This window comes from Kocuria sp. CPCC 205231, assembly GCF_040980965.1.
In the GTDB taxonomy this organism is placed as follows: domain Bacteria; phylum Actinomycetota; class Actinomycetes; order Actinomycetales; family Micrococcaceae; genus Kocuria; species Kocuria rosea.
In genome coordinates this window covers 1-57,671 of sequence record NZ_JAVKPP010000013.1, presented here as the reverse complement: position 1 = coordinate 57,671, position 57,671 = coordinate 1, and the positions used below count along the sequence as shown (strand labels likewise).

Sequence of the window (57,671 nt, the reverse complement as noted above, 5' to 3'; positions counted from 1 at the left end):
CGGCACCATCGACGTGATCGGCACCGACCACGCCCCGCACCCCGCCGAGGACAAGGAGTGCGAGTGGTCCTGCGCGGCCAACGGGATGACCGGGCTCGAGACCGCGCTGTCCGTGGTCCAGCTCAGCCTCGTCGACACCGGCCTGCTGACCTGGCGCGACGTCGCCCGGATCACCTCGGCGACCCCCGCCCGGATCGGGCGCCTCGCCGGCCAGGGCCGGCCGCTCGAGGAGGGCGAGCCCGCTCACCTCACCCTGTGGGACCCGGCCGCGACCACCGTGGTGGACCCCGCCCGGCACGCGTCCAAGGGCCGCAACAGCCCCTACCGCGGCATGGAGCTGCCCGGCGCGGTCCGCGCCACCTTCTTCCGCGGCCACCCCACCGTCCTCGACGGGGCCCTCAACACCCCCGCCCCGACCCCCGCCGCCTGACCGCGCCGACCCCCTTCCACCGCCCGGAGGCCCCCGTCCCATGGACCAGCTCAGCACCGTGCTCGTCACGGTCATCGTCCTCGCCGTGCTCTTCGCCCTGCTCCGCCGGGGCTGGCGCACGCGCGTGCGACGCCAGTCGGGGATCGCGGCGCCGGCCGCGCCGCCCGAGGGGATCGAGGAGCGCGAGCCCCGGCTCGTGGTCCCGGGCATGTACGTGAGCACCACGGAGACCGGCGCCCCGCTCGAGCGGATCGCGGCCCACGGACTGGGCGTGCGCGCCCGGGCGACGGCCCTGGTCCACGACGACGGCGTGCTCCTGGACCGGCAGGGCGCCCCGGGCCTGTTCGTCCCCGCCGCCGACCTCGTGGCCGTGGGCACCAGCTCCGGCATGGTCGGCAAGTTCGTGGAGCGGGACGGGCTCGCCGTGCTGACCTGGCGGCTGGGCTCCACCGTGGTGGACACCGGCTTCCGCACCCAGCGGGCCGAGGACAAGCAGCGCCTCCTCGACGCCGTGGAGGCGATCGTCCCGGCACCGCACTCCTGACCCGCCGGCGGCACCCGCCGCCCCGCCTTCCCGACCCACAGACCCGAACGTGAGGACGACCTTGAGCTCGATCACCACTGACCCCGCCGTGCTCGTGCTGGAGGACGGCCGCGTCTTCCGCGGCCGCGCCTACGGCGCCCTCGGCACCGCCCTCGGCGAGGCCGTGTTCTCCACCGGCATGACCGGCTACCAGGAGACCATCACCGACCCGTCCTACGCCGGCCAGCTCGTCGTGCAGACCGCCCCGCACATCGGCAACACCGGCGTCAACGCCGCCGACGCCGAGTCCCGGCGGATCTGGGTGTCCGGCTACGTCGTGCGCGACGCCGCCCGCCGCCCGTCCAACTGGCGCTCCGAGGGGTCCCTCGACGAGCAGCTGGTGGCCCAGGGCGTCGTCGGCATCCAGGACGTCGACACCCGGGCCATCACCCGCCACCTGCGGGACCGCGGCGCGATGCGCGGCGGGATCTTCTCCGGGGACGCCGCGCTGCGCCCCGACGCCGAGCTCGTCGCCGAGGTCGGCGCCGCCGAGCGGATGGAGGGCCGCCGGCTCGCCGAGACCGTCTCCGCCCCCGAGGCCTACGTCGTGGAGCCCGCCGAGCACGGCTGGACCGGCGAGGTCCTGCACGAGCTGGTGGCGGTGGACCTCGGCATCAAGTCGATGACCCCGCACCGCTTCGCCGAGCGCGGGGTGCGGGTGCACGTGGTGCCCGCCGACACCGGCTTCGAGCAGATCCGGGCCCTGGCCCCGCGCGGGGTGTTCTTCTCCAACGGCCCCGGCGACCCCGCCACCGCCGAGCGGCAGATCGAGACGCTGCGGGAGGTGCTGCGCGCCGGGATCCCGTTCTTCGGCATCTGCTTCGGCAACCAGCTGCTCGGCCGGGCCCTGGGCTTCGGCACCTACAAGCTGGTCTTCGGCCACCGCGGGATCAACCAGCCGGTCCTGGACCGGCGGACCGGGCGCGTGGAGATCACCGCCCACAACCACGGCTTCGCCGTGGACGCGCCCCTCGACGGCCCGGTCGAGGCGCCCCTGGGCGAGTTCGGCCGCGTCGAGGTCAGCCACGTGTGCCTCAACGACGACGTGGTGGAGGGCCTCAACTGCCTCGACCTGCCCGCGTTCTCGGTGCAGTACCACCCGGAGGCCGCCGCCGGCCCGCACGACGCCTCCTACCTCTTCGGCCGGTTCATCGAGCTGATGGACAGCCACCGGGACGGCCGCGCCGACCCGACCGTCGACAACGCCGTCCCCGGCGGCGCCCAGGGCGCCCAGAGCCCCGAGGACACCCCGAACGCACAGGAAGAAGGGCAGAACTGACATGCCGCGCAGGACAGATCTCACCAGCGTTCTGGTCATCGGCTCCGGGCCGATCGTCATCGGACAGGCCGCCGAGTTCGACTACTCGGGCACGCAGGCCCTCCGGGTGCTCAAGGAGGAGGGCCTGCGGGTCATCCTCGTGAACTCCAACCCGGCGACCATCATGACCGACCCCGAGTTCGCCGACGCGACCTACGTGGAGCCCATCACCCCCGAGGTGGTGGAGAAGATCATCGCCAAGGAGCGGCCCGACGCCCTGCTGCCCACCCTGGGCGGGCAGACGGCGCTCAACACGGCGATCGCCCTCGACGCCAACGGCGTGCTCGACAAGTACGGGGTGGAGCTGATCGGCGCCAACGTCGAGGCCATCAACCTGGGCGAGGACCGCGAGAAGTTCAAGGGCGTGGTGGAGCGCTGCGGCGCCGAGTCCGCCCGCTCCGTCATCGTGCACTCCATGCCCGAGGCCCTGGCCGCCGCCCAGGAGCTGGGCTACCCCATGGTGGTCCGCCCGTCCTTCACGATGGGCGGCCTCGGCTCGGGCCTGGCCTACGACGAGGAGGACCTGCACCGCATCGCCGGCGCCGGCATCCAGTACAGCCCCACCTCCGAGGTGCTCCTCGAGGAGTCCATCCTCGGCTGGAAGGAGTACGAGCTGGAGATGATGCGCGACAAGAACGACAACGTCGTGGTCGTGTGCTCCATCGAGAACTTCGACCCCGTGGGCGTGCACACCGGGGACTCGATCACCGTGGCCCCGGCCATGACGCTGACCGACCGCGAGTACCAGAACCTGCGGGACATCGCGATCGCCGTGATCCGCGAGGTCGGCGTGGACACCGGTGGGTGCAACATCCAGTTCGCGATCGAGCCGGACACCGGCCGCGTCGTCGTCATCGAGATGAACCCGCGCGTCTCCCGCTCCTCGGCCCTCGCCTCCAAGGCCACGGGCTTCCCGATCGCTAAGATCGCCACGAAGCTGTCGCTGGGCTACACCCTCGACGAGATCCCCAACGACATCACCCGCAAGACCCCCGCGTCCTTCGAGCCGACGCTGGACTACGTCGTCGTGAAGATCCCGCGCTTCGCGTTCGAGAAGTTCCCCGCCGCGGACCCCACGCTGACCACCACCATGAAGTCGGTCGGCGAGGCCATGGCGATCGGGCGCAACTTCACCGAGGCGCTGCAGAAGGCCATGCGCTCCCTCGAGCAGAAGGGCTCCAGCTTCTCGTTCGTGCGCCCCGAGCTCGACGACGACGCCCTGGCGCGGCTCGTCGACGCCACCCGCACGCCCACCACCGAGCGGATCCAGCAGGTCCAGCAGGCCCTGCTGGCCGGCGCGTCCGTGGAGCGGCTCTACGAGGCCACGGGCATCGACCCCTGGTTCCTCGACCAGCTGGTGCTGCTCAACGAGGTCGCGGACGTGGTGCGCCAGGACGCCGACCTCACGGTGCGCACCCTGCGCCTGGCCAAGCGGCACGGCTTCTCCGACGCCCAGATCGGCGAGCTCGCCCACCTGGCCGAGGACGTGGTCCGCGGCGTGCGCCACGCGCTGGGCATCCGCCCCGTGTTCAAGACCGTCGACACGTGCGCGGCGGAGTTCGAGGCGTTCACCCCGTACCACTACTCCTCCTACGACGAGGAGAGCGAGGTCGGCCGGCACGAGCGCGCCTCCATCATGATCCTCGGCTCCGGGCCGAACCGGATCGGGCAGGGCATCGAGTTCGACTACTCGTGCGTGCACGCCTCCATGGTGCTGCGCGAGGCCGGGCACGAGACCGTGATGGTCAACTGCAACCCGGAGACCGTCTCCACCGACTACGACGTCTCCACGCGGCTGTACTTCGAACCGCTGACCTTCGAGGACGTCATGGAGGTCGTCGAGACGGAGCGGCGCACCGGCGGGCTGCTCGGGGTGTTCGTGCAGCTCGGCGGGCAGACCCCGCTCAAGCTCGCCGCCCAGCTCAAGGCCGCGGGCGTGCCGATCCTCGGCACCACCCCGGAGGCCATCGACCTCGCCGAGGACCGCGGGGAGTTCGCCCGGGTCCTCGCCGAGGCCGGGCTGCGCCAGCCGAAGAACGGCACGGCGTCCACCTTCGAGGCCGCCAAGCGGATCGCGGACGACATCGGCTACCCGGTGCTCGTGCGTCCCTCGTACGTGCTCGGCGGCCGCGGCATGGAGATCGTCTACGACGAGCCGGCCCTGGCCCGCTACCTGCAGAACGCCACCGAGGTCTCCGCCTCGCGGCCCGCGCTGATCGACAAGTTCCTCGAGGACGCCATCGAGATCGACGTGGACGCCCTCTACGACGGGACGGACCTGTACGTGGGCGGCGTCATGGAGCACCTCGAGGAGGCCGGCATCCACTCCGGGGACTCCGCGTGCACCCTGCCGTCCATCACCCTCGGCCCGGACGTGGTCGAGCGCGTGCGCGAGGCCACCCTGGCCATCGCCCGCGGCGTGGGCGTGTGCGGGCTCATCAACATCCAGTTCGCCGTGGCCTCCGACATCCTCTACGTCATCGAGGCCAACCCGCGGGCCTCCCGCACCGTGCCGTTCGTCTCCAAGGCCACGGGCGTGCAGCTGGCCAAGGCCGCCGCCCTCATCGGCACCGGCACCACCATCGCCCAGCTGCGGGCCCAGGGCCACCTGCCGCAGCGGATCGACGGGTCCACGCTGCCCGCCTCGGCCCCCGTGGCCGTGAAGGAGGCCGTCCTGCCCTTCGCGCGCTTCCGCACCGCCGAGGGGGCGGTGGTCGACTCCCTGCTCGGCCCGGAGATGCGCTCCACCGGCGAGGTCATGGGCCTGGACAAGTACTTCGACACCGCCTTCGCCAAGGCGCAGGCGGCGGCGAACGTCTCCCTGCCCACGTCCGGGCGGATGTTCGTGTCCGTGGCCAACAAGGACAAGCGCTCCTCGATCGCCTACGTGCGGATGTTCCGCGACCTCGGCTTCGAGATCCTCGCCACCGGCGGCACCGCGGACGTGCTGCGCCGCAACGGCATCGAGTCCACCGTGGTCCGCAAGATCCGCGAGACGGCCCCCGGGGAGCAGACCATCGTGGACCTCATCGCCGACGGGGAGATCGACCTGATCTTCAACACCCCGGCCGGCGGTGCCGCCCGCGGCGACGGCTACGAGATCCGCGCCGCGGCCACCAGCGTGGGCGTGCCCCTGATGACCACGGTCTCCGTGCTGGGCGCCGCCCTGCAGGCCGTCACCGCGCTGCGCTCCTACTCGTGGGACGTGACGAGCCTGCAGGAGCACGAGCAGCGCCTGGAGGTCCTCCTGCGCGCTGGCGAGCCCGAGGCCGTGCGTGCCTGAGGACACCGCCCCGGCGCCCGGCCCCGTGACCCCGGCGCCCGGCCGGGCGCCCTTCGGCGCGCGGCTGGGCGCCGCGATGGACGAGCACGGGCCCCTGTGCGTGGGCATCGACCCGCACCCCGGCCTGCTGGACGCGTGGGGCCTGCCCCGCTCCGCCGAGGGCCTGCGCCGGTTCGCGCTCACGGTCCTGGAGGCCGCCGCCGGGCACGCCGCCGCGATCAAGCCCCAGGTGGCGCTGTTCGAGCCCTACGGCGCCGCCGGCTTCGCCGTGCTCGAGGAGCTGCTCGCGCAGGCGCGCTCGGCGGAGCTGCTGACGGTCGCCGACGCCAAGCGCGGGGACATCGGCTCCACGATGGGGGCCTACGCGGACGCGTGGCTGGGGGAGGGGTCCCCGCTCGCGGCGGACGCCGTGACCTTGAGCCCCTACCTCGGCTTCGAGTCGCTGCGCCCGGCCCTCGACCTGGCGGCCCGCACCGGCCGCGGCACGTTCGTGCTGGCGCTGACCTCCAACCCCGAGGGTCGCTCCGTCCAGCACGTCGGGGGCCGGGAGTCCGTCGCCGGCTCCGTGTGCGCCGCGGCCGCCGCCGAGAACGACCGGCTCCGCGGTTCCGGGGGAGAGCCGGCCGCCCGGGCCGGTCTCGGCTCCTGCGGGCTCGTGGTGGGCGCCACGGTCGGCAGCGCGCTGACCGAGCTCGGCATCGACCTGACGGCGGTGCGCGGGCCGCTGCTCGCCCCCGGCTACGGCGCGCAGGGCGCCCGCGCCGAGGAGCTCCCGGCCGTGTTCGGCGCCGCGGCCGGGCAGGTGCTCGCGGCCTCGAGCCGGGCCATCCTGCGCCGGGGACCGGAGGTGCCGGCGCTGCGGGAGGCGGTCCTGCGCTCGGCAGGGGAGCTGGCGGCAGCCCTGGACTGAGCCCCCGCGGTGGTCCCGCGCCTCCTCCCGCCGGCTCCCCGGCGACGACACCCCTGGTCACACCACGGTCGTGTCGCCTTGCGAAGCATCGTTCTTCATGTAGTTTCTTTAGCAAACGGGCTGTCCGTCCTCTCGTGGGACGGGGGCTGCAGTCCGTGGCGACGAGGAGGAACCACATGGCACTGCGTCCGTTGACCGACGAGGAGCGAGCCGCCGCGAGGGAGAAGGCGACCCGGGCACGGACGGCGCGCGCCGACGTGAAGAAGGGGCTGCGCGAGCGCCGCATGACGGTCGCCGAGATCCTCGACCGCGCGGACCGGGACGAGGCCGTGAGCCGGCTGAAGGTCTCGGACCTGCTCGAGGCCACCCCCGGCATCGGCAAGGTCCGCTCCGCGGCCATCATGGACGAGATCGGCATCGCCCGCACTCGGCGGCTGCGCGGGCTCGGCGTGCACCAGCGCAGGGCGCTCATCGAGCACCTGGACCGCTGAGCCGGGCGGGGCGCGGAGGCCCCGGGCGCGATCCGCTAGATTGGGGGAAACACCCCAGTCCCAGGAGGATGCCCGTGAGCCTCGACGCGCCCCGCGCCGCGCGCCCGTCCCTGACCGTGCTCGCCGGACCCACGGCCGTGGGCAAGGGCACGGTCTCGACCTACGTCCGGGACCACTACCCGCAGGTGTGGCTGTCCGTGTCCGCGACCACCCGGGACCCCCGCCCCGGGGAGGTCGACGGCACCCACTACTTCTTCGTCTCCGACGAGGAGTTCGACGCCATGGCCCGCGACGGGCAGCTGCTGGAGTGGGCCGTGGTGCACAACTCGCACCGCTACGGCACGCTGCGCTCCACCGTGGAGCGGGCCCTCGAGCGCGGGCTCAGCGTCCTGCTCGAGATCGACCTGCAGGGCGCCCGCCAGATCCGCAACACCATGCCGGAGGCCAACTTCGTGTTCCTCGCCCCGCCCAGCTGGGACGAGATGGTCGCCCGGCTCGTCGGCCGGGGCACCGAGACGGCGGCCGAACAGCGGGTCCGGCTGGAAACCGCTAAACTGGAGCTCGCGGCAGAGCCGGAGTTCGACCACACCGTGATCAACGACCGGGTCGAGCGCGCCGCCGCCGAACTCGTGCAGCTCATGGGGGTCGACCCCGAGCCGGCATCCTGAGACCCGTCCACCCCGTCTGGAGCAATCGCTTGTCTACCCACACCGAAGGCATCATCAACCCGCCGATCGACGCCCTGCTGAAGAAGTCCGACTCCAAGTACGGACTCGTGATCTTCGGCGCCCGGCGGGCCCGGCAGATCAATGCCTACTACTCGCAGCTGCACGAGGGCCTCTTCGAGTACGTCGGTCCCCTCGTGGACACCCAGCTCAACGAGAAGCCGCTGTCGATCGCCTTCCGCGAGATCGACGAGGGCCTCATCGAGGGTCGCCCGGTCGAGCACGCCGGGTTCGCCGAGAACGGCCAGCTCACCACGGAGGCCGACCTCGCCGCCGACGTCTTCGGCGCCGACTTCTTCGCCCAGGGCACCGAGGAGAGCGCCGTGGACTTCTCCGCGGACGCCGCCTTCTCCGGCGGCACCTCGGTGGACTTCTCCTCGGGCGACGACAGCCCCGCCGAGCCGCTGGGCGACCTGCCCGGCAGCGGCGCGGCCATCGCCGCCGACAACGCCTCCGACGGCGCCGGCGACGCGGCGGACGCCGCTCCGGAGGAGCCGGGGCGCGAGCCCGGGGACCTCCAGGACCTGTGAGCCGGCCGGCACCCCGACGACGGGGCGCGGCGGCGTGAGGATCGTCCTCGGCATCGGCGGGGGCATCGCCGCGTACAAGGCGGCGCTGCTCCTGCGCCTGTTCACCGAGAGCGGCCACACGGTGGTGCCCGTCCCCACCGAGGCCGCGCTGCGCTTCGTCGGCGCCCCCACCTGGGAGGCGCTCTCGGGCCAGCGGGTCAGCACGGACGTCTTCGACCGCGTGGACGAGGTCAACCACGTCCACCAGGGCCAGGCCGCCGACCTCGTCGTCGTCGCCCCGGCGACCGCCGACCTGCTGGCGCGCGCCGCCCACGGGCACGCCGACGACCTGCTGACCACCACGCTGCTCGCCACGCGCGCCCCGGTGCTGTTCGCCCCGGCGATGCACACCGAGATGTGGCTCAACCCGGCCGTGCAGGCCAACGTCGCGCAGCTGCGCGCCCACGGGCACACCGTCCTGGAGCCCGCCGACGGCCGGCTCACCGGCCCCGACTCGGGCCCCGGCCGGCTGCCCGAGCCCGAGGTCGTCCGCGACGCCGCGCTTCGCCTGGCCGGGGACGGCGGCGCCCCCGACGGCCCGCTGGCCGGCACGCGGGTGCTCGTGAGCGCGGGCGGCACCCGCGAGCCGCTGGACCCCGTCCGTTTCCTGGGCAACCGCTCCTCCGGCAAGCAGGGCGTGGCGATCGCCGCCGCCGCCCGGGACGCCGGTGCCGCGGTCACCCTCGTGGCCGCCCACCTCGAGACGCCGGTGCCCGCCGGCGTCGAGGTCGTGCACGCCGGCACCGCCGAGCAGCTGCGCCGCGCCTGCGTGCGCGCCGCGGCGCGGGCCGACGTCGTGGTGATGGCCGCCGCGGTGGCCGACTACCGCCCGGCCCGGATCGCCGACGCCAAGCTGAAGAAGGCCGAGGACGGGTCCAACCCCGTGCTCGAGCTGGTGCGCAACCCCGACATCCTCAAGGAGCTCGTGGACCTGCGCAACACCGCCCGGCGCCGCCAGCTCCTCGTCGGCTTCGCCGCCGAGACCGGGGACGCCGAGACCGACCCCCTGACGTTCGGGCGCCGGAAGCTCGTGCGCAAGGGCTGCGACCTGCTGGCCGTCAACCACGTGGGCGAGAACCTCGTCTTCGGCCAGGACACCACCACCCTGACCGTGCTCAGCGCGGCCGGGGCCCCCGAGCAGGTGCTCGAGGGCTCCAAGACGGACGTGGCCCGCGGGCTCGTGGCGCGGATCGCCCAGGAACTGGCCGGCGTCCGCGCCGGAGCCTGACCCGCCCGGGCCGGCGGCGCCGACCGGTGCGGCGCTGCGCCGTCCGGGGCGCCCGGTAGTGTGGTCTCCCGTGAGCGAGACGACCCAGCACCTGAGACTGTTCACCTCCGAGTCCGTCACGGAGGGACACCCCGACAAGATCTGCGACCAGATCAGCGACTCCATCCTGGACGACCTCCTGCGCCAGGACCCCGAGTCCTCCGTGGCGGTCGAGACCATGGTGACCACCGGGCTGGTGCACGTCGCCGGCGAGGTGAAGACCCGCGGCTACGTGGAGATCCCCAACGTGGTGCGCAAGACGCTGCTCGACATCGGCTACAACTCCTCGGTGCACGGCTTCGACGGCGAGTTCTGCGGGGTGTCCATCAGCGTCGGGGAGCAGTCCCCGGAGATCTACGAGGGCGTGTTCCAGTCCCTCGAGGTCCGCGAGGGCACCGCCCGCGACGCCCGCGACGCCCAGGGTGCCGGGGACCAGGGCATCATGTTCGGCTACGCCTCCGACGAGACCGAGGTGCTGATGCCGGCGCCGATCCACATCGCCCACCGCCTCTCCGAGCAGCTCACCCGCGTGCGCAAGACCGCCGTGCTGCCGGGTCTGCGCCCCGACGGCAAGACCCAGGTCACCCTCGGCTACGACGGCGACCGCCCCGTGGCCGTGGACACCGTGGTGGTCTCCGCCCAGCACGTCGAGGGCTACGACCTCGACCAGCTCGCCTCCGACCTGCGCCGCAGCGTGATCAGCCCCGTGCTCGAGGAGTCCGGGCTGGACCTCTCCGGCACCCAGGTGATCATCAACCCGGCCGGCAACTTCGTGCGCGGCGGGCCCGTGGGGGACGCCGGTCTGACCGGCCGCAAGATCATCGTGGACACCTACGGCGGCATGGCCCGCCACGGCGGGGGCGCCTTCTCCGGCAAGGACCCCTCGAAGGTGGACCGCTCCGCCGCCTACGCGATGCGCTGGGTGGCCAAGAACGTCGTGGCGGCCGGCCTCGCCGACCGCGTGGAGGTCCAGGTCGCGTACGCGATCGGGCGCGCCGCCCCCGTCGGGCTCTACGTCGAGACCTTCGGCACCGAGAAGGTCGCCCCCACCCGGATCGAGCACGCCATCCGTGAGGTCTTCGACCTGCGGCCGCTGGCCATCATCGAGGACCTCGATCTCAAGCGCCCCATCTACGCGCGCACCGCCGCGCACGGGCACTTCGGCCGCTCCGAGCCCGAGTTCACCTGGGAGCGCACCGACCGCGTCGCGGACCTGCGGTCGGCCGCCGGGGTCTGACCGTGGACCCGGAGGGCGCCGGGGACGCCGCGGAGGGCCCGCGGCAGCTGTCGCTCCTCTCGGGCTTCCCGCCCCGGCCCCCGCGCGAGGACGCCAAGGGCGTGGGCGCGGTGCTGCCGGCCGAGCACGACCCCGTGGCCCGGGTGCTGCTGGACACCCACGTCCCGCACCTGGACCGCCCGTTCGACTACCTCGTGCCGGCCGAGCTGGCCGGGGCGGCGGTGCCGGGCGCCCGCGTCAAGGTCGGCTTCGGCGGGCAGGAGCTGACGGGCTTCGTGCTCGAGCGCACGGGCGAGTCCGAGGTCATGCACCGGATCCAGCCCCTGCGCCGGGTGCTGTCCCCGCTGCCCGTGCTCGCCCCGGAGATCGCGCGGCTGGCCGAGGACGTCGCCGCCCGCTCGGCCGGCACGGCCGCGGACGTCGTCCGGGTGGCCGTCCCGCCCCGCGTCGCCCGCGTGGAGAAGGAGGTCGAGCAGCGGCTGGCCGAGGTGCCCGGCCACTCGACCGGGCTGTCCCCGCACGCCCCGGGTCCATCCCACGACGCCGCGCTGGCGGACTACGCCGGCGGTGCGCAGTTCCTGGCGGAGCTGGCGGCGGGGGCCTCCCCGCGGGCCGTCGTCGAGGTGCTCCCCGCCCATCCCGCCCACGACTGGACGGACGTCCTGGCCGCCGCGATCGGCGCGGCGTGGCGGGCCGGGCGCGGGGCGGTCGCCGTCGTCGCGGACCAGAAGGCGCTGGCGCGGCTCGAGCGCTCGGTCGCGGACGAGATCGGCGGGGAGCACCTGGCGCGCCTGCACGCCGAGGACGGGCCCACGCCCCGCTACCGGGCGTTCCTGGCCGCGGCCACCGGGCAGGTGCGGGTGGTCCTCGGCACCCGCTCCGCCGCGTACGCCCCCGTGGACGACCTCGGCCTCGTGGCGTGCTTCGACGACGGCGACGAGAACCTTGTGGAGCAGCGCGCCCCCTACCAGCACGTCCGGGACGTGCTGCTGCTGCGCGCCGGGCGCAGCGGGTGCGCGGCGCTGTTCGCCGGTCACGCGGTCAGCCCCGAGGCCCAGCGCCTCGTCGTCTCCGGGTGGGCCCGCCGGATCGCCCCCGCGCGGGACGTGCTGCGCGTCCACGCCCCGCGGATCGTCTCCACCGCCGACTCCTTCCACGCCGCCCGGGACCCGCTGGCCTCCCGGGCCCGGCTGCCCGAGACGGCCTACCGCGCGGCCCGCGAGGCCCTCGAGCGGGGCCCCGTCCTGGTCCAGGTCGCCCGCGCCGGCTACGCCCCGCACCTGGCGTGCGAGCGCTGCCGGGAGCCCGCCCGCTGCACCGCCTGCGACGGGCCCCTCGGGGTCGTGTCCCGGCGCGGGGTGCCCCGGTGCGGCTGGTGCGGCCGCTCGGCGCACGCCTGGTCCTGCGCCGCCTGCGGGTCCCCCCGGATGCGCCTGGTCACCGTCGGGGCGCTGCGCACCGCCGAGGAGCTGGGGCGGGCGTTCCCGAAGGTGCCCGTCGTGGCGTCCTCGGGCGACGCGGTGCGCGCGGACGTCCCCGGCACGCCCGCTCTCGTCGTGGCCACCCCGGGCGCCGAGCCGGTCGCGGAGGGCGGCTACGCGGCCGCCCTGCTGCTGGACGGCAACCGGATGCTGATGCGCCCCGCCCTGCGCGCCGCGGAGCAGACGCTGCGCCGGTGGTTCAACGCCGCCGCGCTGGTGCGCCGCGCCCGGGACGGCGGGATCGTGGTGGTCACCGCGGAGCACGAGGCCGCCGTGGGCGCGCTCGTGCGGTGGGACCCGGCCGGGTACGCCGAGCGCGAGCTGGTGGAGCGCCAGTCCCTGGGCCTGCCCCCGGCCGTGCGCTCGGCGGCCGTGACGGGCCCGGCCGCGGCGGTCGCGGCGTTCCTGGCCGACCTCGAGCTGCCGCCCGCCGTGCGGGTCATCGGGCCCGCCCCCCTGGAGGACCACGAGCCCGGGCCTGAGGGGGAGCCGGCCCCGCACCGGGCGCTGCTGTTCTTCGGCTACGGCGTGGCCGGGGAGGTCACCCGCCGGCTGCGGGCCGCCCGGTCGAAGGCCTCCGCGCTGCGCAAGCACGCCCCGGTGCACGTGCGCTGCGACGTCACCGACCTGCTCTGAGGACCGCGCCGGCCCAGGCGCACCCGTGGTCGGCGCAGCGGCGGGTGCGCCCGGGTGTTGGCGCACGGGCCGCGGTGTGGTTGGTTGGTGTCCTGGGGCCGCGCCGCGGCCGGGAGTCGGAGGCCACCGTGGGCGAAGAGGTCAGTTCCCGCAGCTACACGCGCGAGCAGCGCCAGCGCTACCGGGAGAAGGTCCGTGCGGACCTCGACGTGTTCGAGCAGATGCTCGCCCGCGCCTCGTTCGAGTTCGACCGGCCCATGACGGGGCTGGAGATCGAGCTCAACCTCGTCGACGGGAGCTTCGACCCGCACTTCCACAACGACGAGGTGCTCGCCGCGATCGCCGACCCCGGGTACCAGACCGAGCTGGCGCGGTACAACATCGAGCTCAACGTGCCTCCCCGCCCGCTGCCCGGACGGGCCGCCCTCGAGCTCGAGGAGGACCTGCGCGCCTCGCTCAACGCCGCGGACGCCGCGGCCCGCGGGGTCGGCTCACGGATCGTGACGATCGGCATCCTGCCCACCCTGCGCCCCGAGCACTACGAGCAGGAGTGGATCAGCGACAACAACCGCTACACGGCGCTCAACGACTCCATCTTCGTGGCGCGCGGGGAGGACATCCGCCTCGAGATCGAGGGGCCCACCGGCGAGCGGGTCGACACCTGGTGCGACTCGATCGCCCCCGAGTCGGCGTGCACCAGCGTCCAGCTGCACCTGCAGGTCGCCCCCGCCCAGTTCGCGGCGCACTGGAACGCCGCCCAGGCGCTGTCCGCCCCGCAGATCGCCCTCGGCGCGAACAGCCCGTTCTTCTACGGCCGGCGGCTGCACGCCGAGACCCGGATCGCACTGTTCACCCAGGCCACGGACACCCGCCCGGTGGAGCTGAAGAACCAGGGGGTGCGTCCCCGGGTGTTCTTCGGCGAGCGGTGGATCACCTCGATCTTCGACCTGTTCGAGGAGAACGTCCGCTGGTTCCCGGCGCTGCTGGCCGAGAGCTCCGAGGAGGACCCGGCCGCGAAGCTGCGGGCCGGGATCGCCCCGGACCTCTCGGAGCTGCGGCTGCACAACGGGACGGTCTACCGCTGGAACCGGCCGATCTACGACGTCGTGGGCGGCCGGCCGCACCTGCGGGTGGAGAACCGGGTGCTGCCCGCGGGCCCGACGATCACCGACGTGATGGCCAACGCCGCGTTCTACTACGGGGCCGCGCGCGTGCTGGCCCGGCAGGAGCGGCCGGTGTGGACCCGGATGAGCTTCCCGGCCTGCGCCGAGAACTTCACCCGCGCCGCCCGGGACGGCATCGACGCCCGGCTGTACTGGCCCGGCTACGGGGAGGTCAGCGCCGACGAGCTCGTCCTGCGCCACCTCCTCCCGCTGGCCCACCAGGGCCTCGAGGAGTGGGGGGTGGCTCCGGAGGTGCGCGAGCGCTACCTGGGGATCATCGAGGGCCGGTGCGTCTCGGGGGTCAACGGCGCGGTGTGGCAGACCCGGGCGGTCGAACACTTCGAGCGCCACGGCGCGGACCGGCCCACCGCCCTGCGCCGGATGCTGGAGGCCTACGCCGAGCACATGGACGAGAACGAGCCGGTGCACACCTGGTCGGTGCCCTAGGGGCCACGCGGGCGCCGCGGGCGGGCCCCCGCGCCGGTGCGGGGCTCAGGTGCCGATGGGCTCCACGTCCTCGGCCCGCGCAGGGACCGGTGGCGGGACCGCATCGACCGCGGCGGGCTGCGGGGGCGTCAGGACCGAGGCGTAGGCGTGCTCCGTGGAGTACCGCAGGAACGACAGGTGGGCCTCGTAGCGGTCCAGGACGTCGTTGATCAGCTGCTGCTGGGTCAGCCCCATCAGGTCGTAGCCCTCGCTGCCGGTCTGGGTGAACACCTCGAGCCGGTAGTAGACGTCCGTCTCCCGGGACATGCTGCGGGCCCCGATCATCGGCACCGGCGCCCGGACGGCCGCCACCTGGTAGTGGAAGTCCCGGTGGTCGGCCATGTTCACGACGAGCGCGTGCTCGTCGATGCCGGTCCCGGCGTTCGGGGTCGTGCGCAGCTCCGCCTGGTGGCCCAGGTCGCGGAACTCGTCGGCGACGTCCTGGAGCGCGGGTCGCACGACGCGCCCGACGAACTGGGCGACGGCCTTCTGCGAGGGATAGGACCGCAGGCGGGCCAGGCGCTGCCGCCACGTCTTCTCGGGGACCAGGCCGCCGTGGACCGCGTCGAAGCGCCGGCGCAGGGTCCGGCCCTCGCGCTCGGCCCGCTCCATCCGCAGCACCTTCGAGAAGGAGGCCATCACGAGGAAGGCGATGACCGTCACCGGCAGCGCGAAGATCAGCGTGGCGTGCTCCATGGTGGTGACGCCCCCGGCCACGAGCATGGCGATGGTGAGCACCGCGGTCAGCAGCGCCCAGAAGATCCGCAGCCACTTCGCCCCGTCCTGCGCCGGGTCGGGGATGGTCGAGGAGAAGTTCGACATCACCATCGCACCCGAGTTGGCGCTCGTCAGATAGAACAGCAGCCCGGACAGGGTCGCCAGCCCGATCAGGAACGCCGCGCCGGGGAACATCTCGAGCAGTGCGTACCAGCCCTGCTCCGGGCTCTCCACGGCCAGCCGGGCGAACTCGGTGTTGCCGCTGAGCACCTCGTGCATGGCGGAGTTGCCGAAGACGGTCACGATGAAGAAGTCGCAGAGCACGGGTGCGGTGATGGCCGCGACGACGAACTCCCGCAGCGTCCTGCCCCGTGAGATGCGGGCGAGGAACAGTCCGACGAACGGTCCCCACGCCAGCCAGAAGGCCCAGAAGAACAGCGTCCAGCCGCCCATCCACTCCGAGCCGCCCTCCACGTAGGCGAACGTCTGCACCGTGCGCTCGGGCAGGGTGAAGACGAAGCGGCCGATGTTCTCGACCATGGCGTTGAGCAGGAAGGCGGTCTCGCCGGTGACGAGGATGTAGAGCATCATCGCGCCCGCGCTCCAGAGGTTGAGCTCGGAGATGACCCGGATGCCCCGGTCCACCCCGGAGGTGCAGGCCGCGACCGTCATGACGACGGCCACCAGCACGAGGGCGATCTGCAGCGCCAGGCCTTCCGGTAGCCCGAAGAGCCAGGCAAAACCGACGTTCAGGAGCACGACCCCGATGCCCATCGAGGTCGCCACGCCGAACACGGTGCCCACCAGGGCAAAGACGTCGATGACGTCGCCGGTGGTCCCGCGGACGCGCCGGCCGAGCAGCGGGTACAGGGCGGCCCGGATGGAGAGCGGCATGCCCCAGCGGTAGGCGAAGTAGCCCATGGCCATGCCCAGCAGGGCGTACATCGACCACCCGGCCACGCCGTAGTGGAACATCGTCCAGACCACGGCGTCCTGGGCGGCCTCGGCGGAGCGGGGGTCGGCCGCGGGGGGAGCGACGAACTGGGTGATCGGTCCGGTCACCGAGTAGAAGAGCATGTCGATGCCCACGCCGGCGGCGAAGAGCATCGCGACCCAGGTGAAGAGCCCGTACTGCGGGCGGGAGTGGTCCGGGCCCAGCCGGACGCTGCCCTCCTTGGAGAAGGCGACCCAGAGGACGAAGAGGATCACCAGGGTCACCGTGAGGACGTAGAACCAGCCGAGATTGGTCGCGATCCAGCCGACGACGTCCCGCATGGCGCTCGCGGCGTGGTGCGGGGCGGCCATCGCCCAGACCGAGAACGCGAGGACGACCAGGGAGGACGTGACGAAGACCCGCCAGTTGACGCGGGGCTCGCGGTCCTCGGCGAGCTCGGCCGGGCCCTTGCTCAGCTCGGTGCTGGAGATCGGGGGGAGCTCCTCGTGGGGAAGGCGTGAACGGCGGCGCACGGCCGCGCCGACCCGGTCCCGCTCGACCATCGCCCTCGACGGCTCGGGCTCCGGCCGCTGGTCGTCGTCTGCTTCCGTCACTCGATCGGTCCTTTCCTCGGGTGGGGCTGTCCGGGTGGCGCGGTACGGTGCGCCGGCGACCGGGCGAGGACCTCTCGGAGACGACGCACCGGCCTGCTGCGCTCCTTGCCGCTGGTGGCCGTGCTCGTGCGGCGGCGGTGGCAGGCCCCCGGGTTCCGGGTCCGCCGGCTGCGGAGGGTGCCCGGTCCGGCGTGGTGCCGTGGCCGGCAACGGTGCGGGCCGTGGCGCCGTCGTCGTGCCGGGTCGCCGCGGGAGGTGCGCTCAGAGGCCACGGGGCGCTTCCCGTCCGCCGGGGCCGCCCGGGGTCGGTCGGGGCGGCGCGCCGGAGCACGGCGAGGGGAGCGGGCCCGGGAGGTCCTCCGGGTCGGCATGGGGCGTGCCCCCAGGATGCCCGCCGAGGTCCCCGCGCGTCCAACGATCAGAGGCGATCGACATCATCGGCAACCGCGATGGAACGACGGCGGGCCCCTGGATCCGCGCGGCGGCCCGGAAGGGTCAGGCGGGAGCGGGGTGCTGCAGGCTGTGGTCCCAGAACCGTTGGGCGACCTGGGAGATCCGGCCCCGGCGGTGGACCAGGACCGTGCTCCACTCCAGGCGGGGACCGGTGTAGTCCACGATCCGCACGTCCGATCGGCCGGTCACGACGAAGCGGGGAACCATGGCGATGCCGCTGCCGGAGGCCACGAAGTCCGGCACGGCCGTCAGGTCCGAGAGCTCCACCGCCCGCCGGCGGACCAGTCCCGCGGCGGAGAAGGCGCTGTCGACGATGTGCCGCACGGCCTGGCCCGCCGCCGTGTCGATCCAGGGGTGCTCGCTCAGCTCGGCCAGGGTGGGCGGGGAGGCGGCGTCCGCGGCCAGGGGGTGCCCGGAGGGCGTGATGAGCACGAGCGCGCCCGAGGCCAGCGGGGCGGTCACCAGGTCGTGCACCACGGCACGGGCGGGCAGGGACACCACGGCGAGGTCCAGCTCGTGGGCCCGCAGCCGCGTCAGCAGCCCCTCGGAGCCGGCCGGATCGGTTCTCAGCGAGACCTGAACGTGCGGGTGCTCGGCGGAGAACCCGGCCAGCATCCCCGGCAGGTCCAGATGGCTGATGGGGTTGATCGTGCCGATCCGCAAGGAGCCGCGCCGGCCGCCGTCGGCCTCGAGCACGTGCTGGCGCAGGTCCTGTCCGAGGTGCAGCCAGGCCGGCGCCTCCTCGGCGAGCACCAGCCCGGCCATGGTCAGCCGGGCGGTGCGGCGGGACCGGTCGAACAGCCGGACGCCGAGATCCTGCTCCAGGGCCCGGACCCTGGTGCTGACGCTCGACTGCACCGTGCCCAGCTCGTCGGCCGCACCGGCGAAGGTGCCGGTCCCCACCACCGCGAGGAAGGCCTCCAGCTGTCTCGTCTCCACCGGTCCAGCGTAGCCGCGTGACGGAGGACCCGCGGGGGCTCGTGGACTCCGTGAGGACGGTCCGGTCAGGGGGAGCGGTGCCGGGAGCGGGACTCGTGGACGCCGCGGGCGACCGCCAGCAGCTCGCGCGCGGAGTCATCCCACGAGTAGGCCCGGGCCCGCTCGAGCCCGGCCAGCACCCGGGCGCGGGCCCGGTCCGGGTCCTCGAGGGCGCGCACGGCGGCGGCGAACCCGGCGTCGTCGTCGGGCGCGGCGTAGCCGGCGGCGTGCCCGGCGACCTCCCGGAAGATCGGCAGGTCGCTGCACACCACGGGCGTGCCCGCCGCGAGCGCCTCCACGAGCGGCAGCCCGTAGCCCTCGGCCCGGGACGCGTGCACCAGGGCGGCCGCTTCGGCGAGCAGGGCGGCGTACTCGGTCTCGTCCACCCCGTCGTGGAAGACGACCCGCGCCCCGTCCGGGACGAGGGCCTCCAGCTGGGCGCGGCGGGCGGGGGAGATCCGGGAGAGCAGGTGCAGCTCGTGGTCCGGGAGCCGGCCGGCCGCGCGCAGCAGGGTCTCCACGTTCTTGTACGGCAGGAAGGAGCCCATGTAGAGCAGCTTCCGGCCGCGCCGGGGCAGCCGTGCCAGGGCCTGCCCGGTGGGGAGCACGGAACCGGGCTGGGGGGCGTTGGGCACCACGTGCACGGGGCGGCGGGTGAGCCGGTGGGCGGCGATCAGCTCGCGGGTGGTGTCCGAGACGGTCACCACGGCGTCGGCGCGGTCCAGCAGGACCCGCTGGGGCCACCAGGCCCGGTGGTAGAGCCGCCAGCCCGCGCGCACGGCGGCGGGCAGGTCCCCGGGCGGCTGGGGGTGGTCGTAGTAGATGAGGTCGTGCAGGGTGAGGATCAGCCCGTGCCGGCGGCCCGCGGAGCCCATGGTCTGCATGGGGGAGAACACGACGTCGGGCGCGTACCGGTTGAGCACCAGCGCCGTGGCGGCCTCGGCGGCCGACACGGGGGAGGGCCCGGTGACGTGGGGGAGCCCCGGCAGCAGGGCGAGCTGGCGGGGGTCGCTGACGAGCAGGGCCACGTCCAGCCCTGGGGTCGCGCCGGCGAGACCGGCCACGGCCTCGGCCAGGCTCGCCCCGTAGCGGCTGATCCCGTCGTGGCGGTCGAGACGGGTGTAGCGGGCGTCCAGGAGCAGTCTCACCGGCGGCGTCCTGCCTGCTGGTCCCGGCGGGCCCGGTGCCCGCGGCGCACGATGCGCTGCAGACCGGTGAACGGGGCGGTGTCGGGGGCGGGGGCGGGGGCGTCGGCGGGGGGCGCCTGCGCGTGCAGCGTGGGCGGCCCGCCGTCCGGTCCGGGGGGCGGGCCGGGGACCGGCTCGGGGGCGGGGGAGGAGAGGAAGTCGTGGACGAGCTCGGCGGTGCGCCCGGGGGCCTCGTAGTGGATGAGGTGGCCCACGCCGTCGAGGACCTCGAGGCGGTGCCGGGGGATCCAGGAGGCCATGGTCCGCTGCGCGGCGAGCGAGCCCAGCTCGTCCTGGGCGCCCACGACCAGCAGGGTCGGCATGCTCAGCTGCATCGCGACCTCCGCGACGGTGTGCGAGACGGAGGCCTCGTAGGCCTCCAGCAGCACGTCCCGGTCCGCGAAGGACGAGAAGTAGGCGCGGTGCTGGTGGCGCACGTAGCCGCGCACCCGGGGGTCCTGCGACTTGGTCATCACCCCGCTCATCGCGTCCGTGACGAGCCAGCTGGAGAGCAGCCGCCGGCCCAGCCGCCGGGGCAGGGCCCGGCCCAGCCGGTAGTAGCCCACCGTCAGGCGGCTCAGCAGCGCCTGCTCGCCCTCCAGCGCGGGCTCGCAGATCGGGTTGACGAGCACCAGCCGCTCGACCATCGCCGGGTGGGCGGCGGCGAAGTGCGCCGCGACCACCGAGCCGAAGGAGTGGCCCAGCACGGCAACCCCGTGCGGGGCGCCGTCGTGCACCGCGCCGTCGGTGAGGGTCTCCACGAAGCCGCGCAGGAACTCCGCGTACCCGGCGATGTCGTGGGGCCGGTCGGGGAAGGGCTCGGAGCGGCCGAAGCCGGGCAGATCGGGGACGACCACGTGGTAGCGCTCGCGGAGCCGGTCGGCGACCAGCTGCAGGCCGTGGTGGTCGCCGCGGAAGCCGTGGACCAGCACGAGCAGCGGCTTGGGGGCCCGGTCGACGTCGTAGAACCAGTAGCGCACCTTGTGCCCGTCCAGGACCATGCTGCGCCGCTCGGCCCAGGGGTTCTGCACCGCGCTGCCCGGAACGTCGGCGTCGCGGCCCGTGCCGGTGGGCCCGCCGCCGTCCGCCGCGCCGTGCCGTGCGCCGGCCGCTGCCGCCATGGTTCCTCCCTGCGGGCCCGGCAGGCGCCCGGTGCGTCCCGGCCCGCTGTCGATGCTAGCCCCTGCGGGCCGGGGGGCCGGGCGGCGCTGGGCTAGGATGGGACGGATTCCACCACCGTCGGCGCACCGCCGGGCATCCGTGATGCCCGGGTGCCGCACACGCGACCGCGCGCCGCCCGTTCCGGGGCCGGCGGCGGTCCACGACCGCGAAGGCGAGGACCGTGACCGAACAGCAGCACACGACCGAGACCACCGGGTACGACTTCCGTGCCATCGAGGCGGCGTGGCCGTCGTTCTGGGCGGAGCAGCAGGTCTACGCGCCCGTCGACGACGGCTCACGGGAGCGCCGCTACGTCCTGGACATGTTCCCCTACCCCTCGGGCGACCTGCACATGGGGCACGCGGAGGCCTTCGCGATGGGGGACGTGGTGGCCCGGTACTGGCGTCAGCGCGGCTACGACGTGCTGCACCCGATCGGCTGGGACTCCTTCGGGCTGCCGGCGGAGAACGCGGCGATCAAGCGCGACGCCCACCCGGCGGAGTGGACCTACGCCAACATCGAGACGCAGAAGGCCTCCTTCCAGCGCTACGCGATCAGCGCGGACTGGTCCCGGGAGATCCACACCTCCGACCCCGAGTACTACCGGTGGACGCAGTGGCTGTTCCTGCAGTTCCACCGCAAGGGCCTGGCGTACCGGAAGAACTCGCCGGTCAACTGGTGCCCCAAGGACCAGACGGTGCTGGCCAACGAGCAGGTCGTCAATGGGGCGTGCGAGCGCTGCCACACCCCGGTGACGAAGAAGGCCCTGAACCAGTGGTACTTCAAGATCACCGACTACGCCGACCGGCTGCTCGACGACATGGCCGCGCTCGAGGGCCACTGGCCCGAGCGGGTGCTGGCCATGCAGCGCAACTGGATCGGGCGCTCCGAGGGAGCCCACGTGCGCTTCGCCATCGAGGGCGCCGGCGAGGGCGGCACGGACCGCGAGGTCACCGTGTTCACGACCCGCCCCGACACCCTCTACGGCGCCACGTTCTTCGTGGTCGCCGCGGACGCCGAGCTGGCCGGGCAGATCGTCGCCCCGGAGCACGCGGCGGAGCTGGCCGCCTACCGGGAGCAGGTCAAGGCGCTGTCCGACATCGAGCGCCAGGCCACCGACCGGCAGAAGACCGGGGTGTTCCTGGGCCGCCACGCCGTCAACCCGCTCAACGGCGAGAAGCTGCCCGTGTGGGCCGCGGACTACGTGCTGGCCGACTACGGCACGGGCGCGATCATGGCCGTGCCCGCCCACGACCAGCGCGACCTCGACTTCGCCCGCACCTTCGACCTGCCCGTGCGCGCGGTGCTCGACACCGGCGAGGAGGACCCCGCCGTCACCGGGACCGCCACCACGGGCGAGGGCACCCTGATCAACTCGGGCGAGCTCTCCGGGCTGGAGAAGACCGAGGCCATCGAGCGCGCCATCGGCCTGGTCGAGGCCGCCGGGACGGGCAACCGCCAGGTCAACTTCCGGCTGCGCGACTGGCTGCTGTCCCGCCAGCGCTTCTGGGGGGCGCCCATCCCGATCGTGCACTGCGGGGCCTGCGGCGAGGTGCCGGTGCCCGAGGAGCAGCTGCCGGTGCGGCTGCCCGACGACCTGCGCGGCGAGCAGCTCGCGCCCAAGGGCCGGTCCCCTCTCGCGGCGGCCGAGTCCTGGGTGCACGTGAACTGCCCCTCCTGCGACGGCCCCGCCCTGCGCGACACCGACACCATGGACACGTTCGTGGACTCCTCCTGGTACTACCTGCGCTTCGCTTCCCCGAACGACGAGACCGCGGCGTTCGACCTCGAGCAGACCCGCAAGTGGCTGCCCGTGGACCAGTACGTGGGCGGCGTGGAGCACGCGATCCTGCACCTGCTCTACTCCCGGTTCTTCACCAAGGTGCTCTTCGACCTGGGACTCGTGGACTTCACCGAGCCGTTCAAGGCGCTGCTGAACCAGGGCCAGGTGCTCAACGGGGGCCGGGCGATGTCCAAGTCCCTGGGCAACGGCGTGGACCTGGGCGAGCAGCTCGACCGGTTCGGCGTGGACGCCGTGCGCCTGACCATGGTCTTCGCCTCCCCGCCGGAGGACGACGTGGACTGGGCCGACGTCTCCCCGCAGGGCTCCCAGAAGTTCCTGGCCCGGGCCTGGCGCCTGGCCCAGGACGTGACCGGCGACCCCGGGGCCGACCCGGCCGACGGGGACCTGACCGTGCGCCGGGCCACCCACCGGGCCGTCGACGACGCCGCCCAGCTGCTCGACGCCGCGAAGTTCAACGTGGTGATCGCCAAGACCATGGAGCTGGTGAACGTGGTCCGCAAGGCCATCGACTCCGGCTGCGGGCCCGCCGACCCCGCCGTGCGCGAGGCCGTCGAGGCGGTCGCGGTCCTGCTGTCGCTGGTCGCCCCGTACACGGCCGAGGACATGTGGCACGCGCTGGGCCACGAGGGCTCCGTCGTCGTCGCCGGCTGGCCCGCGGTCGACCCGGAGCTGCTGGTGGACGACACCGTCACCGCCGTGGTGCAGATCAAGGGCAAGGTCCGGGACCGGCTCGAGGTGCCCGCCGACATCGGCGAGGACGCCCTGCGCGAGCTCGCCCTGGGCTCGGAGACGATCCGCCGCCAGCTGGGTGACGCCGAGATCCGCAAGGTGATCGTGCGCGCGCCCAAGCTCGTCAACATCGTGGCCTGAGCCGCCGCTCCCGCACGGGAGCACGACGACGCCCCGCCGCTCCCGGCCCCCGGCCCGAGCCCCCGCCCCGCACCCGGGGGCCGGTGCCCGGACCGGGGGCCGGGCCGGTGTTCAGGCCGGTGTCCGGGCTCCACAGTCCTGCTCCGGGCCCGCGCGCGTCCCCAGCGGGGCCCCGTTCGGCGCGTGGGACCGGCCGGCCGGGGTGGGCTGGGGCCATGACCGGTACCGTGCCGCGCGCCCGACGGCGAGCGAACCCCACCCCGCCCGCGCCCGTCGTCCCGCCTGCGCCTTCCGCGTCCGGCGCGACGGCTGCCGGGGCCAGGCCCGGCCGTGCCCCGGCACCAGGCGCTCCGGCACCCGGTGCTCCGGCACCCGGTGCTCAGGAGCCCGCCGAACGGCTGGTGTCGCTGCTGGCCGAGGCCCGGGGCGAGGCCACCGGTCCCGGCCGGGCGCCGTCGCCCCAGGACGGGGCACCGGGGGCCGCTCCCGCCCACCGTCGGCCGGTCGCCGCCCGGACCCGGGTCCCGGCCTCGCTGCTGCTGATCGCCCTGGCCGCGCTCGCCTGGCTGAGCTGGACGGTGCTGGGGCCCGGGAAGGACGGCGGGGACGTGCCGGAGACCGCCGGGCGGCCCGTCCTCGCCGAGGCGGAGCTGGGCGGCGACCAAGGGCAGGACACCGGGCAGGACCCTGGCCGGCACGGCGGGGGCGACACCGGGCGAGGGGCCGGGGACGGAGCCGTGGCCGGTGCGGGAACAGGCGCGGCGACCGGACCCGGGACGGGCCCGCCGGGGTCCGCCGCGGCCCAGCCGCCCGCGGCGGGGTCGACGCTGCACGTGCACGTGACCGGAGAGGTGGCCCGCCCCGGCGTCGTGTCCCTCGAGCCCGGGGCCCGTGTCGTCGACGCGGTCGAGGCCGCCGGAGGCCTCACCGATGCCGCCGTGACGGAGTCCGTGAACCTGGCCGCCCCCGTCACGGACGGCCAGCAGGTGCTCGTCCCCGACACCGAGACCGCTCCCGTCCCTGCTCCCGGAGCTCCGGCGCCCGGAGCCGCAGCGGCGCCGGGAGCGGCGGTGCCGCCCGGGGTCCCGGGTGCACCGCCCGGGACCGGGGCACCGGAGGGCGCCGCCCCGGGCGGGACGCTGAACCTCAACACGGCCACCGCGGCCGAGCTCGAGACCCTCCCGCGGGTCGGGCCCGTGCTGGCCGGACGGATCGTGGAGTTCCGGCAGCAGCACGGCGGATTCGCCGCCGTCGCCGACCTCGACGCCGTGCCGGGGATCGGCCCCGCCCTGGTGGAGTCGCTCGGGCCGCTGGTGAGCGTGTGAGGCGCCCCGCCGAGTGGTGGGCCGGGGCCCTGGAGCACCAGGAGCACCGCGACGCCCGCGCGCCGGGCCGCACCTGGGACCTGCGGCTCGTCCCCGCCGCACTGGGCGCGTGGCTCACCGGTCTGCTCGCCGCGCACCTGCCCCCGGCACGGGTCGCGGCCGCCGGGGCGCTCTACCCGGCGGCGCTGGTGCTCGGCGCCGCCCTGGTCCTCGTCGTGGCCCGCGCCCTCCGGCGGGAGGAGCCCCCGTCCGGGCGGCCCCGCGCCCCCGGGCTGTGGCGGGCCCTGCCGTGGTCGGCCGTGGCCCTGAGCGCCCTCGCCGTCACGGCCGTGCTGCTGAGCACCACGGCCGCCCAGCGCGAGACCGCCCACGGCCCGCTCGGGGCAGCACTCGCCGGGGCCGGGACGGTGGCCGTCACGGCGGAGGTGGCCGAGCCGCCCCGGCGGTGGACGGCGCCCGCCCCCGGGACCGGCCACGAGGACGAGGACCGCACCGGCGTGGTCCTGGGGCTGCGCCTCGAACAGGTCACCCACGAGGGCCGCGGCGGACCCGCCGACGTCGACGTCACGGTCTTCGCGGACGGGCCCGCCTGGGCCGGGCTGGTCCCGGGGCAGCGGATCACCGCCGTGCTCACCGCCGGGGCCCCGTCCCCCGGACCCCCGGTGCTGCGCGCCGCCGCCCCGCCGGCGGTCCTCCCGGCACGGGAGCCCGGCCGGCGGGAGCAGGTCCGGGAGCGCTTCGTGGCGGGCACCGCAGGACTGGGCCCCGACGCCGCGGGGCTGCTGCCCGGGATGACCTTCGGCGAGCGCGCCGGGATCGGCCCGGAGCTCGACCAGGCCATGCGGGACACCGGACTGACCCACCTGACGGCCGTCTCCGGCGCGAACTGCGCCCTCGTCACGGCCCTGGCCGGGCACGCCGCGCTGTCCCTCGGCGCGGGGCGGCGCACCTGCCTGGCCGCCGGCCTCGGCGCCCTGGCGGCGTTCGTGCTCCTCGTCGGTCCGGACCCGTCCGTGCTGCGCGCCGCCGTGATGGGCGGACTCGCCGCCCTCAGCCTCCTCACGGGGCGCACCGCCGTCTCCCTGGCCACTCTTGCGGGCGCCGTGATCGCTCTCGTCGTCGTCCGGCCGGCGCTCGCCGCCGAGTACGGCTTCGTCCTCTCGGTGCTGGCCACCGCGGGGATCGTGGTGAGCGGGCGGCCCCTGACCCGGTGGCTGGGCTCCCGGGTCCCGGAGGTGCTCGCCGTGGCGGTCGCGATCCCCGCGGCCGCCCAGCTGTGGTGTGCCCCCGTGCTCGTGCTCCTCCAGCCCGCCGTGCCCGTGTACTCGCTGCCGGCCAACGTCCTCGCCGCCCCGCTGGTGCCGGTGGTGACCGTCTGCGGCCTCGCGGGACTGCTCCTGCTGAACCTGCCCGACGGGGCGGGCGCCGCGGCGGCCGTGCTGCCCCTGGGCGCCGGCGCACTGGGGGCGCGCCTCGTCGCCGGCACCGCCCGGGCGCTGGCCGGGGCCCCCGGGGCACTGGCCCCGTGGCCCCAGGGCCTGCCGGGCGTGCTGCTGATGACCCTGGCGAGCGCGGCGCTCCTGCTCGCCGTGCACGCCCTCGACGTGCGCCGCCGGCGCCCCCGGCCGACGTCCGGGACCGTGCACGAGGGCGACGCGCCGGTCCCCGTCCCGGAGGAGCACTGGCGGGAGCGGTCCCGCCGGCGCCGGCGGCGGCGGATCGCGGCCGCCGCGGCCGTGCTGCTCGTCCTCGCGGCGCTGGCCCTGCGCGCCGCCGTGGACGCCCGACGTCCGCCGCCGGCCTGGGAGGCCGTGCTGTGCGACGTGGGCCAGGGGGACGCCGTCCTCCTGCGCACCGCACCGGGCCGTGCCGTCCTCGTGGACACCGGTCCCGACCCGCAGGCCCTGGCACGGTGCCTGCGGCGCAGCGGGGTGGAGCACCTGGACCTCGTGGTCCTCAGCCACGCCCACGCCGACCACACCGGAGGCCTGCCCGCCCTCGCCCGGCACGGGCGGATCGGCGAGGTCTGGTACGCCACGGCGGCCGCGGCACCGCCGGACGGGCTGACCGACGCGCTGCCCGGCACCCCGGCCCGCCGGCCGGCCCCGGGGGAGACCCGGACGCTGGGCGGACTGCGCCTAACCGTCCTCGCCCCGGCACCGACCGCGCCGGGGCGCTGGAGCGACCCGTCCTCCGCCGACGAGAACAACGCCTCCCTCGTGCTGCGCGCCGAGCTCACCGGCGAGGACGGCGGGTCCACCTCCTGGCTGCTCACCGGGGACCTCGAGGAGGAGGGCGCACGCGCCCTCCTGCGCACCGCCGGGCCGCTCGTCGACGTCGACGTGCTCAAGGTCTCCCACCACGGCGCCCGCAACGGCGGCACCGCCGTCATCGACGCGGCCGGACCCCGGCTGGCCGTCGTCTCCGCCGGCCGGGACAACGACTACGGCCACCCCCACCCCCGGATCCTCGACCACCTGCGCACCCGGGGGATCCCCCTCGTGCGCACGGACGAGCACGGCAGCGCCTATATCCTGCGCGAGGGGGGCCGAATCCGTGCCGTCCCCGCCGAGCCTTAGCCCGCCGGCCCCCGGACCACCGTCCCGGGCCCCGGCGGGTCCTCGCCCCCCGCCCCCCGGTCCGGGGGACCCGGCCCGCGCTCCTCCCGCCGGCGCACCTGCTCGGTCAGCTCCGCCACCTGCGCCCGCAGCGCCGCGACCTCCGCGGCCGGGTCACGGCCCCCGCGGGCGGCCACCGCCTCCACCAGCCAGGAGGCCAGCAGAGCCGTGACCAGACCCAGCACCCCCACACCGCCCAGCATCAGGACCACCGCCACACCCCGGCCCAGCACGGTGACCGGGTACAGGTCCCCGTAGCCCACCGTGCTCATGGTCGTGACCGTCCACCAGGCGGCGTCCCCGAAGCTCGTGATGCCCGCCCCGGGAGCGCCCCGCTCGGCGTCCAGCACGGCCAGCGAGCCGACCACGCCCAGCAGCAGCGCCCCGCCGGCCAGGTGCACGGCCACCCGCCCCCGCAGGTCCGCCGAGGCCCGCCGGTTGACGACGAGCACCAGGGCGACCAGCCGCACCAGCTCCAGCTGCCGGAGCACCGGGAAGACCAGCACCAGCAGATCCAGCAGATGGCGGGAGACGAACTCCCGCCGGTCCCCGGCCCGCACCAGGCGCACCACGTAGTCCCCGACGAACAGCGCCCACACCGCGCCCAGCACCACCCGGCACGCCAGCACGAGCCGCGGCTCCAGCCCCGGATCCAGGATGGGCCACGCCCACGCCACCAGGAACACGACGGCGGCCCCCGTCAGCACCCGCCCGGCCACCCGTTCCCCGCGACCCCTCCGCATGCCACGATCATGACCCCACCACCCGGGACCACGCCACCACATGTCCCCCGGACGTGGGAAGCTGGAGACCACCCCACCCAGCAGGCGGCCCCGTCCGGCCGCCACCACAGGAGGACGCGGCCATGACCCCACCGAGGCGCCCCGCACCCACCGCCGGACCCACCTGGCGCGACGTCGAGCCCACCCCGCTCATCCTGCTCACCGGCCCCGAGGACTACCTCGCCGCCCGCGCCCGCGACCGCGTCCGCACCGCCCTCAAGGACCGTCGCGGCCCCGTCGAGCTCTCCACCGTCGACGCCGCCGCCTACGCCCCCGGACAGCTCGCCGCGCTCGCCAGCCCCTCCCTGTTCGACGACGCGAAGCTCATCCACGTCAGCAACCTCGCCGCCATGAACGACGACTGCCTCGCCGACGGCCTCGCCTACGTCCAGGCCCCCGACCCGGACGTCGTCGTGCTCTGGGAGCACAGCGGCGGCAACCGCGGCAAGAAGCTCCTCGACGCCCTCAAGGCCGCCGGCGCCGCCGTCGTGGAGTGCAAGCCCCTCAAGAACGACCGCGACAAGACCGACTTCATCGTCACCGAGTTCCGCACCCACCGGCGCCGCATCGACCCCGACGCCGCCCGCGCGCTCGCCGCCGCCGTGGGCAGCAGCACGGCCGAGCTGGCCGCCGCGTGCGCCCAGCTGCTGTCCGACGGGCCCGAAAGCATCAGCTTCGACGACGTGGAGAAGTACTACGGCGGGCGCGTGGAGGCCACCGCGTTCAAGGTCGCGGACGCCGCGCTGGCCGGACGCGCCGAGAGCGCCCTCAAGCTGTGGCGCCAGGCCCTCGACACCGGGGTGGACCCCGTCCCGATGGTCGGGGCGCTGGCCGCGAAGCTGCGCACGATCGCCCAGGTGCACGGGACCCGCGGCGGCGCGGGTCAGCTCGCCCAGCGGATCGGGGCGGCCCCGTGGATGGTGGAGCGGGCGCAGGAGGAGTCCCGGCGCTTCTCCGAGGAGGACCTCGTGCGGGCGCTGCGGGCGCTGGCCGAGGCCGACGCCCAGGTCAAGGGCGAGGGGCGGGACCCCGCCTACGCGGTGGAGCGGGCGATCACGACCATCGCCCTGTCCGGCCGCCGCTGAGCGGAGGTCCCCGGGCCGGACGGGCCCGGGGGACGACGGAGGCCCCGTCCCTGAGCGGGACGGGGCCTCCGTGCGGCCCACCGGAGCGGCGGGCGCGGTCCGCGGGGAACCGGGATCAGATCTTGGCGACCAGCTTGGCCAGGCCGGACTTCTTGTTGGCCGCGTTGTTCTTGTGCAGGACGCCCTTGCTGACGGCCTTGTCGAGCTTGCGGGAGACGACGCGCAGGGCGTCCTGGGCAGTCTCCTTGTCGGAGGCGCCGACGGCCTCGTCGACGCGGCGGACCAGCGTCTTCAGCTCGGACTTGTACGCGTTGTTGCGCAGGCGCGACTTCTCGTTGGTGAGGTTGCGCTTCTTCTGGGACTTGATGTTGGCCACGTATAACTCCTTGGCGATGGGTGCGGAATTCGGTCAGTGAGGGCAAACAGGACAGCCATGTGACTGAGTGGGAGTGGGGACGCCCGTGTGGCGACCGTCCTGCAGTGCCCGACGACCAGCGCGGACACACAGCAGAAAAGTCTAGCAGACCGCGCCCCGCCGCCGGGCGGCGCCGACACGGGCCGTCCCGGGCCGCCCGCTCAGCCGCGCAGGCCGTGGAGCCGCCCGGCCACCCGGTCGAAGAGGGGCTCGGGCAGGACCGCGCCCTCGCGCCGGACGTCGGCGGGCAGCACCTGGACCACGCGGTCGAGCTTGACCTCGGACGGCCGGCCCCGCGGGTCCCACGGCCCCGTCCCGACGTCCAGGTAGTCCGGGTCCTGCTCCAGCCCATTGCTGCGGTCCCGGGAGGTGAGCATCAGGCACAGCAGGTGGTCCCCGGCCCGGTCCACGACCAGCACGGGCCGGTCCTTGCCGCGGCGGTGGTCCTCCTCGAAGGGCACCCAGGTCCACACGATCTCGCCGGGGTCGGCCTCGCCGTCGGAGAGCGGCCGGTAGACGGGCCGCACCGGACCCGTCCAGTCCCCGGGGTAGGGGCGGGAGAGCCCCGCGGGGCGGCCGTCGCCGGCCCGGGACGGCACGGTGGGCCGGGGCCGCGCGGACGGCGAGGCGGTGCGCCGGCCCGGCCGGGAGGGCTCCGGGCGGCGCCGCCCGGAGCGCTGGTAGGCGTCCACGGCGCGGGCGGCGAGCCGGGTCAGGGTGCCGAGGTTGAGCTTCATGCGACCACTCTAGCCAGGGGCCCTCCGGCGCGGCCGGGGCCCCCGCGGGCCGAAATGGCTCTCCATGACCGAACGTGGGAAACTGGACAGTTGAATCCCCGGCGCGGTCCACCCGCCGGTAGCCCCAGGACCTGCCGGAAGCGACGTTCTCCCGGAGAAAGGACCGCCCGTGTCACCGCTGGCCGTCAATGCCCCGGTTCCCGCCTCGACCGACCCGTCGATCCTCCGAAACTTCTGCATCATCGCCCACATCGACCACGGGAAGTCCACGCTCGCGGACCGGATGCTGCAGGCCACCGGCGTGGTCACCACGCGGGAGATGAAGGCCCAGTACCTGGACCGGATGGACATCGAGCGCGAGCGCGGGATCACCATCAAGTCCCAGGCGGTGCGGATGCCCTGGAACGTGGGGGGCACGGACTACGCGCTGAACATGATCGACACTCCGGGCCACGTGGACTTCACCTACGAGGTCTCCCGTTCCCTGGCCGCCTGCGAGGGCGCGCTGCTGCTGGTGGACGCCGCGCAGGGCATCGAGGCGCAGACCCTGGCGAACCTGTACCTGGCCATGGAGAACGACCTCACGATCATCCCGGTGCTGAACAAGATCGACCTGCCCGCGGCCCAGCCGGAGAAGTACGCCCAGGAGCTCGGCAACCTCATCGGCGTGGACCCCGAGGACGTGCTGCGGGTCTCCGGGAAGACCGGTGAGGGCGTCGAGGCGCTGCTCGACCGGATCGTGGAGCTGGTCCCCGCCCCGCAGGGGGACGCGGACGCGCCCTCGCGGGCCATGATCTTCGACTCCGTCTACGACACCTACCGCGGCGTGGTCACCTACATCCGCGTGGTCGACGGCAAGCTGACCCCGCGGGAGCGGATCCGGATGATGTCCACCGGCGCGCAGCACGAGCTGCTGGAGATCGGGGTCATCTCGCCCGAGCCGAAGCCCACGGAGGGGCTCGGCGTGGGCGAGGTGGGCTACCTCATCACCGGGGTCAAGGACGTGCGCCAGTCCCGGGTGGGGGACACCGTGACCAACCACCAGCGGCCGGCGGCCGAGAACCTGGGCGGCTACGAGGACCCCAAGCCGATGGTCTTCTCGGGGCTGTTCCCCATCGACGGCTCCGACTACCCGGTCCTGCGCGACGCCCTGGACAAGCTCCAGCTCAACGACGCCGCCCTGGTCTACGAGCCCGAGAACTCCGCGGCCCTGGGCTTCGGCTTCCGGTGCGGGTTCCTGGGCCTGCTCCACCTCGAGATCGTCCGGGAGCGCCTCGAGCGCGAGTTCAACCTGGACCTGATCTCCACGGCGCCCTCCGTGAGCTACAACGTCACCCTCGAGGACCGCACCGAGCGCGCGGTCACGAACCCCTCCGAGTTCCCCGAGGGCAAGATCGCCGAGATCCGCGAGCCCATGGTGGCCGCGACGGTGCTGGCCCCGTCCGAGTTCATCGGCGCGATCATGGAGCTGTGCCAGTCCAAGCGCGGTCAGCTCAAGGGCATGGACTACCTCTCCGAGGACCGGGTGGAGCTGCGCTACCGGCTGCCCCTGGCCGAGATCGTCTTCGACTTCTTCGACCAGCTCAAGTCCCGCACCAAGGGCTACGCGTCCCTGGACTGGAAGGCCGAGGGCGAGGAGGCCGCGGACCTCGTGAAGGTCGACATCCTCCTGCAGGGCGAGCCGGTGGACGCCTTCAGCGCGATCACCCACCGGGACAAGGCGTACGCCTACGGGGTGATGATGACCGGCAAGCTGCGCGAGCTCATCCCGCGGCAGCAGTTCGAGGTGCCCATCCAGGCGGCCATCGGCTCCCGGGTGATCGCCCGCGAGAACATCCGGGCGATCCGCAAGGACGTGCTCTCCAAGTGCTACGGCGGCGACATCTCGCGCAAGCGCAAGCTGCTCGAGAAGCAGAAGGAGGGCAAGAAGCGGATGAAGATGGTCGGCCGGGTGGAGGTCCCCCAGGAGGCGTTCGTCGCGGCGCTGTCCTCCGACGAGTCCGGGGCGAAGGACAAGAAGAAGTAGTGGCCCCCGCCCAGCCGGAGGGCCTGCCGGGCCCGCTCGACGGACTGCTGCCGCCCTCCGCCGCGGTGGGCTCCGCCGACCGCACGCTCAGCCTCTACGTGCACGTGCCGTTCTGCGCGGTCCGGTGCGGCTACTGCGACTTCAACACCTACACGGCCGTGGAGCTCGGGGCGGGGGTGTCCCAGGACGCCTACGCCGGGGACGCCGCGGCGGAGGTCCGCTGGGCGCGCCGGGTGCTGGAGGACTCCGGGGTGGCCCCCCGCCCGCTGCACAGCGTGTTCTTCGGCGGCGGCACCCCCACGCTGCTGCCCGCCGAGGACCTCGCCGCGGTCCTGGCGCAGGCCGCGGAGAGCTTCGGGCTCGCGGCGGGCGCGGAGGTGACCACCGAGGCCAACCCGGACTCCGTGACGCCGGAGTCCCTCGCGGTGCTCGCGGCGGCGGGGGTGACCCGGGTGTCCTTCGGGATGCAGTCGGCCGTCCCGCACGTGCTCGCCGTCCTGGACCGCACGCACGACCCGGACAACGTGCCGCGGGCCGTGCGGTGGGCGCGCGAGGCCGGCCTGGGCGTCAGCGTGGACCTCATCTACGGCACCCCGGGGGAGTCCCTGGCCGACTGGGAGCACTCGGTGCGCACGGCGGTGGGCTACGAGCCCGACCACGTCTCCGCGTACTCGCTGATCATCGAGCACGGCACGAAGCTCGCGGCGCGGATGCGGCGCGGGGAGGTCCCGCCGATCGACGAGGACGACCAGGCCGACAAGTACGAGCTCGCGGACCGGGTCCTCGCCGAGGCCGGCTTCGAGTGGTACGAGGTGAGCAACTGGGCCCGGCCCGCCGAGGGCGCGGACGCCGGCGCCCACCGCAGCCGGCACAACCTCGCCTACTGGCGCAACCAGGACTGGTGGGGGATCGGCCCCGGGGCGCACTCGCACGTGGGCGGGACGCGCTGGTGGAACCTCAAGCACCCCGTGCCCTACACGAACCGGGTGCGGGCCCGGCAGTCGCCGGCGGCCGGGCGCGAGATCCTCGACGCGGACACCCGCCACCTCGAGCGGGTGATGCTGGAGGCCAGGATCCGCGACGGCCTGCCCACGACCGCCCTGGCCGGCGGCGGGCGGACCGCGGTGGCCGGGCTGATCGCCGACGGGCTGGTGGAGCCCGCGGCGGCGCTGCGCGGCTCGCTGGTGCTGACCCTGCGGGGCCGCCTCCTCGGCGACGCCGTGGTGCGGCGGCTGCTCGCCTGACGGGGGGCACCCCGGCCGGGGGGACCGGACGAGGAACGGACGCACCCGTCGGGAACGGATGCGTCCGTCAGGGACGTCCCCGGCGCGGACCGGCGTCAGCCGCGCGCGGCGCGCCCCCGGGACCGCTCGCGGAGGCGCTCGACGAGCCGGTCGTAGAGCCGGGTGTTGAAGCGGTAGAGGTGCGGTTCGCCGCGGTTGACCCGGACCCCGCCGATCAGGGAGCCGACGGCGAGCAGCAGCCACGCGGCGGCGGCGGCGAGCGCGAAGAACCAGCCGATGAACGGCACCGGGGCGAGCAGGATCCCGGTGACCACCACCAGGGTCGGCAGCAGCGTGAAGTTCATGGCCTCCATCGACTCCTGCTCCGTGAACGGGCCGCGCCCGCGGAAGACGCGGTGGACGAGGAACGAGGGGAGGAAGCCGATGACGCCGCCGAAGTGTGCCAGGGTCGCCCACTGGTGGTCCTCGGTGACGGTCAGCGGCTGGGCCACGGGGGAGAGGCCCTCGAACGGGGCCCCGGCGTCGTCGCGGCTCGATCGGGGGTCGGTCTGCACGGGCACGGATGTCCTTCGGCGGTGGGACCGCGGCAGGGCCGCGGAGGGTGGGTGGGACACGACCATCCTACCGACCGGCCCGGAGGGCGGAGGCTCGGCCCCGCGCCCGTGTGCCTTTGTGACGATCTGCTGGGCGTTGCCCGTGCGCGGGGGCGGCGGGTCAGGCGCCGGGGGCGGTGAGGAAGTCGATGAGCTCCTCGACCCGGCCCAGCAGGGACGGCTCGAGGTCGGCGTAGCTGTCCACGCGGGACAGGATGTGCTGCCAGGCCCGGCCGAGGTCGCCGGGGGTGCGGTGCGGCCACCCGAGGGCGGCGGCGGTGCCGGTCTTCCAGTCCGTGCCGCGCGGGACCACCGGCCAGGCGTCGATGCCGAGGGTGCGCGGCCTGACCGCCTGCCAGATGTCGACGTAGGGGTGGCCCAGCACCAGGACGTTGCCCGCGGCGCCGGGCAGGCGCATGGTCTCCGCGGCGATCCTCGACTCCTTGGAGCCGGCCACGAGGTGGTCGACGAGGATGCCGAGCCGCCGCCCGGGGCCCGGCCCGAACTCCCGCACGGCGGCGGGCAGGTCGTCGATGCCGTGCAGGGGCTCCACGACGATGCCCTCGACCGCCAGGTCGTGGCCCCACACCTTGGCCACCAGCTCGGCGTCGTGGTAGCCCTCGACCCACACCCGGGAGGCCTTCGCGGTGCTCGCGCGCAGCCCCTCGACGGCCACGGAGCCCGAGCGCGTGCGGGAGGGCTTGCGCGCCGCGGGGGCCCGGCGGGGCTCGACGACGACCACGGGCTCGCCCTCGAGCAGGAACCCCGGTCCCAGGGGGAACGCCTTGACCCGCCCCCTCCGGTCCTCGAGCCCCAGCACGCGCATCCCGCCGATGGTCTCCAGGGACACGACCGCGCCGACCCAGCCGGTCGTGACGTCCTCCAGGAGCATCCCCGGGGCGACCGGGACCTCCGCGGAGACCGGCCGGCGGCGGGCGAGGGCGTCGTCGTCGAGGCTGCGCGGCCCCCAGCCGTGGTGGCTCATGGTCGTCCTCCCGGGTCGCGGTGCCGCGCGTCCGGCGCGGATCAGCCGGAAGCGTACCAAACCGCGGGGGCGACCGGCCGTCGGACACGGGGGCTACACTGGACGCCGTTGGCACTGTGGCCACCCGAGTGCCAGGGCATCTTCGGGGGCGTGGACGAACCGGGGAGGAGCGACGTGAACCATCCGAGACGACTGCAGATCCTGCAGGCCATCGTGGAGGACTACGTGCACTTCCGCGAGCCGGTCGGCTCCAAGGCCCTCGTGGACCGGCACCGGCTCGGCGTCTCCTCGGCCACCGTGCGCAACGACATGGCCGCGCTCGAGGAGGAGGGCCTGATCACGGCCCCCCACACGAGTTCGGGCCGGATCCCCACGGACAAGGGCTACCGCACGTTCGTCGACCAGATCGCGGCCGTCAAGCCGCTCTCGGGTCCGGAACGGCGGGCCATCCAGCGGCTGCTGGACGACGCCGCAGACATCGACGACGTCATGGAGCGCACCGTGCGGCTGCTCGCGCAGCTCACCCAGCAGGTCGCGGTCGTGCAGTACCCGCACGCCTCCGGGGTCACCGTGCGCCACGTCGAGGTCGTGGACCTCGGCGCCGGCCGGGTGCTGGTGGTGCTCATCCCGACCAACGGCCGGGTGGCGCAGCGCGTCGCCGTGCTGCGGGCGCCGCTCGAGGAGTCCCAGCTGCTCGAGCTGCGCGCCCGGGTGCTGGCCGCCGCGGTCGGGCGCTGCCTGACCGCGGTGCCGGACGCCCTCGCCGTGATGACCGCGAGCACGGCCCCGCCGCTGCAGCCGGCCGCCGCCGCCGTGGCGGAGGCCGTCGGCGCCCTCGCGGCGGGCGGGGCCGAGCACCGCATGGTCATGGCCGGCACCGCCAACCTCGCCCGCTCCACCGGGGACTTCCACCTGAGCATCGGCCCGGTCCTCGAGGCCCTCGAGGAGCAGGTGGTGATGCTCCGGCTGCTCTCCGAGATGGAGCAGGACGCCCGCGGGGTGGCCGTGCGGATCGGCACGGAGAACGCCGAGGGCCCCCTGTCCGAGGCCGCCGTCGTCGCCACCGGCTACGGGCCGCAGTCCAAGGTGGGGGTCGTGGGCCCCATGCGCATGGACTACCCGTCCACGATGGCCGCCGTGCGCGCCGTCGCCCGCTACCTCTCCCGTATCCTCGGGGGCTGAGCCCCCGCGGGCCCCGTCCCCCGGGGCCCACCAGCGAAACCCACCACAGACCTCTCGACAGAACGGACCACGGTGAGCGATCACTACGAGACCCTGGGCGTGTCCCGGGACGCCAGCCAGGAAGAGATCAAGAAGGCCTACCGCAAGAAGGCCCGCCGGCTGCACCCCGACGTCAACCCCGGCCCGGAGGCCGCCGAGGACTTCAAGCGCCTCTCCCACGCCAACGACGTCCTCTCCGACCCCGAGAAGCGGCGCGTCTACGACGCGACCGGCAACGAGAACGGCACCGACACCGGCTTCGGCGGGGGCTTCCCCGGCACGGGGTTCGGCTTCGCCGACATCTTCGACACCTTCTTCCAGGGCGCCGGCGGCGCCGGCTCCGGCCGGCGCGGACCCGCGTCCCGCACCCGCCAGGGCCAGGACGCCCTGATCAACGTCCGGGTCACCCTCCGGGACGCGGTCTTCGGCACGGAGAAGAAGATCACCGTGGACACCGCCGTGGTCTGCCCCACCTGCGACGGCACCTGCTGCCAGGCGGGCACCCAGCCCGAGACCTGCGACGTCTGCCACGGATCCGGCCAGGTGCAGCGCCAGGTCCAGTCGATCCTCGGCACCGTGGTCACGGCGGCGCCGTGCTCCACCTGCCAGGGCTTCGGCACCGTCATCAAGCACCCGTGCCACGAGTGCTACGGCGAGGGCCGCGTGCGCGACCGCCGCCCGCTGACCGTCAAGATCCCCGCCGGCGTCTCGACCGGCAACCGGATCCGCCTCTCGGGGCAGGGCGAGGCCGGCACAGCCGGCGGGCCGAACGGCGACCTCTACGTCGAGCTCAAGGTCGATCCCGACCCCACGTTCGAGCGCCAGGGCGACGACCTGCACGCCCGCGTCCGGGTGCCCATGACCTCCGCGGCCCTCGGCACCACCGTGACCCTCGAGACCTTCGACGGCGAGCGCGAGGTGCCCGTCGCCCCCGGCACGCAGACCGGCCACACCGTCACCCTGCACGAGCTCGGGGCCACCCGGCTGCGCGGCGGCGGCCGGGGCGAGCTGTTCGTCCACCTCGAGGTCGAGACCCCCACGGCGCTCGACGACGAGCAGCGCGAGCTGCTCGAGCAGCTGTCCCGGCTGCGCGGCGAGGACCAGTCCACCGGCACCACCCTGAACTCCCCGGCCGGCTCCGGCGGCTTCTTCTCCCGGCTCAAGGACCGGTTCTCCGACCTGTGAGCCTGCCGGTCTTCAAGGTCGAGCCGGGCCGGCTCGCCGGTCTCGGCCCCGGGGCGGCGCTCACTGTCACCGGCCCGGAGGCCCGGCACGCCGTCACCGTGCGCCGGCTCGCGCCCGGTGAGCGGCTCGAGCTCGTCGACGGCGCGGGGACCCGGGCCACCGGGGAGCTGCGCGCGGGGGACCGGGACAGCATGGAGGTCGGCGTGGTCTCGGTGACCACCGAGCCCGCCCGCACGCCCCGGCTGGTCCTCGCCCAGGCCCTCGCGAAGGGCGACCGGGACCTGCTGGCCGTGGAGACGGCCACCGAGCTGGGCGTCGACGCCGTGGTGCCCTGGCAGGCCGACCGCTCGATCGTGCGGTGGAAGAAGGAGCGCGCCGCCAAGAGCCACGAGAAGTGGGTGCACACCGTCGCGGCGGCCGCCAAGCAGTCGCGGCGGGCCGCCTGGCCCGAGGTGCTGCCCCTGTCCACCACCCGCGAGCTCGCCCGCCTGCTCGGGGAGCCGGGGACCCGCGGCCTCGTCCTGCACGAGGAGGCGCACGACTCCCTCGCCGACCTGGCCGGCGCCGCCGGCGCCCCGTGGGCGGGGGCCGAGCGGATCGTCCTGGTGGTGGGGCCCGAGGGGGGCGTCGCGCCGGCGGAGCGCGAGGTCCTGGCCGGGGTGGGGGCCCTCGCGGTCCGGCTCGGCCCGGAGGTGCTGCGCAGCTCCACGGCGGGACCGGCCGCGCTGGCGGTGCTCAGCGCCGCGCTCGGCCGCTGGGCGTCCGGGACCTGATGAGTCCCGGGCGGCCGGTTCAGCCGGGGACGACCTCCACGTCCTTGTCGTCGCGCACGGTCCCGCCCTCGGCGTCCCGCCCGACGACCGTCACCACGTAGGGGCCCGGCTCCAGCTCGAGCTCGGCCCGAAACCCGGCGGTCCCGTCGCCCCGCGGGACCTCGTCCGCCGCGCCGCTCGAGACGCGCTCCCCGTCCGGTCCGGCCACGGTCCACCGGCAGTCCCGCACCTCGTCCAGCGCCCGTCCCGAGAGGGTGAGGGTCCCCTCGGACCGTTCGTCCTGCCGGGGCTCGTCGAGCCACAGCGGGGCCTCCAGCGCCTCGTCGGGGCGGAGGGGGCCGTCGAGGCGCACGGAGCCGAAGACCTCCTCGTCGGGCCGGCCGTCCACGAGCACCACGACCTCGGCCGCGGAGCCCTCCGGCAGCAGACCCGCCGTGGCCGCCGTGGCGGTCACGGTGTGCGCGAGCTGCTGGAGGGCCAGCCGGACCTCGCGGTCGTCCAGGTCCGGGCGGAAGGCCTCGGACGGCAGGTCCACGGTGATGGTCCCGCCCGGGGACGTCGAGGCGCCCACCCGGTCCACCGGGGACCACAGCGTCCGGTAGTCCGGGTCCTCCGGGGTCGCCCCGGTCATCAGCGCCGCCGCCGCCGCGATGGGGTCCACGGCCGCGGCCGCCTCGGAGGCGTCCCGGAACTCGCGGAACAGCCGCTCCTCGCCGTCCGCACGGCCCACCCAGTAGACGGGCAGCTTCGTGGTGGCCACCCGGCCGTCCGCGGTGCTCGCCGTGGTGGACGCGGCCGGCGCGGCGCCCGACGCGCTGACCGTTCCCTCGAGGGCGGTCTCCGGGCCGGTGCCGCACGCGCCGAGGACCAGGACGCCCGCGGCGGACAGGGCGAGCACGGGGAGCCGGCCGCGGGCGGACCGGGGCCGGGAACGGGCAGTGGCCATGGGGGGACGCGCACCTCGGCTTTCCGGGATCGGGTGGGGGGCGGTGCCGGCACCGGGGGAGGCCGCACCCGTCCCCCTGCCGGAGGACCGGACCATTCCAGCACAGGGCCCGTGGACGCCCCCAGCCGAGGAGCCCCGGCGGGCGTGACCGATACCAAATCGCAATGTGCGGCCGGCGACCTCCGGTGCCGGAGCCGCGCGGTACCCTGGGGAGAGGACGAGTCCCGTCCGCCGTCCCTACCACGGCGACCCACGAGAGAGCGAGAGCACGGCCCGCGCGGCCGGACCCATGACTGAGACGCTGCCCGGCACCACGCACCCCCTGACGGCCCGCACCGTCATCACCTTCCCCGACCGCGAGACGATGGTCCGGTGCCTCGGCTCCGGGGACGACACCCTGCGCCAGGTGGAGACGGCGTTCCCCGGCCTCACGACCAGCCCGCGCGGTCTCGAGCTCGGCATCGAGGGCCCCAGCGGGCCCGTGCGGATCGTCGCCACCCTCTTCGACGAGCTGAAGGTCCTGGCCGGCCGCGAGACCGCGGTCACCCCGCAGGTCATCACCCAGCTGCTCGAGCTGATCGGCAGGGACCTCACCGCCCGCCCCAGCGGCGCCCTGACGCAGAACATCCTCTCCGGCCGCGGCCGCAAGATCCGCCCCAAGACGCTGCACCAGAAGACCTACGTGGACGCCATCGACGAGCACACCGTGGTCTTCGGCATCGGTCCCGCCGGCACCGGCAAGACCTACCTGGCCATGGCGAAGGCCGTCCAGGCGCTGCAGGCCAAGGAGGTCTCCCGGATCATCCTCACGCGCCCCGCCGTGGAGGCGGGGGAGCGGCTGGGCTTCCTGCCCGGGACGCTCAGCGAGAAGATCGACCCGTACCTGCGCCCGCTCTACGACGCGCTGCACGACATGATGGACCCGGACTCGATCCCCCGCCTCCTGGAGGCGGGCACCATCGAGGTCGCCCCCCTCGCCTACATGCGCGGCCGCACCCTCAACGACGCGTTCATCATCCTCGACGAGGCGCAGAACACCACGCCCGAGCAGATGAAGATGTTCCTCACCCGGCTCGGCTTCGGCTCCAAGATGGTCGTCACCGGGGACGTCACCCAGGTGGACCTGCCGGGCAGCGCGTCCTCGGGGCTGCGCCAGGTCCAGCACGTGCTCAGCGGCGTCCCGGACGTCGCGTTCACGGAGATGACCGCGGAGGACGTGGTGCGCCACGAGCTGGTGGGCCGGATCGTCAGCGCCTACGACGCCTTCGACACGACCAACCGGCACCGCAACGAACGGCGCCGGCGCAAGGACGACGCCCGTGCCGCCCGCGACGCCGCGCCGGCGGCCCCGGACGCGGACGGGGCGGAGGCCTGATGGCCGTCGAGTTCGACCTGCAGGTCGACCCGCAGGACGTCCCCGCCGGGGACCGCGCGGCCTGGGAGGCGGTCGACGTCGAGCTGCTGGGCCGGCTCGCGGACCACGTCCTGGAGCGCCTGCACGTCCACCCCGACGCGGAGCTGTCCATCGCGGTGGTCGACGAGGACGAGATGGCCCGCCTGCACGTCGAGTGGATGGACCTGCCCGGCCCCACGGACGTGCTCTCCTTCCCCATGGACGAGATGCGCCCGGGGACCCCGGAGGAGCCCGCGGAGGGCACCCTGGGCGACATCGTGCTGTGCCCCCCGGTCGCCCGCCGGCAGGCCGAGGCCGGCGGTCACTCCGTCGCGGACGAGCTGTGCCTGCTCACCACCCACGGGATCCTGCACCTGCTGGGGCACGACCACGCCGAGCCCGAGGAGCGGCAGATCATGTTCGCCCTCCAGCGGGACCTGCTCACCGACTTCCTCGGCCGGCCCGCGCCGGTCGAGACCATGGAGTAGCGCCCCATGATGACCACTGCCGTCCTGGTCGTCGCGGCGATCGTGTTCCTGGGCACGGCGTTCGTCCTCACGGCCGCCGAGACGGGCCTCACCTACCTGCCCCGCGCGGACGCCGAGGCCATCGCCCGGGACGCCCCCGACTCCTCCGCCGCCAGGATCCTGGCCACCCCCACCGCGCACCTGCAGGCCCTGCGCTTCTGGAGCGTGTGGTTCGAGACGGCCTCCGCCGTAGCGGTGGCCCTCGCGATGTTCGACGGCCTCGACGACGTCTGGCTCGCCGGCCTCCTGGCCACCGTGGTGATGGCCGCCGTGGGCTTCGTCCTCACCGGGGTCTCCCCGCGCCAGGTCGGGCGAAGCCACGCCGCCGGCACCGTCCGGGCCACCGCCGGCCTGGTGCGCCTGCTGCGCATCGTGCTCGGGCCGGTCCCCGGGATGCTCGTGCGGCTGGGCTCCTCGGGCACCCGGGACGCCGGGAACATCGCCCCCGGCTACCTCACCGAGGAGGAGCTGCTCGAGTTCGTGGACCGGTCCACGGGCCAGGCCCTCATCGAGGACAACGAGGCGGAGCTGCTGCACTCGGTCTTCGACCTCGACGACACCAACGTCCGGGCCGTCATGGTGCCCCGCACCGACATGGTCTCCGTCGACGACGACGACACCGTGGACAACGCCCTGAACCTCTTCTTCCGCTCCGGCTACTCCCGCATCCCGGTGATCGGCGAGAGCGCCGACGACGTCCTCGGCATCCTGTACCAGAAGGACCTCGCCGAGCGGGTGCACCGGCTGGGCACCGGGCTGCGGCTCACCGGGCTTTCCGAGCTCGCCCGCGAGGTCCGCTACGTGCCCGAGTCGAAGAAGGTCAACGAGCTGCTGCGCGAGATGCAGCTCGAGTCGATCCACGTGGCGATCGTCGTCGACGAGTACGGCGGCACCGCCGGGCTGGTGACCCTCGAGGACCTCATCGAGGAGCTGCTCGGCGAGATCGTCGACGAGTACGACCGGGAGAAGCCCGAGGTGGCCGAGCTCGGCGACGGCCGCTACCGGATCTCCGCCCGGCTCAGCGTCGAGGACCTGGGCGACCTGTTCGGCCTCGACCTCGAGGACGACGAGGTGGACACGGCCGGCGGCCTGCTCGCCAAGTCCACCGGCCGGGTGCCCATCGTGGGCTCCCGCGCCACCGTCGAGGGCATCGTCCTCGAGGCCATCACCCTGGAGGGCCGGCGCAACCGGGTGGGCCAGCTCGAGGTCCGCCGGGACCCCGACTGGGTCCCCCCGGGCTCCACAGCCGTGGAGCCCGCCGCCCAGGAGTCCGAGGAGGAGACCCACCACCATGTCTGAGCCCACACCCGCCGTGCCCCCCGGGGTCGGCGATTCCACCACCGGGGAGCCGGTCCCGTTCCGCGCCGGCTTCGCCGTGCTGGTCGGCCGCCCCAACGCCGGGAAGTCCACGCTCACCAACGCCCTGGTCGGGCAGAAGGTCGCGATCACCTCGAGCCGGCCGCAGACCACGCGGCACACCATCCGCGGCATCGTGCACCGGCCCGAGGGCCAGCTCGTGCTCGTGGACACGCCGGGCCTGCACCGGCCGCGGACGCTGCTCGGCGAGCGGCTCAACGACCTCGTGGCGGACACCCTCACGGAGGTCGACGTCATCGGCTTCTGCGTGCCCGCCGACGAGAAGATCGGCCCCGGGGACCGGTTCATCGCCCAGCAGCTCGCGGCCTCCGGCAACAAGCCGGTCGTGGCGATCGTCACGAAGACGGACACCGTCTCCCGCGCCGAGCTCGCCGAGCAGCTGCTGGCGGTCACCGAGCTGGGCCGCTCCGTCATGGAGGCCGAGCACCGGGTCCGCGCCGAGCGCGCCGAACGGGCCGCCCGCAAGCCCCGCCACCGCTCCGCGGCCGCGCACGCGCCCCGTCCCGACGCCGACGACCCGGGCTGGGCCGACGTCATCCCCGTCTCCGCCGTGGACGGCTTCCAGGTCGACGCCCTCGCCGGGCTGCTCATCGGCAGGATGCCGGAGTCCCCGGCCCTGTACCCCGACGGCGAGCTGACCGACGAGCCCGAGATGACGATGGTCGCCGAGCTCGTCCGGGAGGCCGCCCTCGAGGGGGTGCGGGACGAGCTGCCGCACTCCCTCGCGGTCGTGGTCGAGGAGATGGTGCCCCGCGAGGGCCGCCCCGCGGACCGGCCGCTGCTCGACGTGCGGGTCAACGTCTACGTCGAGCGGTCGTCGCAGAAGGCCATCATCATCGGCAAGGGCGGCGCGCGGCTGCGCGAGATCGGCACCCGGTCCCGGACCGCCATCGAGGCGCTGCTGGGCACGAAGGTCTACCTCGACCTGCACGTGAAGATCGCCAAGGAGTGGCAGCGCGACCCCAAGCAGCTGTCCCGCCTGGGCTTCTGAGCCACCCGGGGCCCCCGGATCGCGCCCCCACCCCGCCGCGTCGCCCGCCCCGAGTCCCGGGGCGGGCGACTAGCATGACACCCGGCGCCCCGGCCGGGCGCCGTCCCCCCGACCACGGGCCCCGCGCCCGGGGCCTGCCAGGAGAGAGTCACCGTGTCCTCTACGCCCCCCGCCGCCCACGGACGCCACCGCGCCCGCCGATGGTCCCGGAAGCGCTGGGCCGCCGTCGGGCTGGTCGTCGTCCTGCTCGCGGTCCTCGGGGCCGGCGTGGCCGCGACCTGGCGGCTGCAGTCCAACCTGGACACCTCCCCGCTCGACCTCGGCGACGGGACCGGCCCCGAGGCCGGCCCGCTGGACATCCTCGTGATGGGCACCGACACCCGTGACGGCGAGGGCAACGACCGGTACGGCGACGACGAGGACAGCGCCGGCGCCGGCCTGACCGACGTCATGATGCTGGTGCACGTGAGCGAGGACCGCAGCGGCGTGACCGTGGTGTCCCTGCCGCGCGACCTGGTCGCGGACATCCCGCGCTGCACGGACCCCGAGTCCGGCGAGGTCCACCCGGCGGAGGAGGACGCGATGCTGAACTCGGCGATCGCCAACGGCGGCCCCGGGTGCACGGTCGCCACCGTCAACCAGATGACCGGCCTCAGGATCGACCACTTCATGCTCGCCGACTTCAACGCCGTCAAGGAGCTGTCCTCGACCGTGGGCGGCGTCGAGGTGTGCGTCAACGAGGCCGTCGACGACCCGAAGTCGGGGCTGGAGCTGCCCGCCGGCGTCTCCTCCGTGGAGGGCGAGCAGGCCCTGGCGTTCCTGCGCAGCCGCGCCGCCTTCGGCGACGGCGGGGACACGAGCCGGATCCGCTCCCAGCAGTCGTTCCTCGCGTCCATGGCCCGCAAGATCAAGGACGAGGGGACGCTGTCGGACCTGCCGAAGCTCTACGAGATCGCCGACGTCGCCACCCGCAACCTGCACGTCGACGAGGGGCTCGGCTCCGTCCCGACGGTGGTCGGCCTCGGCACGGCGGTCCGGGGGATCGACCTGGGCAGCATGGTCTTCGTGACGGCGCCCACCGAGCCCTACGCGCTGGACCCCAACCGGCTCCAGCTCGACGCGGACCCGGCCGAGCACCTCTTCGAGGCGCTGCGCGAGGACCGGCCGCTCACGTCGCCCTCCGCGGAGCCGGCCGACGAGCCGACCTCCTCCGCGACCCCGTCGCCCGACGCCGCCGTCCCGGCCCCCACGGTCGACCCGGCCACGGTCCCGCTCACGGTCGCCAACGTCTCCGGCGTCGACGGCCGGGACGCGGACATCGCCGACGTGCTCGAGGACGAGGGCTACACGGCCGTCGAGTCCGGCCCGCAGGCCACCGAGCTGCCGGGCACGCAGATCTTCTTCGGCGCGGGGTGGTACGAGGCGGCCGTCGAGGTCGCCGAGCTGCTCGGCGTCCCCTCCTCGCAGATCGTGCCGACCACCGACGTGGTGGGGGTGTTCGTGTCGGTGGGCCAGGACTTCCGCGAGGGGGACCGGCTCGAGCTCGGGGCGGGGCTGCCCGGGGACCTCAACGGTCAGACCGCGGAGCAGTACACCTGCCAGCAGGCGGCCGGCGACTGGTGAGAACGCGACCCGGCGCGCCGGACACCCCGTGATAGGTTGAACACATGCGGACCGGGACGCTCCTCCTCCTTACGTGCCGCAACGGGGCCTGACCCGAGGACTGGATGGCCGGCCTCCCGTTGCGGAGTTCCTGATGCCCGGCCACCCGCAGACGTCTCGAGCAGAACAGGCCCCTTCCATGCGCAACTACCAGCAGCCCTCCGGCATGCCGATCCACAAGTACGTGCCGTACCAGCAGCAGTTCCCGTTCGACCTCTCCGACCGCACCTGGCCGGACCGGGTGATCACCGAGGCGCCCCGGTGGTGCGCCGTGGACCTGCGGGACGGCAACCAGGCGCTGATCGACCCCATGAACTCCGACCGCAAGCTCAAGATGTTCGAGCTGCTCGTGCGGATGGGCTACAAGGAGATCGAGGTCGGGTTCCCCTCCGCCTCCCAGACCGACTTCGACTTCGTGCGCCGGCTCATCGAGGAGGACCGGATCCCCGACGACGTCACGATCCAGGTCCTGACCCAGTCCCGCGAGCACCTCATCGAGCGCACCTACGAGGCCATCGACGGCGCCGACAAGGCGATCGTGCACCTCTACAACGCGACCTCCACCCTGCAGCGGCGCGTGGTCTTCGACCAGGACATGGACGGGATCGTGGACATCGCCCTCACGGGGGCGCGGCTGTGCCTGAAGTACGAGGAGCAGCTGAAGAACACGTCCGTGACCTACGAGTACTCCCCGGAGTCCTACACCGGCACCGAGCTCGAGTTCGCGGCGCGCATCGCCAACGCCGTGGCCGAGACCTTCGAGATCGGCGGGGACCGGGAGATGATCCTCAACCTGCCCGCCACCGTGGAGATGGCCACCCCCAACGTCTACGCCGACTCCATCGAGTGGATGTGCCGCAACCTCTACAACCGGGACGCCACCGTGGTCTCCCTGCACCCCCACAACGACCGCGGCACCGGCGTGGCGGCGGCCGAGCTGGGCTACCTGGCCGGCGCCGACCGCATCGAGGGCTGCCTGTTCGGCAACGGTGAGCGGACCGGCAACGTGGACCTGGTGACCCTGGGCCTGAACCTGCTGACCCAGGGCGTGGACCCGCAGATCGACTTCTCCGACATCGACGACATCCGCCGGACCGTCGAGTACTGCAACCAGCTGCCCGTCCCCGAGCGGGCCCCCTACGGCGGGGACCTCGTGTTCACGGCGTTCTCCGGCTCCCACCAGGACGCCATCAAGAAGGGCTTCGACCGGATGGCCCGGGACGCGCAGGAGCAGGGCCGGGGCGTCGACGAGCTGGTGTGGGCCGTGCCCTACCTGCCCATCGACCCCAAGGACCTGGGCCGCACCTACGAGGCCGTCATCCGGGTGAACTCGCAGTCCGGCAAGGGCGGGGTCGCCTACCTGCTCGCCAACGAGCACGGGCTGGACCTGCCGCGGCGGGCGCAGATCGAGTTCTCCCGCGTGGTGCAGGAGCACACCGACACCTCCGGCGGGGAGGTCTCCGGCGCGGAGCTGTGGAAGGTGTTCGCGGACGAGTACCTGCCCACCGTCCAGGACGGGGACGCCGGGCGCTGGGGCCGGTACCGGATCACCAACATCACCACGACCTCCGAGGAGGACGGGGAGAGCACCCTCGAGATCGGCCTGGACGTCGACGGCGTCCAGCACCACCGCACGGCGCAGGGCAACGGCCCCATCGAGGCGCTGCAGACGATCCTCGCGTCCGAGGGCGTGGACGTGCGCGTGCTCGACTACAGCGAGCACGCCCTCTCGGCCGGCGGCGACGCCCAGGCGGCCAGCTACGTCGAGGCCGCCGTGGGGGACCGCGTCCTGTGGGGCGTCGGCATCGACGCGAACACCACCCGCGCGTCCCTGAAGGCCCTCGTCTCGGCGGTCAACCGGGCCGTGCGGGACGCCCAGGGCTGAGCGCCCGGCGCACCGTGCGACGGCGGGCCGCCCCGGACGTGGGGCGGCCCGCCGTCGTCGTCCCGCCCGGCCCGTCCCGCTGCGCCGTCGGCCTGCGCCGTCCGCCCCGCGTGGGACAATGATGCGGTGGCCAGGACGACGTTCGCATCACGCAGCTACCGGGACGACGCCGTCGTGCTGCGCACCTACAAGCTCGGCGAGGCCGACCGGATCGTCGTGCTCCTGACCCGGGACCACGGGCAGGTCCGGGCCGTGGCCAAGGGCGTGCGGCGCACGACCTCCCGCTTCGGCTCCCGGCTCGAGCCGTTCAACGTCGCCGAGCTGCAGCTGGTCACCGGTCGCAACCTCGACATCGTCTCCCAGGCGCTGGGCAAGCGCGGCTACGGGTCGGTCATCGCCGCCGACTACGCCAAGTACACCGCCGCCGCGGCCATGACCGAGGCCGCGGAGAAGTTCACGGAGAACGACGACGAGTCCGCGGCCCAGCAGTACCGGCTGCTCGTCGGCGCCCTGTCCGCCCTGGCCCGCGGGCTGCACGAACCCGGGGCCGTCCTGGACTCCTACCTGCTGCGCGCCGTGTCCACGGCCGGGTGGGCCCCGAGCTTCACCGACTGCGCCCGGTGCGGCGCCCCCGGACCGCACGAGGCGTTCTCGGCCCCGCTCGGCGGCGCCGTCTGCCCGGCCTGCCGCCCGCCGGGGGCCGCCGCCCCCGACCCCGCGACCGTCGAGCACCTCTCCGCCCTGCTCACCGGGGCGTGGGAGCGGATCGACGCCGTGGAGCCCCGCACGGCCCGGGCCGCCGCCGGGATCGTGGCCACCTACGTACAGTGGCACCTGGAGAGGGCCGTCCGGTCCCTGAACCTCGTGGAACGGAGCTGACCATGCCCGGCTTTGCCGCCCCGCCCGCCCATCCCAGCGGCGCCAGCGCCCCGCCGATCCCGCGGCAGTTCGTGCCGCAGCACGTGGCCGTGGTCATGGACGGCAACGGGCGCTGGGCGAACCAGCGCGGGCTGCCGCGCAACGAGGGCCACAAGGCGGGGGAGGCGGCCCTGATCGAGGTGATGGCCGGGGCCATCGAGATGGGCATCCCGTACGTCAGCGCCTACGCGTTCTCCACCGAGAACTGGAAGCGCTCCCTGGACGAGGTGACGTTCCTGATGAACTACACCGCCGACGTCATGGAGCGCCAGCTGCCCACCTTCCAGGAGTGGGGCATCCGGATCCGGTGGGCCGGGCGCAAGCCCCGCCTGTGGCGCTCGGTCATCAACCGCCTGGAGGAGGCCGAGCGGGCCACCCGCGACAACGACGTCGTCACCCTCACCATGTGCGTGAACTACGGGGGGCGGGCCGAGATCGCCGACGCCGCGGCCGCCATCGCCGCCGACGCCCGGGCGGGCGTCCTGAACCCGCGGAGCATCGACGAGAAGACCGTCCAGCGCTACCTCGACGAGCCCGACCTGCCGGACGTCGACCTCTTCCTGCGCTCCTCCGGGGAGCAGCGGATCTCCAACTTCCTCCTGTGGCAGTCCGCCTACGCCGAGCTCGTCTTCCAGGACGTGCTCTGGCCGGACGTCGACCGCCGCACCCTGTGGGAGGCCGTGGAGGTCTACGCCCGGCGGGACCGGCGCTACGGCGGAGCCGTCGACCGCGTCGCCGGCCCCGGCGCCTCCGCCTGAGGCCGGCGCCGTCGCAGACCGCGCAGCCAGGCGGCGAGATCCCTCTGCGCGGCCCGGCGCACGGCCTGCCGGGAGAGGTGCACGTCGTGGACGGCGCCCTCGTAGGAGCGCAGCGTCACGTCGGTGCCCAGATCGGGCGCGTGCCGGCGGATCTGCCGGACGTCCAGCACGGTGTCGGCCGAGCGCATCCGCTCGCTCCACCAGGGGCGGATGCACGAGCGGGCCGAGGTCTGCACCAGCACTGGAAGGTGAAGGTTCAAACCCTTCGCCACTTCACCCTGAGCCTGAAGGACAGCGTTGAGCCACCCCGGGGTGATGTCGAAGCTGGTCTCGGGCCGCCACCGGGCGTCGATCGGCCACTCGCCCTCCGCGTGCTCGCTGATCACCCGGTAGTAGTGGCTGCGCAGCCGGGCCCGCACCGGGACGTCCGGGCGCTGCTCGGCGAGCCGGGCCACCAGGCGGCGCAGGACGGCGCCCACGGCGTCGGAGCCGTGGCTGCCGATCCAGGGGGCGTTGAGGGCCAGTCCGTCGAGCCGGTCGGGGTGCCGTGAGGCCCACATCGCCGCGGTGAGCCCCCCGGTCGAGTGGCCCATCAGCACGAGCCGCCCCCGCGGACCGGGCAGACCGTCCTCGGCCATCACGCCGAGCGCCGCGGCGATGTCGTCGTCGTAGTCCGCGAGGTCCGTGGTGTGGCCCGGGCGGCCCTCCTCCACGGCGAGCACCTCGTCGGTGAGGTTCCGGCCGTAGCCGTGCAGGTCCAGGGCGTAGAACGCGTAGCCCGCGGCCGCGCACGTCCGGGCCAGCTCGGCGTTGAAGAAGTAGTCGGACCAGCCGTGCAGGTACAGCACGGCCCCGCGCAGTCGGCCCGGCACGAGCGGGACGTCCCCCGGCCGGTAGCGGACCACCGTGGCGGTGGAGTGGGGGGCGGAGCCGGGGTCCAGGTCCACGGTCCGCGCGCGGAAGCCGGGTCCCAGCACGTCGGGGACCCACGGGTCCGGGGGAGCACCCATGCCCTCACCTCGTGCGGGCGGCCCGTCGGGGCGCCGGTCCGTCAAGCCCCTCCGCGGCCGCCCGGCCGGAGGAGTGCCCTGTGGAAGACTGGGACCATGCGCTTCTACCCTACGTTCTTCACGGCTGTCTTCTCCCGGATGGACCCCGAACGGGCCCACCGGGTCGGGTTCCTCGGGATCCGGGCGGCGCGCGCCGCCCGGATCAGCACCGCGCTGCGGGTCTACACCCGGCCCGATCCCGCGCTCGAGGTGGAGGCGCTGGGCCTGCGGTTCCCGTCCCCGTTCGGGCTGGCGGCCGGTTTCGACAAGGGCGGCGAGGGGATCGGCGCCCTCACCGACCTCGGCTTCGGGCACGTCGAGATCGGCACCGTGACCGCCCAGGCGCAGCCGGGCAACCCCCGGCCCCGTCTGTTCCGGCTCGTCCGGGACCGGGCCGTGATCAACCGGATGGGCTTCAACAACGAGGGTGCGGCGGCCGTGGCCCCGCGCCTCGCGCAGGCGCGCCGCGAGCTCGAGGCGGACCACCGCGGCCGCGCCCGTCCGGTGCTCGGCGTCAACATCGGCAAGACCAAGGCGGTGCCGCTGGAGGACGCGGTGGACGACTACCTGCAGAGCGCCCGGGTCCTCGCCCCCCTCGCGGACTACCTCGTGGTCAACGTGTCCTCGCCCAACACCCCGGGCCTGCGCCAGCTGCAGGAGATCGAGAGCCTGCGGCCGCTGCTCGGCGCGGTGGGCCGCGCGGCCGACGAGGCCGCGGACCGGCACGTCCCGCTGCTCGTGAAGATCGCCCCGGACCTGTCTGACGAGGACGTGCTGGCCGTCGCGGACCTGGCCCTCGACCTGGGCCTGGACGGCATCGTGGCCACCAACACGACCATCGCCCGCACCGCGCTCGGGCTGGCCTCCGATCCCGCCGAGATCGAGGCGCACGGGGCCGGCGGGCTCTCCGGGGCCCCGCTGCGGCGGCGCTCCCTCGAGGTGCTGCGGCTGCTGCGCGAGCGCGTGGGGGACCGGCTGGTGCTGGTCTCCGTGGGCGGGGTGACCACGGCGGAGGACGTCCAGGAGCGCCTCGACGCCGGCGCGACTCTCGTGCAGGGCTACACCGCTTTCCTCTACGAGGGTCCCTTCTGGGCGCGCCGCATCAACCAGGGCCTGGCGCGCCGGGCGGGCCGCGCCTGGAGCTGACGGCTCACCGGGGCTGACGGCTCTCGTTACGACGGGGCGCCGCCGACCGCCGCCCCGTCGGCGGGCACAGGACTGCCCCCGGACCGTGCGGTCCGGGGGCAGTCCTGTCGCGGCCGGGCCCTGCGCCGGGCGCGGGCCGACCGGGGCTCAGGAGGGGCGCTCCCCGCGGGCGACCTGGGGCTTGGGCAGGCGGAGGCGGCGCATCGTGAAGGAGCGCATCGCGGCGTACCAGCGCACGCCGCGCTCCACGGTCCCGAACTTCGCCTGCATGGCCTTCTTCATCCGGGCCGTCGACAGCACGGCGTCCACGATGCCCAGGATCATCAGCGCCCAGATGAGGTAGACGCCGTAGGTGGCCACGTCCTGGACGGGGAAGAACAGGATGACGAGCGCGAGCAGCGCCACAACCATGAGGTACTCGCCCACGTTGATCCGGGAGTCCACCCAGTCCCGCGCGAACCGGCGCTGCGGGCCGCGGTCCCGCGGCCCGAGGAACCGCTCGTCCCCGGCCGCCATGCCGGCCTGCGCCCGCATCCGCTGCTCGCGTGCGGCGTCGCGGGACTGCGCCTTCGCTGCCTTGCGGTCCTCCGGGACCAGGGGCCGGCGCCGGGCCGCCTCCTGCTGCCGGCGGCTGGGCGTGGGCCGGCCCTTGCCCGGGGTCTGCCGCGGGGCGGCCACCGGTTCCGTCGGGGCGGCCGCAGCGGTCACCGACGTGGACCCTGCGCGGTCTGCTTCCTTCTTGCGTCCAAACACCCGTCAAGGATAGCCGACGGACCTGCCGGGCCCCGGACATAGGGTGGGTGCCATGAGCGAGCCCTGTGCCCCGACCGTCCCCGTCCCCGTCGACACCGTGCGCGCGGCCGTGCGCGCGGACATGCCGCGGACCCTCGAGCAGCTCGTCGAGCTGGTCGCGATCCCCGGCATCGCCTGGGAGTCCTTCGACGCCGCGCAGCTCGAGCGCAGTGCGGTGGCCGTGGCCGGCGTGCTCGCGGACGCCGGCCTGGAGGAGGTGGAGATCCTGCGCGTGCCCCTGGGCGACGGGCCGGGACACCCCGCCGTCGTCGCCCACCGCCGGCCCGCGCCCGGCCGGCCGACCGTGCTGCTCTACGCCCACCACGACGTCCAGCCCCCGGGCCGGCGCGAGCTGTGGGACTCCGAACCGTTCGTCGCCGAGGAGCGCGACGGCCGCCTGTACGGGCGGGGCGCGGCCGACGACAAGGCCGGGGTGATGGCCCACGCCGCCGCCCTGCGCGCCGCGACCGCCCACCGCGGCGACGACTTCGGCCTCGGCGTGACCGTCTTCGTGGAGGGGGAGGAGGAGGCCGGCTCCCCGTCCTTCCGGGACTTCCTGGAGGCCCACCGGGAACGGCTGGCCGCGGACGTCATCGTGATCGCGGACTCCGCCAACTGGGAGGTCGGCGTGCCCGCCCTGACCACGAGCCTGCGCGGGATGGTCGGCGCCGTCGTGGAGCTGTCCGTGCTCGAGCACGCCGTGCACTCGGGCATGTACGGCGGCCCGGTCCTGGACGCACCCACGCTGCTGGCCCGGCTCATCGCGACCTTGCACGACGACGACGGCGCGGTCGCCGTCGAGGGGCTGCTCGCCGAGGACCGCACCGACCTGGTCTACGACGAGGAGCGGTTCCGGGCCGACGCGGCGGTCCTGGAGGGCGTCCGGCTGGCCGGGCGCGGTTCGATCGCCTCCCGGCTCTGGACGCAGCCCGCGCTGTCGGTCACGGGCATGGACGTCACGCCCGTGGACACCGCCGCCAACACCATCGCCGCATCCGCCCGCGCGAAGCTGAGCCTGCGCACGGCGCCGGGCCAGGATCCCGCCGAGGCCGCGGAGGCCCTCCGGCGCCACGTGGAGGAGCACGCCCCGTTCGGGGCGCACGTGCGCTTCGAGCTCGAGGAGACGGGACAGTCCTTCCGCACCGACATGAGCTCGGAGTCCGCGCGGATCGCCCGGTGGGCGCTGGGGGAGGCGTGGGGCCGGCCCGCCGTGGAGACGGGCATCGGCGGCTCCATCCCCTTCACCGCGGACCTCCTGGAGGTCTATCCTGAGGCCGGCATCCTCATCACGGGCGTCGAGGACCCGGACTCCCGGGCGCACAGCGCCAACGAGTCGCTGCACCTGGCGGAGTTCGAGCGCGCGGTGGTCGCGGAGACGCTGATGCTGCTCGCCCTCGACGACGCCGCCCGCCCCGGGCGGCGGATCCGGGAATGAACCCGATCGCCTATCCGTTGTGCCCGTGACAGACCCGCCGCCGGTCCGACCCCGTGCGGCACCCCTCCACAGAAAGTGAGCATCATGAGCGTCACGACCGAGAACGGCGCCGCAGTGGACGGCCTGCCCACCCACGGCGTCCAGCTGACCGACGTCGCGTCCCAGAAGGTCCGCGCCCTGCTCGAGCAGGAGGGCCGCACCGACCTCCGGCTGCGCGTGGCGGTCCAGCCCGGCGGCTGCTCGGGCCTCATCTACCAGCTGTACTTCGACGAGCGCATCCTGGACGGGGACTCCGTGCGGGACTTCGGCGGCGTCGAGGTCATCGTGGACAAGATGAGCGTGCCCTACCTCGAGGGCTCCACGGTCGACTTCGAGGACACGATCTCCAAGCAGGGGTTCTCGATCGACAACCCCAACGCGGGGGGTTCCTGCGCCTGCGGCGACTCCTTCCACTGAGTCCGTCCGCTCCTCCCGAGAGGCCCGTCGTCCGTCCGGACGGCGGGCCTCTCGGCGTTTCCGGGGGGTCCCGCAGACCGCTCCAAGAGGGGCCTCCGAGCGCCGCGCGGAAGCTGACACTGTGTCACCAGATGTCAGCGACACGGGGTAAGCTCGGAGGGAAACATTCCACCTGACTGTGTCCGGGCTCTTCGAATCGGGGCCTTCGGCGCGCAGACGACGAGCACGAGAAGAAGAGGAAGGGCCGTCTGTGAGTTCGCACACACGAACCGACAGCCTCCGGCGCCGCACGGCGAAGGTGTCTGCGGTAGCAGTCCTGGCAGCAACCGCGCTGACGGGTTGCTCGGAAGAGGCGAAGCTCGGCTGGATGCCCACCGAGCGTGGCACCACCGACAACGCCGACATGATCCTCGACCTGTGGGTCGGGTCCTGGATCGCGGCCCTCGTCGTGGGACTGGTGACCTGGGGCCTCATGCTCTGGTGCATGATCGCCTACCGCCGGCGCAAGAACGAGACCGGCTACCCGCGCCAGGTGGCGTACCACGCCCCGCTCGAGGTCTTCTACACGATCGTCCCGATCGCCCTGATCATGTCCCTGTTCTTCTTCACCGAGCGGACCCAGGCCGAGATCACGGCCCAGCACGACAACCCGGACGTGACCGTCCAGGTCTACGGCAAGCAGTGGGCCTGGGACTTCAACTACCTGACCGACGACGTCTGGGACACCGGCATCCAGGGCCACCTCGACGGCGAGGAGGGCGTCCCCGAGCGGGTGCCCACCCTGTACCTGCCCGTCGACAGCGACGTCGAGCTGCAGGTCACCTCCCGCGACGTCATCCACTCCTTCTGGGTCCCCGCGTTCCTCGAGAAGGCGGACATGTTCCCGGGACGCACCAACAACATCAGCATCACCACGGGCCGTGAGGGCGAGTACTTCGGCAAGTGCGCCGAGTTCTGCGGCGAGTACCACTCGGAGATGCTGTTCAACGTCAACGTGGTCAGCCAGGCCGAGTACGACGCCCACATCCAGTCCTTGCGCGACGCCGGCCAGACCGGGGCCCTGGGCGAGGAGTACAGCCGCGACTCCTACCCGGGCGCGGACGACCAGCAGCAAGAATCTTTTAACAACTAAGGAGTACCGGTGTCCACACTCGAGTATTCACGGGACGAGGCAGCCACTGTCGCTCCGCGCGTGGTGCCCCGGTCCAAGGGACGGATGGTCGTCAACTGGATCACGTCCACCGACCACAAGACGATCGGGTACATGTACCTGATCTCCTCCTTCGCCTTCTTCTGCATCGCCGGCGTCATGGCGCTGCTGATCCGCGCCGAGCTCTTCGAGCCGGGCATGCAGATCCTGGAGACCAAGGAGCAGTACAACCAGCTGTTCACCATGCACGGCACGCTGATGCTGCTGATGTTCGGCACCCCGCTGTTCGTCGGCTTCGCCAACGTCATCGTCCCGCTGCAGATCGGCGCCCCCGACGTGGCGTTCCCGCGGCTGAACGCGCTGGCGTTCTGGTTCTTCCTGTTCGGCTCGCTGATCGCCACCGCCGGGTTCCTCACCCCCCAGGGCGCGGCCTCCTTCGGCTGGTTCGCGTACACGCCGTTGAGCAACTCCTCGTTCTCGCCCGGCGCCGGTGGTGACCTCTGGGTCTTCGGCCTCGCCCTGTCCGGCTTCGGCACGATCATGGGCGGCGTCAACTTCATCACCACGATCATCGCGATGCGCGCCCCCGGCATGACCGTGTGGCGGATGGGCCTGTTCACCTGGAACACGCTCATCACCTCGCTGCTCGTGATCATGGTGTTCCCGCCGCTGGCCGCCGCGCTGTTCGCGCTGGGCATGGACCGGACCCTGGGCGGGCACATCTTCGATCCGGCCAACGGGGGAGCGGTGCTGTGGCAGCACCTCTTCTGGTTCTTCGGCCACCCCGAGGTGTACGTGCTCGCGCTGCCGTTCTTCGGCATCGTCTCCGAGATCATCCCGGTGTTCTCCCGCAAGCCGCTGTTCGGCTACAAGGGCCTGGTGTTCGCGACCATCGCGATCGCCGCCCTGTCGGTGACCGTGTGGGCCCACCACATGTACGTCACCGGGGCCGTGATGCTGAGCTTCTTCGCGTTCATGACCATGATGATCGCGGTGCCCACCGGCGTGAAGTTCTTCAACTGGATCGGCACGATGTGGCAGGGCTCGATCACCTTCGAGACGCCGATGCTGTGGGTCCTGGGCTTCATGTTCACGTTCCTCTTCGGCGGCCTGACCGGCGTCATCCTGGCCACCCCGCCGCTGGACTTCCACGTCTCCGACTCGTACTTCGTGGTCGCCCACTTCCACTACGTCATATTCGGCACCGTGGTGTTCGGCATGTTCGCCGGGTTCTACTTCTGGTGGCCCAAGTTCACCGGCAAGATGCTCAACGAGCGGATCGGCAAGATCCACTTCTGGCTGCTGTTCCTCGGCTTCCACATGACCTTCCTGATCCAGCACTGGCTGGGCGTGGACGGCATGCCGCGCCGCTACGCGGACTACCTGCCGGAGGACAACTTCACCTGGATGAACCAGATCTCCACGGTCGGGGCGATGCTCCTCGGCGTCTCGATGATCCCGTGGTTCTGGAACGTCTACACGACCTGGCGCAACGGCACCAAGGTCGAGGTCGACGACCCCTGGGGCTTCGGCGGATCGCTGGAGTGGGCCACGTCCTGCCCGCCGCCGCGGCACAACTTCACCTCGCTGCCGCGCATCCGGTCCGAGCGGCCGGCGCTGGACCTGCACCACCCGGAGCTGGCCGCGGAGTCCCCGCAGCAGTCCCCGGTCGACGACGGCGCCATCGCCACGCGGAAGGGCTGAGCATGAAACTCTCCATCAAACTGTTCATCCTCATCGGGGGCTTCAGCCTCCTGGTGGCCGCGGTCTACGGCTTCCTCACGCGGTTCGACGAGCTCGTCGGGTTCCCGGCGCTGCTGGCCGTCGGCGCCATGTCCTTCATGCTGGCCGTCTACCTGTGGCTCGTGAACCGCAACACCGGTGGCGTCCTCCCCGAGGACAAGCTCGACGGCGAGATCGTCGAGTCCGCCGGCGAGTACGGACACTTCTCCCCGTGGAGCTGGTGGCCCCTGCTGCTCGGGACCGGCTGCGCCCTCGCGTTCACGGCGCTGGCCATGGGCTGGTGGATCCTCGGCCTCGCCGCCCCCCTGGCGGTGCTCGGCCTGGTCGGTCTGATCTTCGAGTACTCCCGCGGCGACCACGCCCACTGACACGGGCGGCTGAACGCCGACCGTCGACAAGGCCCCGGACACCCCAGGTGTCCGGGGCCTTTCGCGTCCCCGCGCTGCGGGCGGCCGTGGCCCGTCCCGGGGGAGACCTGAGCGGGCCACAGCGTGCCTCGGGCACGAAGCTGACGGCGGGGGAGCCGCTGCCGCGGCAGGCCCTTGAGCAGGCCGGCGACGACGCTCCGTGCGACGGGTGCCTGGTGCCCCAGGGCCCGAGGCAGAACCTCGGGTGGAGCCAGGGCCGGGTTCCCGGGAACCGGGGCCCGCTGCCGCCCGCGACCTCGACGACACGGTCCGGAGCAGCGGCCCGGTCACTCCGCCACGAGCGGCCCGGTGCGTCGTCCGGAGGCTCCGGTGCGTCGTTCAGGGGTTCCGGCGCGATCGGACGGACGATGCCGGATGGCACGTGGTGCACCGGTCGAAGGTCGAGGCGCACGACCATCCCCGGGCGGTGCACCCTGGCGACCGTCCGGACTGCGTCCTCTGCCTGGTCATGGTGCGCCTCGAGCGGCTCGGTGTTCCGCGCGGGACCGTTCTCGACGCTGACCGGGTCGTCACCGCCGCGCCGCAGGCTCCGCGATGCCAGAGGACACGGAGCGTCCTCCCGCGTCCGTCCGGTGCCGGACCAGCCCGCCGGGCCTGGGGGCCGCCGGAGACGCCTCGGAGACGCCTCGGAGACGCCTCGGAGACGCCTCGGAGACGCCTGTCGACGCCGGACGAATACTGAGCAGATGCGACGGTCGAAAAGTGAGCACTCGACGATTGGAGTGTGAT

General features: G+C 74.0%; 47 protein-coding genes (1 of these 47 running past the window's edge). 35 read left to right on the top strand and 12 right to left on the bottom strand.

Annotation, left to right across the window (positions count from 1 at the left end):
* The 12 genes from RF640_RS13815 to RF640_RS13760 form a co-directional block, all read left to right on the top strand.
* Positions 1-430 carry the 3' end of a dihydroorotase gene (locus RF640_RS13815; RefSeq protein ID WP_017832302.1) on the top strand. 887 nt of this gene lie to the left of the window's left edge, so only the last 430 of its 1,317 coding nucleotides appear in the window; the start codon falls outside the window, past its left edge; it ends in the stop codon at positions 428-430.
* 40 nt (positions 431-470) lie between these two features.
* The gene (locus RF640_RS13810; protein WP_017832303.1) at positions 471-974 is read left to right on the top strand and encodes a hypothetical protein; all 504 of its coding nucleotides are present in this window, start codon (positions 471-473) and stop codon (positions 972-974) included.
* A 61-nt stretch (positions 975-1,035) separates the two neighbouring features.
* Positions 1,036-2,292 (top strand): glutamine-hydrolyzing carbamoyl-phosphate synthase small subunit, encoded by a 1,257-nt coding sequence (gene carA / locus RF640_RS13805; protein WP_017832304.1) that lies wholly within the window; start codon positions 1,036-1,038, stop codon positions 2,290-2,292.
* A 1-nt stretch (position 2,293) separates the two neighbouring features.
* Complete coding sequence (gene carB / locus RF640_RS13800; protein WP_368828171.1) at positions 2,294-5,614, top strand: carbamoyl-phosphate synthase large subunit; 3,321 nt, start codon at positions 2,294-2,296, stop codon at positions 5,612-5,614.
* Entirely contained in the window at positions 5,607-6,524 is a 918-nt protein-coding gene (gene pyrF, locus RF640_RS13795) for an orotidine-5'-phosphate decarboxylase (protein WP_368828170.1), read from the top strand. Before carB ends, pyrF begins: the two co-directional genes overlap by 8 nt.
* A 176-nt stretch (positions 6,525-6,700) precedes the next feature.
* The gene (gene mihF / locus RF640_RS13790) at positions 6,701-7,015 is read left to right on the top strand and encodes an integration host factor, actinobacterial type (RefSeq protein ID WP_017832307.1); all 315 of its coding nucleotides are present in this window, start codon (positions 6,701-6,703) and stop codon (positions 7,013-7,015) included.
* A 68-nt stretch (positions 7,016-7,083) separates the two neighbouring features.
* Positions 7,084-7,683 carry a guanylate kinase gene (gene gmk, locus RF640_RS13785; RefSeq protein WP_031282390.1) on the top strand — a complete coding sequence of 200 codons (600 nt, stop codon included), beginning with the start codon at positions 7,084-7,086 and terminating at the stop codon, positions 7,681-7,683.
* 29 nt (positions 7,684-7,712) lie between these two features.
* The gene (gene rpoZ, locus RF640_RS13780; protein ID WP_017832309.1) at positions 7,713-8,270 is read left to right on the top strand and encodes a DNA-directed RNA polymerase subunit omega; all 558 of its coding nucleotides are present in this window, start codon (positions 7,713-7,715) and stop codon (positions 8,268-8,270) included.
* A 34-nt stretch (positions 8,271-8,304) separates the two neighbouring features.
* Positions 8,305-9,537, top strand: a complete 1,233-nt coding sequence (gene coaBC, locus RF640_RS13775) for a bifunctional phosphopantothenoylcysteine decarboxylase/phosphopantothenate--cysteine ligase CoaBC (protein WP_017832310.1) — start codon at positions 8,305-8,307, stop codon at positions 9,535-9,537.
* 70 nt (positions 9,538-9,607) lie between these two features.
* Positions 9,608-10,813: a methionine adenosyltransferase gene (gene metK, locus RF640_RS13770; RefSeq protein WP_368828169.1), complete on the top strand. Its 1,206-nt coding sequence runs from the start codon at positions 9,608-9,610 to the stop codon at positions 10,811-10,813.
* A 2-nt stretch (positions 10,814-10,815) separates the two neighbouring features.
* A complete protein-coding gene (locus RF640_RS13765; RefSeq protein WP_368828168.1) occupies positions 10,816-12,930 on the top strand; it encodes a primosomal protein N' in 2,115 nt (704 codons plus the stop codon).
* A 128-nt stretch (positions 12,931-13,058) separates the two neighbouring features.
* Complete coding sequence (locus RF640_RS13760) at positions 13,059-14,540, top strand: glutamate--cysteine ligase (protein WP_017832312.1); 1,482 nt, start codon at positions 13,059-13,061, stop codon at positions 14,538-14,540.
* Positions 14,541-14,585: 45 nt separating this feature from the next.
* Here the strand turns inward: RF640_RS13760 and betT are convergent, their stop codons facing one another.
* The 4 genes from betT to RF640_RS13740 all read right to left on the bottom strand — a co-directional run bounded on the left by betT (position 14,586) and on the right by RF640_RS13740 (position 20,583).
* Positions 14,586-16,844 (bottom strand): choline BCCT transporter BetT, encoded by a 2,259-nt coding sequence (betT, locus tag RF640_RS13755; RefSeq protein WP_368828167.1) that lies wholly within the window; start codon positions 16,842-16,844, stop codon positions 14,586-14,588.
* A 495-nt stretch (positions 16,845-17,339) separates the two neighbouring features.
* Positions 17,340-18,236: a LysR family transcriptional regulator gene (locus RF640_RS13750; RefSeq protein WP_229588399.1), complete on the bottom strand. Its 897-nt coding sequence runs from the start codon at positions 18,234-18,236 to the stop codon at positions 17,340-17,342.
* Between the two features lie 65 nt (positions 18,237-18,301).
* Positions 18,302-19,423, bottom strand: coding sequence for a glycosyltransferase family 1 protein (locus RF640_RS13745; RefSeq protein WP_115162681.1), 1,122 nt, complete (start codon positions 19,421-19,423; stop codon positions 18,302-18,304).
* Positions 19,420-20,583, bottom strand: a complete 1,164-nt coding sequence (locus tag RF640_RS13740; protein ID WP_368828166.1) for an alpha/beta fold hydrolase — start codon at positions 20,581-20,583, stop codon at positions 19,420-19,422. The genes RF640_RS13745 and RF640_RS13740 overlap by 4 nt, the downstream gene beginning before the upstream one ends.
* A gap of 221 nt (positions 20,584-20,804) precedes the next feature.
* Between RF640_RS13740 and leuS the strand changes: the two genes are divergently transcribed.
* The 3 genes from leuS to RF640_RS13725 all read left to right on the top strand — a co-directional run bounded on the left by leuS (position 20,805) and on the right by RF640_RS13725 (position 27,201).
* Positions 20,805-23,297 (top strand): leucine--tRNA ligase, encoded by a 2,493-nt coding sequence (leuS, locus tag RF640_RS13735; protein WP_095650971.1) that lies wholly within the window; start codon positions 20,805-20,807, stop codon positions 23,295-23,297.
* Between the two features lie 401 nt (positions 23,298-23,698).
* Entirely contained in the window at positions 23,699-24,622 is a 924-nt protein-coding gene (locus RF640_RS13730; RefSeq protein WP_368828165.1) for a helix-hairpin-helix domain-containing protein, read from the top strand.
* Positions 24,619-27,201 (top strand): ComEC/Rec2 family competence protein, encoded by a 2,583-nt coding sequence (locus RF640_RS13725; RefSeq protein ID WP_368828163.1) that lies wholly within the window; start codon positions 24,619-24,621, stop codon positions 27,199-27,201. The genes RF640_RS13730 and RF640_RS13725 overlap by 4 nt, the downstream gene beginning before the upstream one ends.
* Here the strand turns inward: RF640_RS13725 and RF640_RS13720 are convergent.
* Positions 27,198-27,983: a potassium channel family protein gene (locus tag RF640_RS13720; protein ID WP_368828162.1), complete on the bottom strand. Its 786-nt coding sequence runs from the start codon at positions 27,981-27,983 to the stop codon at positions 27,198-27,200. The genes RF640_RS13725 and RF640_RS13720 overlap by 4 nt on opposite strands.
* 122 nt (positions 27,984-28,105) lie before the next feature.
* Between RF640_RS13720 and holA the strand changes: the two genes are divergently transcribed.
* Positions 28,106-29,107 carry a DNA polymerase III subunit delta gene (holA, locus tag RF640_RS13715; RefSeq protein ID WP_017833967.1) on the top strand — a complete coding sequence of 334 codons (1,002 nt, stop codon included), beginning with the start codon at positions 28,106-28,108 and terminating at the stop codon, positions 29,105-29,107.
* A gap of 115 nt (positions 29,108-29,222) precedes the next feature.
* On the opposite strand, the gene rpsT is transcribed toward holA, so the two are convergent.
* Both rpsT and RF640_RS13705 read right to left on the bottom strand, forming a co-directional pair.
* Positions 29,223-29,483, bottom strand: a complete 261-nt coding sequence (gene rpsT, locus RF640_RS13710) for a 30S ribosomal protein S20 (protein WP_017833968.1) — start codon at positions 29,481-29,483, stop codon at positions 29,223-29,225.
* Positions 29,484-29,683: 200 nt separating this feature from the next.
* Positions 29,684-30,259 (bottom strand): type II toxin-antitoxin system PemK/MazF family toxin, encoded by a 576-nt coding sequence (locus RF640_RS13705; protein ID WP_368828161.1) that lies wholly within the window; start codon positions 30,257-30,259, stop codon positions 29,684-29,686.
* 169 nt (positions 30,260-30,428) lie between these two features.
* On the opposite strand from RF640_RS13705, the gene lepA reads away from it, so the two are divergent.
* Positions 30,429-32,285, top strand: a complete 1,857-nt coding sequence (gene lepA, locus RF640_RS13700) for a translation elongation factor 4 (RefSeq protein ID WP_035928464.1) — start codon at positions 30,429-30,431, stop codon at positions 32,283-32,285.
* Positions 32,285-33,529: a radical SAM family heme chaperone HemW gene (hemW, locus tag RF640_RS13695; RefSeq protein ID WP_035928461.1), complete on the top strand. Its 1,245-nt coding sequence runs from the start codon at positions 32,285-32,287 to the stop codon at positions 33,527-33,529. The genes lepA and hemW overlap by 1 nt, the downstream gene beginning before the upstream one ends.
* A gap of 95 nt (positions 33,530-33,624) precedes the next feature.
* Here hemW and RF640_RS13690 read toward each other — a convergent pair whose 3' ends face one another.
* Entirely contained in the window at positions 33,625-34,089 is a 465-nt protein-coding gene (locus tag RF640_RS13690; protein WP_368828160.1) for a DUF4870 domain-containing protein, read from the bottom strand.
* 154 nt (positions 34,090-34,243) lie between these two features.
* Positions 34,244-35,107 carry a DUF3097 domain-containing protein gene (locus RF640_RS13685; RefSeq protein ID WP_017833973.1) on the bottom strand — a complete coding sequence of 288 codons (864 nt, stop codon included), beginning with the start codon at positions 35,105-35,107 and terminating at the stop codon, positions 34,244-34,246.
* Between the two features lie 174 nt (positions 35,108-35,281).
* Between RF640_RS13685 and hrcA the strand changes: the two genes are divergently transcribed.
* From hrcA to RF640_RS13670, 3 genes are all read left to right on the top strand, one after another.
* A complete protein-coding gene (hrcA, locus tag RF640_RS13680; protein ID WP_368828159.1) occupies positions 35,282-36,289 on the top strand; it encodes a heat-inducible transcriptional repressor HrcA in 1,008 nt (335 codons plus the stop codon).
* A 72-nt stretch (positions 36,290-36,361) separates the two neighbouring features.
* The gene (gene dnaJ / locus RF640_RS13675) at positions 36,362-37,513 is read left to right on the top strand and encodes a molecular chaperone DnaJ (RefSeq protein WP_144836116.1); all 1,152 of its coding nucleotides are present in this window, start codon (positions 36,362-36,364) and stop codon (positions 37,511-37,513) included.
* Positions 37,510-38,286 carry a 16S rRNA (uracil(1498)-N(3))-methyltransferase gene (locus tag RF640_RS13670; protein WP_017833976.1) on the top strand — a complete coding sequence of 259 codons (777 nt, stop codon included), beginning with the start codon at positions 37,510-37,512 and terminating at the stop codon, positions 38,284-38,286. The genes dnaJ and RF640_RS13670 overlap by 4 nt, the downstream gene beginning before the upstream one ends.
* A 19-nt stretch (positions 38,287-38,305) precedes the next feature.
* Here the strand turns inward: RF640_RS13670 and RF640_RS13665 are convergent, their stop codons facing one another.
* On the bottom strand, positions 38,306-39,232 hold the full coding sequence (locus RF640_RS13665; RefSeq protein ID WP_186374882.1) for a GerMN domain-containing protein: 927 nt from the start codon (positions 39,230-39,232) through the stop codon (positions 38,306-38,308).
* A gap of 289 nt (positions 39,233-39,521) precedes the next feature.
* Here RF640_RS13665 and RF640_RS13660 point away from each other — a divergent pair, with 289 nt between their 5' ends.
* From RF640_RS13660 to RF640_RS13625, 8 genes are all read left to right on the top strand, one after another.
* A complete protein-coding gene (locus tag RF640_RS13660; protein ID WP_109222626.1) occupies positions 39,522-40,607 on the top strand; it encodes a PhoH family protein in 1,086 nt (361 codons plus the stop codon).
* Positions 40,607-41,113 (top strand): rRNA maturation RNase YbeY, encoded by a 507-nt coding sequence (gene ybeY, locus RF640_RS13655; RefSeq protein ID WP_109222625.1) that lies wholly within the window; start codon positions 40,607-40,609, stop codon positions 41,111-41,113. The genes RF640_RS13660 and ybeY overlap by 1 nt, the downstream gene beginning before the upstream one ends.
* Before the next feature lie 6 nt (positions 41,114-41,119).
* Positions 41,120-42,451 carry a hemolysin family protein gene (locus RF640_RS13650; protein WP_017833980.1) on the top strand — a complete coding sequence of 444 codons (1,332 nt, stop codon included), beginning with the start codon at positions 41,120-41,122 and terminating at the stop codon, positions 42,449-42,451.
* Positions 42,444-43,520 carry a GTPase Era gene (locus tag RF640_RS13645; protein ID WP_249033803.1) on the top strand — a complete coding sequence of 359 codons (1,077 nt, stop codon included), beginning with the start codon at positions 42,444-42,446 and terminating at the stop codon, positions 43,518-43,520. Before RF640_RS13650 ends, RF640_RS13645 begins: the two co-directional genes overlap by 8 nt.
* A 153-nt stretch (positions 43,521-43,673) precedes the next feature.
* Complete coding sequence (locus RF640_RS13640) at positions 43,674-45,143, top strand: LCP family protein (protein WP_035928444.1); 1,470 nt, start codon at positions 43,674-43,676, stop codon at positions 45,141-45,143.
* Positions 45,144-45,321: 178 nt separating this feature from the next.
* Entirely contained in the window at positions 45,322-47,067 is a 1,746-nt protein-coding gene (leuA, locus tag RF640_RS13635; RefSeq protein WP_017833983.1) for a 2-isopropylmalate synthase, read from the top strand.
* Between the two features lie 126 nt (positions 47,068-47,193).
* Complete coding sequence (gene recO, locus RF640_RS13630; protein ID WP_017833984.1) at positions 47,194-47,946, top strand: DNA repair protein RecO; 753 nt, start codon at positions 47,194-47,196, stop codon at positions 47,944-47,946.
* Between the two features lie 2 nt (positions 47,947-47,948).
* Positions 47,949-48,743, top strand: coding sequence for an isoprenyl transferase (locus tag RF640_RS13625; protein ID WP_017833985.1), 795 nt, complete (start codon positions 47,949-47,951; stop codon positions 48,741-48,743).
* Here RF640_RS13625 and RF640_RS13620 read toward each other — a convergent pair.
* Positions 48,695-49,753: an alpha/beta hydrolase gene (locus tag RF640_RS13620; RefSeq protein WP_109222623.1), complete on the bottom strand. Its 1,059-nt coding sequence runs from the start codon at positions 49,751-49,753 to the stop codon at positions 48,695-48,697. The two genes, RF640_RS13625 and RF640_RS13620, sit on opposite strands and share 49 nt — an antisense overlap.
* 96 nt (positions 49,754-49,849) lie before the next feature.
* Between RF640_RS13620 and RF640_RS13615 the strand changes: the two genes are divergently transcribed.
* Positions 49,850-50,938 (top strand): quinone-dependent dihydroorotate dehydrogenase, encoded by a 1,089-nt coding sequence (locus tag RF640_RS13615; RefSeq protein ID WP_017833987.1) that lies wholly within the window; start codon positions 49,850-49,852, stop codon positions 50,936-50,938.
* Positions 50,939-51,085: 147 nt separating this feature from the next.
* Here the strand turns inward: RF640_RS13615 and RF640_RS13610 are convergent, their stop codons facing one another.
* Positions 51,086-51,691, bottom strand: a complete 606-nt coding sequence (locus RF640_RS13610) for a DUF3043 domain-containing protein (RefSeq protein ID WP_031283270.1) — start codon at positions 51,689-51,691, stop codon at positions 51,086-51,088.
* A gap of 52 nt (positions 51,692-51,743) precedes the next feature.
* Between RF640_RS13610 and RF640_RS13605 the strand changes: the two genes are divergently transcribed.
* The 5 genes from RF640_RS13605 (at position 51,744) to RF640_RS13585 (ending at position 56,882) form a co-directional block, all read left to right on the top strand.
* The gene (locus tag RF640_RS13605; protein ID WP_017833989.1) at positions 51,744-53,165 is read left to right on the top strand and encodes a dipeptidase; all 1,422 of its coding nucleotides are present in this window, start codon (positions 51,744-51,746) and stop codon (positions 53,163-53,165) included.
* Positions 53,166-53,249: 84 nt separating this feature from the next.
* Positions 53,250-53,621 carry an iron-sulfur cluster assembly accessory protein gene (locus tag RF640_RS13600; protein WP_017833990.1) on the top strand — a complete coding sequence of 124 codons (372 nt, stop codon included), beginning with the start codon at positions 53,250-53,252 and terminating at the stop codon, positions 53,619-53,621.
* A gap of 250 nt (positions 53,622-53,871) precedes the next feature.
* Complete coding sequence (gene coxB / locus RF640_RS13595) at positions 53,872-54,753, top strand: cytochrome c oxidase subunit II (protein ID WP_031283271.1); 882 nt, start codon at positions 53,872-53,874, stop codon at positions 54,751-54,753.
* A gap of 9 nt (positions 54,754-54,762) precedes the next feature.
* The gene (gene ctaD / locus RF640_RS13590; protein WP_095651087.1) at positions 54,763-56,475 is read left to right on the top strand and encodes a cytochrome c oxidase subunit I; all 1,713 of its coding nucleotides are present in this window, start codon (positions 54,763-54,765) and stop codon (positions 56,473-56,475) included.
* A gap of 2 nt (positions 56,476-56,477) precedes the next feature.
* The gene (locus RF640_RS13585) at positions 56,478-56,882 is read left to right on the top strand and encodes a cytochrome c oxidase subunit 4 (RefSeq protein WP_368828158.1); all 405 of its coding nucleotides are present in this window, start codon (positions 56,478-56,480) and stop codon (positions 56,880-56,882) included.
* Positions 56,883-57,671: the final 789 nt, after the last annotated feature.

Excerpts from the sequence above, each read along its gene's own strand:
- RF640_RS13810 (WP_017832303.1), top strand. The coding sequence starts at position 471 with ATGGACCAGCTCAGCACCGTGCTCGTCACGGTCATCGTCCTCGCCGTG.
- carB (WP_368828171.1), top strand. The coding sequence starts at position 2,294 with ATGCCGCGCAGGACAGATCTCACCAGCGTTCTGGTCATCGGCTCCGGG.
- mihF (WP_017832307.1), top strand. The coding sequence starts at position 6,701 with ATGGCACTGCGTCCGTTGACCGACGAGGAGCGAGCCGCCGCGAGGGAG.
- gmk (WP_031282390.1), top strand. The coding sequence starts at position 7,084 with ATGCCCGTGAGCCTCGACGCGCCCCGCGCCGCGCGCCCGTCCCTGACC.
- RF640_RS13740 (WP_368828166.1), bottom strand. The coding sequence starts at position 20,583 with ATGGCGGCAGCGGCCGGCGCACGGCACGGCGCGGCGGACGGCGGCGGG.
- RF640_RS13720 (WP_368828162.1), bottom strand. The coding sequence starts at position 27,983 with ATGCGGAGGGGTCGCGGGGAACGGGTGGCCGGGCGGGTGCTGACGGGG.
- holA (WP_017833967.1), top strand. The coding sequence starts at position 28,106 with ATGACCCCACCGAGGCGCCCCGCACCCACCGCCGGACCCACCTGGCGC.
- RF640_RS13705 (WP_368828161.1), bottom strand. The coding sequence starts at position 30,259 with ATGAAGCTCAACCTCGGCACCCTGACCCGGCTCGCCGCCCGCGCCGTG.
- RF640_RS13685 (WP_017833973.1), bottom strand. The coding sequence starts at position 35,107 with ATGAGCCACCACGGCTGGGGGCCGCGCAGCCTCGACGACGACGCCCTC.
- RF640_RS13665 (WP_186374882.1), bottom strand. The coding sequence starts at position 39,232 with ATGGCCACTGCCCGTTCCCGGCCCCGGTCCGCCCGCGGCCGGCTCCCC.
- RF640_RS13660 (WP_109222626.1), top strand. The coding sequence starts at position 39,522 with ATGACTGAGACGCTGCCCGGCACCACGCACCCCCTGACGGCCCGCACC.
- ybeY (WP_109222625.1), top strand. The coding sequence starts at position 40,607 with ATGGCCGTCGAGTTCGACCTGCAGGTCGACCCGCAGGACGTCCCCGCC.
- RF640_RS13650 (WP_017833980.1), top strand. The coding sequence starts at position 41,120 with ATGATGACCACTGCCGTCCTGGTCGTCGCGGCGATCGTGTTCCTGGGC.
- RF640_RS13645 (WP_249033803.1), top strand. The coding sequence starts at position 42,444 with ATGTCTGAGCCCACACCCGCCGTGCCCCCCGGGGTCGGCGATTCCACC.
- leuA (WP_017833983.1), top strand. The coding sequence starts at position 45,322 with ATGCGCAACTACCAGCAGCCCTCCGGCATGCCGATCCACAAGTACGTG.
- RF640_RS13625 (WP_017833985.1), top strand. The coding sequence starts at position 47,949 with ATGCCCGGCTTTGCCGCCCCGCCCGCCCATCCCAGCGGCGCCAGCGCC.
- RF640_RS13620 (WP_109222623.1), bottom strand. The coding sequence starts at position 49,753 with ATGGGTGCTCCCCCGGACCCGTGGGTCCCCGACGTGCTGGGACCCGGC.
- RF640_RS13615 (WP_017833987.1), top strand. The coding sequence starts at position 49,850 with ATGCGCTTCTACCCTACGTTCTTCACGGCTGTCTTCTCCCGGATGGAC.
- RF640_RS13605 (WP_017833989.1), top strand. The coding sequence starts at position 51,744 with ATGAGCGAGCCCTGTGCCCCGACCGTCCCCGTCCCCGTCGACACCGTG.
- RF640_RS13600 (WP_017833990.1), top strand. The coding sequence starts at position 53,250 with ATGAGCGTCACGACCGAGAACGGCGCCGCAGTGGACGGCCTGCCCACC.
- RF640_RS13585 (WP_368828158.1), top strand. The coding sequence starts at position 56,478 with ATGAAACTCTCCATCAAACTGTTCATCCTCATCGGGGGCTTCAGCCTC.